At 64.3% G+C, this 56043-nt stretch carries 58 protein-coding genes (2 of these 58 only partly in view); 19 read left to right on the top strand and 39 right to left on the bottom strand.

Annotation, left to right across the window (positions count from 1 at the left end; all coding sequences use genetic code 11):
* The 11 genes from HYH07_RS07360 to HYH07_RS07310 form a co-directional block, all read right to left on the bottom strand.
* On the bottom strand, positions 1-526 hold the start of the coding sequence (locus HYH07_RS07360; protein WP_220001874.1) for an aminotransferase. The gene continues 653 nt to the left of window position 1, outside the view; 526 of the gene's 1179 nt are visible here — the first part of the coding sequence; its start codon is at positions 524-526; the stop codon falls past the left edge of the window.
* Between the two features lie 8 nt (positions 527-534).
* Complete coding sequence (locus HYH07_RS07355; RefSeq protein ID WP_026202463.1) at positions 535-861, bottom strand: rhodanese-like domain-containing protein; 327 nt, start codon at positions 859-861, stop codon at positions 535-537.
* 158 nt (positions 862-1019) lie between these two features.
* Entirely contained in the window at positions 1020-2948 is a 1929-nt protein-coding gene (locus HYH07_RS07350; protein ID WP_220001873.1) for a potassium transporter Kup, read from the bottom strand.
* Between the two features lie 154 nt (positions 2949-3102).
* A complete protein-coding gene (locus tag HYH07_RS07345) occupies positions 3103-5001 on the bottom strand; it encodes a potassium transporter Kup (protein ID WP_220001872.1) in 1899 nt (632 codons plus the stop codon).
* A gap of 173 nt (positions 5002-5174) precedes the next feature.
* Positions 5175-6005, bottom strand: a complete 831-nt coding sequence (locus HYH07_RS07340; RefSeq protein ID WP_220001871.1) for a flagellar motor protein MotB — start codon at positions 6003-6005, stop codon at positions 5175-5177.
* 25 nt (positions 6006-6030) lie between these two features.
* The gene (locus HYH07_RS07335) at positions 6031-6804 is read right to left on the bottom strand and encodes a motility protein A (RefSeq protein WP_057759060.1); all 774 of its coding nucleotides are present in this window, start codon (positions 6802-6804) and stop codon (positions 6031-6033) included.
* A gap of 212 nt (positions 6805-7016) precedes the next feature.
* Positions 7017-7841 carry an SDR family NAD(P)-dependent oxidoreductase gene (locus tag HYH07_RS07330; RefSeq protein ID WP_220001870.1) on the bottom strand — a complete coding sequence of 275 codons (825 nt, stop codon included), beginning with the start codon at positions 7839-7841 and terminating at the stop codon, positions 7017-7019.
* A gap of 100 nt (positions 7842-7941) precedes the next feature.
* Positions 7942-8661 (bottom strand): RraA family protein, encoded by a 720-nt coding sequence (locus tag HYH07_RS07325; protein ID WP_220001869.1) that lies wholly within the window; start codon positions 8659-8661, stop codon positions 7942-7944.
* Between the two features lie 120 nt (positions 8662-8781).
* Positions 8782-9663, bottom strand: coding sequence for a phosphatidylcholine/phosphatidylserine synthase (locus HYH07_RS07320; protein WP_220001868.1), 882 nt, complete (start codon positions 9661-9663; stop codon positions 8782-8784).
* A gap of 88 nt (positions 9664-9751) precedes the next feature.
* Complete coding sequence (locus tag HYH07_RS07315) at positions 9752-10456, bottom strand: phosphatidylserine decarboxylase (RefSeq protein WP_312016654.1); 705 nt, start codon at positions 10454-10456, stop codon at positions 9752-9754.
* 74 nt (positions 10457-10530) lie between these two features.
* Entirely contained in the window at positions 10531-12486 is a 1956-nt protein-coding gene (locus HYH07_RS07310; RefSeq protein ID WP_220001866.1) for an ABC transporter ATP-binding protein/permease, read from the bottom strand.
* Between the two features lie 204 nt (positions 12487-12690).
* Between HYH07_RS07310 and HYH07_RS07305 the strand changes: the two genes are divergently transcribed.
* Positions 12691-13296, top strand: a complete 606-nt coding sequence (locus HYH07_RS07305) for a TIGR00730 family Rossman fold protein (RefSeq protein ID WP_057758407.1) — start codon at positions 12691-12693, stop codon at positions 13294-13296.
* Here the strand turns inward: HYH07_RS07305 and HYH07_RS07300 are convergent, their stop codons facing one another.
* The 4 genes from HYH07_RS07300 to cysS all read right to left on the bottom strand — a co-directional run bounded on the left by HYH07_RS07300 (position 13297) and on the right by cysS (position 17298).
* Complete coding sequence (locus HYH07_RS07300; protein WP_220001865.1) at positions 13297-13674, bottom strand: VOC family protein; 378 nt, start codon at positions 13672-13674, stop codon at positions 13297-13299.
* Between the two features lie 140 nt (positions 13675-13814).
* Positions 13815-15413: a citramalate synthase gene (gene cimA, locus HYH07_RS07295; RefSeq protein WP_220001864.1), complete on the bottom strand. Its 1599-nt coding sequence runs from the start codon at positions 15411-15413 to the stop codon at positions 13815-13817.
* On the bottom strand, positions 15410-15901 hold the full coding sequence (locus tag HYH07_RS07290) for a GNAT family N-acetyltransferase (RefSeq protein WP_220001863.1): 492 nt from the start codon (positions 15899-15901) through the stop codon (positions 15410-15412). The genes cimA and HYH07_RS07290 overlap by 4 nt, the downstream gene beginning before the upstream one ends.
* On the bottom strand, positions 15901-17298 hold the full coding sequence (cysS, locus tag HYH07_RS07285) for a cysteine--tRNA ligase (RefSeq protein ID WP_220001862.1): 1398 nt from the start codon (positions 17296-17298) through the stop codon (positions 15901-15903). The genes HYH07_RS07290 and cysS overlap by 1 nt, the downstream gene beginning before the upstream one ends.
* Before the next feature lie 293 nt (positions 17299-17591).
* Here cysS and HYH07_RS07280 point away from each other — a divergent pair, with 293 nt between their 5' ends.
* Positions 17592-17912, top strand: coding sequence for a hypothetical protein (locus HYH07_RS07280; protein WP_220001861.1), 321 nt, complete (start codon positions 17592-17594; stop codon positions 17910-17912).
* Between the two features lie 131 nt (positions 17913-18043).
* The gene (locus HYH07_RS07275; protein WP_220001860.1) at positions 18044-19219 is read left to right on the top strand and encodes a DUF2865 domain-containing protein; all 1176 of its coding nucleotides are present in this window, start codon (positions 18044-18046) and stop codon (positions 19217-19219) included.
* Between the two features lie 135 nt (positions 19220-19354).
* Here the strand turns inward: HYH07_RS07275 and HYH07_RS07270 are convergent, their stop codons facing one another.
* From HYH07_RS07270 to HYH07_RS07260, 3 genes are read right to left on the bottom strand one after another with little or no spacing between them, the layout of a single operon-like run.
* The gene (locus HYH07_RS07270; protein WP_220001859.1) at positions 19355-21112 is read right to left on the bottom strand and encodes an NAD+ synthase; all 1758 of its coding nucleotides are present in this window, start codon (positions 21110-21112) and stop codon (positions 19355-19357) included.
* A 15-nt stretch (positions 21113-21127) separates the two neighbouring features.
* Positions 21128-21481 carry a diacylglycerol kinase gene (locus HYH07_RS07265; RefSeq protein WP_220001858.1) on the bottom strand — a complete coding sequence of 118 codons (354 nt, stop codon included), beginning with the start codon at positions 21479-21481 and terminating at the stop codon, positions 21128-21130.
* A 4-nt stretch (positions 21482-21485) separates the two neighbouring features.
* On the bottom strand, positions 21486-22874 hold the full coding sequence (locus HYH07_RS07260; RefSeq protein WP_220001857.1) for a class II 3-deoxy-7-phosphoheptulonate synthase: 1389 nt from the start codon (positions 22872-22874) through the stop codon (positions 21486-21488).
* Positions 22875-23055: 181 nt separating this feature from the next.
* Between HYH07_RS07260 and HYH07_RS07255 the strand changes: the two genes are divergently transcribed.
* Positions 23056-23955: an alpha/beta fold hydrolase gene (locus tag HYH07_RS07255; RefSeq protein ID WP_220001856.1), complete on the top strand. Its 900-nt coding sequence runs from the start codon at positions 23056-23058 to the stop codon at positions 23953-23955.
* On the opposite strand, the gene HYH07_RS07250 is transcribed toward HYH07_RS07255, so the two are convergent.
* Positions 23952-24215: a hypothetical protein gene (locus tag HYH07_RS07250; RefSeq protein ID WP_220001855.1), complete on the bottom strand. Its 264-nt coding sequence runs from the start codon at positions 24213-24215 to the stop codon at positions 23952-23954. The genes HYH07_RS07255 and HYH07_RS07250 overlap by 4 nt on opposite strands.
* A gap of 236 nt (positions 24216-24451) precedes the next feature.
* On the bottom strand, positions 24452-25024 hold the full coding sequence (locus tag HYH07_RS07245) for a hypothetical protein (protein WP_220001854.1): 573 nt from the start codon (positions 25022-25024) through the stop codon (positions 24452-24454).
* A 159-nt stretch (positions 25025-25183) separates the two neighbouring features.
* Here HYH07_RS07245 and HYH07_RS07240 point away from each other — a divergent pair, with 159 nt between their 5' ends.
* Entirely contained in the window at positions 25184-26122 is a 939-nt protein-coding gene (locus HYH07_RS07240; RefSeq protein ID WP_220001852.1) for a LysR family transcriptional regulator, read from the top strand.
* 7 nt (positions 26123-26129) lie between these two features.
* Here HYH07_RS07240 and HYH07_RS07235 read toward each other — a convergent pair whose 3' ends face one another.
* The 5 genes from HYH07_RS07235 to HYH07_RS07215 all read right to left on the bottom strand — a co-directional run bounded on the left by HYH07_RS07235 (position 26130) and on the right by HYH07_RS07215 (position 28910).
* The gene (locus HYH07_RS07235; RefSeq protein ID WP_057758435.1) at positions 26130-26702 is read right to left on the bottom strand and encodes a TIGR00645 family protein; all 573 of its coding nucleotides are present in this window, start codon (positions 26700-26702) and stop codon (positions 26130-26132) included.
* Positions 26703-26745: 43 nt separating this feature from the next.
* The gene (locus tag HYH07_RS07230) at positions 26746-27381 is read right to left on the bottom strand and encodes a TerC family protein (RefSeq protein WP_220001850.1); all 636 of its coding nucleotides are present in this window, start codon (positions 27379-27381) and stop codon (positions 26746-26748) included.
* Positions 27378-27740, bottom strand: coding sequence for a hypothetical protein (locus tag HYH07_RS07225; RefSeq protein ID WP_220001849.1), 363 nt, complete (start codon positions 27738-27740; stop codon positions 27378-27380). Before HYH07_RS07225 ends, HYH07_RS07230 begins: the two co-directional genes overlap by 4 nt.
* A 3-nt stretch (positions 27741-27743) precedes the next feature.
* Positions 27744-28199 carry a TerB family tellurite resistance protein gene (locus HYH07_RS07220; RefSeq protein WP_220001848.1) on the bottom strand — a complete coding sequence of 152 codons (456 nt, stop codon included), beginning with the start codon at positions 28197-28199 and terminating at the stop codon, positions 27744-27746.
* A gap of 330 nt (positions 28200-28529) precedes the next feature.
* The gene (locus tag HYH07_RS07215; protein WP_220001847.1) at positions 28530-28910 is read right to left on the bottom strand and encodes a nuclear transport factor 2 family protein; all 381 of its coding nucleotides are present in this window, start codon (positions 28908-28910) and stop codon (positions 28530-28532) included.
* A 174-nt stretch (positions 28911-29084) separates the two neighbouring features.
* On the opposite strand from HYH07_RS07215, the gene HYH07_RS07210 reads away from it, so the two are divergent.
* The 3 genes from HYH07_RS07210 (at position 29085) to HYH07_RS07200 (ending at position 32181) form a co-directional block, all read left to right on the top strand.
* On the top strand, positions 29085-30836 hold the full coding sequence (locus HYH07_RS07210) for an MOSC and FAD-binding oxidoreductase domain-containing protein (protein WP_220001846.1): 1752 nt from the start codon (positions 29085-29087) through the stop codon (positions 30834-30836).
* A gap of 16 nt (positions 30837-30852) precedes the next feature.
* Positions 30853-31443, top strand: a complete 591-nt coding sequence (locus HYH07_RS07205) for a redoxin domain-containing protein (protein WP_220001845.1) — start codon at positions 30853-30855, stop codon at positions 31441-31443.
* A 108-nt stretch (positions 31444-31551) separates the two neighbouring features.
* Complete coding sequence (locus HYH07_RS07200; protein WP_220001844.1) at positions 31552-32181, top strand: FMN-binding negative transcriptional regulator; 630 nt, start codon at positions 31552-31554, stop codon at positions 32179-32181.
* 1 nt (position 32182) lies between these two features.
* On the opposite strand, the gene HYH07_RS07195 is transcribed toward HYH07_RS07200, so the two are convergent.
* Both HYH07_RS07195 and HYH07_RS07190 read right to left on the bottom strand, forming a co-directional pair.
* The gene (locus HYH07_RS07195) at positions 32183-32665 is read right to left on the bottom strand and encodes a hypothetical protein (RefSeq protein ID WP_220001843.1); all 483 of its coding nucleotides are present in this window, start codon (positions 32663-32665) and stop codon (positions 32183-32185) included.
* Complete coding sequence (locus tag HYH07_RS07190; protein ID WP_228749311.1) at positions 32662-33261, bottom strand: hypothetical protein; 600 nt, start codon at positions 33259-33261, stop codon at positions 32662-32664. Before HYH07_RS07190 ends, HYH07_RS07195 begins: the two co-directional genes overlap by 4 nt.
* A gap of 231 nt (positions 33262-33492) precedes the next feature.
* Between HYH07_RS07190 and HYH07_RS07185 the strand changes: the two genes are divergently transcribed.
* Positions 33493-34722 (top strand): carboxylate-amine ligase, encoded by a 1230-nt coding sequence (locus HYH07_RS07185; RefSeq protein WP_220001842.1) that lies wholly within the window; start codon positions 33493-33495, stop codon positions 34720-34722.
* Between the two features lie 63 nt (positions 34723-34785).
* Positions 34786-34971: a hypothetical protein gene (locus HYH07_RS07180; protein WP_220001841.1), complete on the top strand. Its 186-nt coding sequence runs from the start codon at positions 34786-34788 to the stop codon at positions 34969-34971.
* 13 nt (positions 34972-34984) lie between these two features.
* On the opposite strand, the gene HYH07_RS07175 is transcribed toward HYH07_RS07180, so the two are convergent.
* Positions 34985-35290: a hypothetical protein gene (locus HYH07_RS07175; protein ID WP_228749303.1), complete on the bottom strand. Its 306-nt coding sequence runs from the start codon at positions 35288-35290 to the stop codon at positions 34985-34987.
* A 352-nt stretch (positions 35291-35642) separates the two neighbouring features.
* Here HYH07_RS07175 and HYH07_RS07170 point away from each other — a divergent pair, with 352 nt between their 5' ends.
* Positions 35643-36782: a glucuronate isomerase gene (locus tag HYH07_RS07170; RefSeq protein ID WP_220001840.1), complete on the top strand. Its 1140-nt coding sequence runs from the start codon at positions 35643-35645 to the stop codon at positions 36780-36782.
* Between the two features lie 76 nt (positions 36783-36858).
* Here the strand turns inward: HYH07_RS07170 and gor are convergent, their stop codons facing one another.
* Genes gor through rpiA form a run of 3 tightly spaced genes read right to left on the bottom strand, consistent with a single transcriptional unit; the run spans position 36859 to position 39529 of the window.
* Positions 36859-38247 (bottom strand): glutathione-disulfide reductase, encoded by a 1389-nt coding sequence (gene gor / locus HYH07_RS07165; RefSeq protein ID WP_220001839.1) that lies wholly within the window; start codon positions 38245-38247, stop codon positions 36859-36861.
* A 46-nt stretch (positions 38248-38293) separates the two neighbouring features.
* A complete protein-coding gene (locus HYH07_RS07160; protein ID WP_220001838.1) occupies positions 38294-38809 on the bottom strand; it encodes a DUF2059 domain-containing protein in 516 nt (171 codons plus the stop codon).
* Positions 38810-38830: 21 nt separating this feature from the next.
* The gene (gene rpiA, locus HYH07_RS07155; protein ID WP_220001837.1) at positions 38831-39529 is read right to left on the bottom strand and encodes a ribose-5-phosphate isomerase RpiA; all 699 of its coding nucleotides are present in this window, start codon (positions 39527-39529) and stop codon (positions 38831-38833) included.
* A 163-nt stretch (positions 39530-39692) separates the two neighbouring features.
* Here rpiA and HYH07_RS07150 point away from each other — a divergent pair, with 163 nt between their 5' ends.
* The 6 genes from HYH07_RS07150 (at position 39693) to HYH07_RS07125 (ending at position 46029) form a co-directional block, all read left to right on the top strand.
* A complete protein-coding gene (locus HYH07_RS07150; RefSeq protein ID WP_220001836.1) occupies positions 39693-40382 on the top strand; it encodes an HAD-IA family hydrolase in 690 nt (229 codons plus the stop codon).
* Positions 40383-40541: 159 nt separating this feature from the next.
* Positions 40542-41012 carry a hypothetical protein gene (locus HYH07_RS07145; RefSeq protein ID WP_220001835.1) on the top strand — a complete coding sequence of 157 codons (471 nt, stop codon included), beginning with the start codon at positions 40542-40544 and terminating at the stop codon, positions 41010-41012.
* Between the two features lie 122 nt (positions 41013-41134).
* Positions 41135-42169 carry a GTP 3',8-cyclase MoaA gene (moaA, locus tag HYH07_RS07140; protein ID WP_220001834.1) on the top strand — a complete coding sequence of 345 codons (1035 nt, stop codon included), beginning with the start codon at positions 41135-41137 and terminating at the stop codon, positions 42167-42169.
* A 312-nt stretch (positions 42170-42481) separates the two neighbouring features.
* Positions 42482-43021, top strand: a complete 540-nt coding sequence (locus HYH07_RS07135) for a TRAP transporter small permease subunit (protein ID WP_057758465.1) — start codon at positions 42482-42484, stop codon at positions 43019-43021.
* Complete coding sequence (locus HYH07_RS07130) at positions 43018-44619, top strand: TRAP transporter large permease subunit (RefSeq protein WP_220001833.1); 1602 nt, start codon at positions 43018-43020, stop codon at positions 44617-44619. The genes HYH07_RS07135 and HYH07_RS07130 overlap by 4 nt, the downstream gene beginning before the upstream one ends.
* A gap of 138 nt (positions 44620-44757) precedes the next feature.
* Complete coding sequence (locus tag HYH07_RS07125) at positions 44758-46029, top strand: M20/M25/M40 family metallo-hydrolase (protein ID WP_220001832.1); 1272 nt, start codon at positions 44758-44760, stop codon at positions 46027-46029.
* A gap of 177 nt (positions 46030-46206) precedes the next feature.
* Here the strand turns inward: HYH07_RS07125 and HYH07_RS07120 are convergent, their stop codons facing one another.
* Both HYH07_RS07120 and HYH07_RS07115 read right to left on the bottom strand, forming a co-directional pair.
* Positions 46207-47562, bottom strand: a complete 1356-nt coding sequence (locus tag HYH07_RS07120; protein WP_220002022.1) for an ATP-binding protein — start codon at positions 47560-47562, stop codon at positions 46207-46209.
* A 22-nt stretch (positions 47563-47584) separates the two neighbouring features.
* Entirely contained in the window at positions 47585-48259 is a 675-nt protein-coding gene (locus tag HYH07_RS07115) for a response regulator transcription factor (protein WP_220001831.1), read from the bottom strand.
* Between the two features lie 336 nt (positions 48260-48595).
* On the opposite strand from HYH07_RS07115, the gene HYH07_RS07110 reads away from it, so the two are divergent.
* Entirely contained in the window at positions 48596-49969 is a 1374-nt protein-coding gene (locus HYH07_RS07110; protein WP_409363886.1) for an epoxide hydrolase family protein, read from the top strand.
* A gap of 21 nt (positions 49970-49990) precedes the next feature.
* Here the strand turns inward: HYH07_RS07110 and HYH07_RS07105 are convergent, their stop codons facing one another.
* The 6 genes from HYH07_RS07105 to HYH07_RS07080 form a co-directional block, all read right to left on the bottom strand.
* Complete coding sequence (locus HYH07_RS07105; RefSeq protein WP_220001830.1) at positions 49991-50749, bottom strand: sulfite exporter TauE/SafE family protein; 759 nt, start codon at positions 50747-50749, stop codon at positions 49991-49993.
* A 334-nt stretch (positions 50750-51083) separates the two neighbouring features.
* Positions 51084-51416, bottom strand: a complete 333-nt coding sequence (locus HYH07_RS07100; protein ID WP_220001828.1) for an MmcQ/YjbR family DNA-binding protein — start codon at positions 51414-51416, stop codon at positions 51084-51086.
* A 139-nt stretch (positions 51417-51555) separates the two neighbouring features.
* Positions 51556-51888, bottom strand: coding sequence for a hypothetical protein (locus HYH07_RS07095; RefSeq protein ID WP_220001827.1), 333 nt, complete (start codon positions 51886-51888; stop codon positions 51556-51558).
* 221 nt (positions 51889-52109) lie between these two features.
* Entirely contained in the window at positions 52110-53201 is a 1092-nt protein-coding gene (locus HYH07_RS07090; RefSeq protein WP_057758482.1) for a TRAP transporter substrate-binding protein, read from the bottom strand.
* 194 nt (positions 53202-53395) lie between these two features.
* Entirely contained in the window at positions 53396-54538 is a 1143-nt protein-coding gene (locus HYH07_RS07085; protein ID WP_220001826.1) for an Mrp/NBP35 family ATP-binding protein, read from the bottom strand.
* Between the two features lie 54 nt (positions 54539-54592).
* Positions 54593-55030: a VOC family protein gene (locus tag HYH07_RS07080; protein ID WP_220001825.1), complete on the bottom strand. Its 438-nt coding sequence runs from the start codon at positions 55028-55030 to the stop codon at positions 54593-54595.
* Between the two features lie 134 nt (positions 55031-55164).
* Between HYH07_RS07080 and HYH07_RS07075 the strand changes: the two genes are divergently transcribed.
* Positions 55165-56043: the 5' portion of an NAD(P)-dependent oxidoreductase gene (locus tag HYH07_RS07075; RefSeq protein WP_312016653.1), read on the top strand. It continues 54 nt past the right edge of the window; 879 of the gene's 933 nt are visible here — the first part of the coding sequence; its start codon is at positions 55165-55167; the stop codon falls past the right edge of the window.

Here is a 56043-nt window from a genome sequence, read left to right as displayed (position 1 = left end):
CCGACGGATTCAGGGGATTGTTGAACAGCACCGCCTTGGTCTTCGAATTGAAGACGCTTTTCAGCATGTCCTCATTGAGTCGCCAGTGCGGCGGCTCGAGCCGCACCAGGCGCGGAATGCCGCCGGCCTGGCGGATGATCGGCAGGTAGGAATCATACACCGGCTGGAAGCAGACCACCTCATCGCCGGGCTGCACCACCGCCAAGATCGCCGAGGTCAACGCCTCGGTGCCGCCAGAGGTCACCATCACCTCGCTCATCGGATCGAGCTTGAGGCCATGCCAGTGACTGTAATGGGTCGCGATCGCCTGGCGCAGCTCCGGGATGCCCATCATCGACGGATACTGGTTGTAGCCGTTGAGCGAGGCGTCGGCCGCGGCGCGGCGGATGTCCTCGGGGCCGGGATCGTCGGGAAAGCCCTGGCCGAGATTAATGGCGGCATTGTCGCGCGCGGCCTGCGACATCGCCTCGAAGATGGTGACAGGAAGGTCGGCGAAGACCTTGTTCAGGGAAGAGCTTTTGGACATCGACCCGATCAGCCACCGACCTTGCTGGGAAGCCCCGCCGCCTTCCAGCCAAGCATGCCGCCGGCCAGATGCTTGTCGTAGGGCAGGCCGGCCGCTTGCGCCGCCAGCGAGGCGGTCACCGAGCGCTTGCCGGAGCGGCAGGCGAACACGACGTCCTTGCCTTGGGGATCAGGGATTGCCTTGGGATCGAAGGTCGAGAGCGGCACGACCACGCCGTACGGGTAAGCCTCGGCCTCGACCTCGTTCGGCTCACGGACGTCGACCAGCAGATAGCGCCCTTCCGCGACACCCTTGGAGACCTCGTCCGGGGTCAGATCCTGTACTTGATTTGCCACATCATCCTCCAAAGTCGGGGTCGCTCGCCGGAGTGATCCCGGCCGGCGGCAACCTCGCCTCTCGGCAAGCGAAAATCAAGCGCTACAAAGGCTTGAGCTGCCTTGCGCAAGTTAAAGCTAAATCGCAGCGACTTGAAGCGCGGCTTTGAATCCGGCCGCTAGATCGTGACTTGCGTGCCGACCTCGACGACGCGCCCCGAGGGGATCTGGAAATAGTCGGTGGCATCGTTTGCCGAACGGCTGAGCGAGATGAACAGCCGGTCCTGCCAGCGCGGCATGCCCGAATGGGCGGCAGGCTTGAGCGCCCTGCGCGACAGGAAGAACGAGGTCGACATGATGTCGAACTGCCAGCCGAGCTTGCGGGCGATGGCAAGGGCCTTCGGCACGTTGGGCGATTCCATGAAGCCGAACTTCAGCGTCACCTTAGAGAAGGTCGGCGAGATCTGCTCCAGCCGGACGCGCTCGGCCGGATCGATGCGCGGGGTCTGCGCGGTCTCGATCGTGAGAATGACATTCTTCTCATGAAGCACTTTGTAGTGTTTCAGACTATGCATCAGCGCGGTCGGCGCGCTCAGGGGATCGCTGGTCAGGAACACCGCGGTTCCAGGGACCCGCTGCGGTGGCCGCTTTTCCAGCATCGCCACGAGGTCGGCGAGCGGAAATTCGAGCTTGCGCGACTTCTCAAACAACAGCCGGCTGCCGCGCCGCCACGTGTACATCAGCAGGATCATGAGGGAGCCGAGCGCGAGCGGCACCCAGCCGCCCTCGAACACCTTGAGCAGGTTGGCGGCGAGGAACGTCAGGTCGAGGAACAGGAACGGCGCGATCAGGGCCGCGGCTCCCAGCGGAGACCACTTCCAGGCCTTCCAGATCACGACAAAGCCCATCAAGCCGGTGACCACCATGGTGCCGGTCACGGCGATGCCGTAGGCCGAGGCCAGCGCGCTGGAGGAGCGGAACAACAGGACCATCAAGATCACGGCAACCAGCAGCAGCTGGTTGATGCGCGGGATGAAGATCTGGCCGGAATGGGCTTCGGATGTATGGCGAATTTCAAAGCGCGGCAGCAGCCCGAGCTGAATCGCCTGCCGCGTCAGCGAGTAGGCGCCGGTAATGACGGCCTGGCTGGCGATGACGGTGGCCGCGGTGGCAAGCACGACCATGCCGCCGCGGAACCAGCCTTGGGGGAATAGCTGGAAGAACGGACTCTCGATCGCGGCGGGATCGCCGAGCACGAGAGCACCCTGCCCCAGATAGTTCAGCGCCAGCGACGGCAGCACGACGAACAGCCAGGCGGTCTGGATCGGCCGCTTGCCGAAATGGCCGAGGTCGGCATAGAGCGCCTCGGCGCCGGTCACGGCGAGAAACACGGCGCCCAGCGTGACGAAGCCGATAATGCCGTGGTGGAGCATGAAGGATACGGCATAGAACGGGTTCAGCGCGAGCAGCACCTGCGGCTGCCGGATGATCGGACCGATCGCCGCGATCGCGATCACCGCGAACCAGACGCACATCACGGGTCCGAAGAACGCCGCGACGCGGGCCGTGCCGCGCGACTGCACGGCAAACAGGACGACCAGGATCACGACGGTCAGCGGAACGATGTAAGGCTCGAATGTCAGCGTGACGTCCTTCATGCCTTCGATTGCCGACAGCACGGAGACCGCCGGTGTGATCACGGCATCGCCATAGAACAGCGCGCCGGAAATGATACCGAGGAGGACGATGGTCGCCCCGCCGGTGCCGACCGCGCGCTGGGCCAGCGCCATCAAGGCGAGCGTGCCGCCCTCGCCGTTATTGTCGGCGCGGAGCAGGATCACGACGTATTTCAGCGTCACCACGACGACGAGCGCCCACAGAATCAGCGAGACGACGCCGAGGACGGCGACCGTCGTGGGCGCGCCTTCCGCGCCCGATGCCGCCATCACCGCCTCGCGAAACGCGTAGAGCGGGCTGGTGCCGATATCGCCGTAGACGACGCCGATGCTACCGAGCGTCAGCGCGCCGAAACCGACCGTGGTGTGGGCGTCGCCACGCCCATTGGCCGCCGCCGTTTCCGGGGCGGGAACTGCTACGTCACTTGTCATGGGAGAGCCTGGTGGCCTCTAAAAAATGCTTCACTGCACAACGGCTGAAGAGAGCGCGCGGCTTATAGTCCTGCGCTGCCGGCATAGCCTAGCCCGATTTTGGGCCCTTGGCATGCAAAATTCACATAGGTCCGCCATTGCGTCCTATTTGCCCTCAAATGGTGACTTGGGTTCCGACTTCAACCACCCGGCCGGTCGGAATCTGGAAATAGTCGGTGGCGTCGTTGGCCGAGCGGCTGAGCGCAATGAACAGGTGGTCCTGCCAAAGCGGCATGCCCGATTGCGCCGAGGCCTTCAGCGAGCGCCGCGACACGAAGAACGACGTCGACATGATATCGAACTGCCAGCCCTGCTTGCGCGCGATCGCGAGAGCCTTGGGCACGTTGGGCTGCTCCATGAAGCCGAAGCGCAGGCGCACCTTGGAGAACTTCTCGCTGATCTTCTCCATCTTGAAGCGCTCGGAGAGATCGACCCGCGGCGTGTGCGCGGTCTCGATCGTCAGGATCACGTTGTGCTCATGCAGCACCTTGTTGTGCTTGAGATTGTGCAGCAGCGCGGTCGGCACGAAAGCGGGATCGCTGGTCAGGAACACCGCCGTGCCCTTGACGACGTGCGGTGGCCGCTTCTCCAGGCTGCGGATCAGGTCGTCCAGTGGCACCTCGATCCGGCGCGTCTTCTGGATCAGGATTGCCGAGCCGCGCCGCCAGGTCCAGATCGTCCCCGCCATCGTCGCACCGAAAAGGAGCGGGACCCAGGCGCCTTCCAGCAGCTTCAGGAGATTGGCGCTGAAGAAGGTGATGTCGACCATGACGAAGGGCAGGATCACCACCGCAGCGGTCGCAGCCTTCCAGTTCCACAATTTCCAGATCACCACAAAGCCCATGATGCCGTCGGCGACCATGGTGGTGGAGACCGCAATGCCATAGGCCGAGGCGAGATTGCTGGGCGTGTGGAACAGCAGTACCAGCAGCATCACGCCGATCAGCAGCAGCCGGTTGACCCGCGGCAGATAGATTTGGCCGGCATGGGTCTCCGACGTGTAGCGCACCTCGAAGCGCGGCAAGAGGCCGAGCTGCACGGCCTGATAGACCAGCGAATAGGCACCGGTGATCACCGCCTGGCTCGCGATGACGGTCGCAGCAGTCGCGAGCCCGACCAGCGGCAGCACCAGATGCTCGGGCACCATGCGATAGAATGAATGCTCGATCGCGCCGGGATCGGACAGCACCAGCGCGCCCTGGCCGAAATAGTTGATCAGCAGCGAGGGCAGCACGAAGAACATCCAGGCCGATTGGATCGGCTTGCGGCCGAAATGACCGAGGTCGGCATAGAGCGCTTCACCGCCGGTCACGGCGAGAAACACGGCGCCAAGCGTCACCAGGCCGATCGTGCCATGCGACAGCAGGAATTGCAGCGCGTAATAGGGATTGATCGCAGCCAGCACCGACGGGTCGTCGGCGATGTGAATGACGCCCAGCACCGCGAGACATCCGAACCAGACCACCATCACCGGTCCGAAAGCCGAGGCCACCAGCGCCGTGCCCTTGCTCTGCACCGCAAACAGCAGCACCAGGATCAGCACCGTGAGCGGCACGACATAGTGCTCGAACGCCGGCGTTGCGAGCTTGAGTCCGTCGACCGCCGAAAGCACCGAGATCGCCGGCGTGATCATGGAATCGCCGATGAACATCGAGGCGCCGACCACGCCGAGCGCAAGCAGGAACCAGCTCCGCCGCCCCAGCGCGCGCTGGCCGAGCGCCATCAAGGAGAGCGTGCCGCCCTCCCCGTTATTGTCGGCGCGCAGCAGCAGCAACACGTATTTGGCGGTGACGACGATCAGCAGCGCCCACAGGATCAGCGACAATACGCCTAGCACCATGATCCGCGTCACCGGCGCGCCGTGCGCCGCGCCCCTCACCGCCTCGTGAAACGCGTAAAGCGGCGAGGTGCCGATGTCGCCGAAGACAACACCGATGCTCCCAAGCGTGAGGGCCCAAAAACCTGATGTGACCGGCCCCTCCTGGATCTCGGCCTGTGTGATGCTCGCCGTCATGCGGGTGGAAAACGTTTCGTCCCTGGAATTGATCCGGCGCCTTTCGACGCTTCAGGCGCGCCTGTCAATCGGCCCGACACCATAGCAGGCGCCGCGGCAGATGCTGTGACGGCGCAGCCACGTTCGCCAGCATGGAGACTGGCGGCGTGAGGTAAAATGGTAGCGCAAGGAATCTAGGGCTTCAAGTTCGGCGGCAGCGGCGGATCTTCGCGCATCAGAGTGATGGTCACGCGGCGGTTCGCCGCAAGCGATGGATCGTCCGGGAACAACGGCTGGGTATCCGCCTTGCCGGAGACGGCAAAGATGTGCGACGGCGGCAGGCCCTCACGCTCGAGGATCTGGCGCACCGCGTTGGCGCGATCGGCCGACAGGTCGAAGGCACCATAGTCGCTGCGCGTCGGCACGAAGCCGGCCGCGGTGTGGCCCGCGATCGAGACGCGCAAGGGCGTGGCCTTGAGCGGGACCGCGAGCTTCTCGATCAGGCGACGGGTGCGATCGTAAGGCACCTTGGATCCATCCGCGAACATCGAGCGGCCGTCCTGGTCGACGATCTCGAGGTTGAGGCCCTGCTTGGTCTCCTCGAACATGACGTGCTTGGACATTTCGGTCAGTTCCGGCATGTCCTGCAGCGCCTGGCGCAACGAGGCCGCGGCCAGTGCAAAATTGCGATCGATCTTCATCTTCGCGCCCTGCGTGCGGTCGCGATCTTCCTGGTCCGGCGTCGGCGTGTTGGAGGCGTCCTCGGGCTCGATGTGATCGACGTTCTTCAGCCGCGGCCGGGTCGGCAGACCGTCGGACTCGACGATGCCGGCGTAGCGCGCCTCGCTCTGGACGCCGAAGGCGTCACGCATGGAGCCTGCGACGACCTTGAGCTTGTTGGCATCCTGGGTCGAGAATGCGACGAGCATCACGAAGAAGCTCATCATCAGTCCCATCAGGTCGGCGAAGGTCACGAACCAGCCGTGACCGCCTCCGTGAGCATCGCCGCGCTTCTTCTTGGCCATATCTCGATATCCGGACCGGGCAGCCTTATGCCGGCACCGGCTCGCCTTCGGCGTGGCGATGCTTCTCCGGCAGATAGGCCAGCAGCATTTCGCGCACGAGCGTCGGGCTCTTGGAGTCGCGGATCATCAAGATGCCGTCGATGATCAGCGTGCGGTTGGTTTCCTCGTCGAGCAGCTTGCCGTGCAGCTTGTCGGCGATCGGCAGACAGAACAGGTTCGCCACCAGCGCGCCGTACAGCGTCGCGAGCAGGGCGGTCGCCATGAACGGGCCGAGCTTGGAGGGGTCGGTCATGTTCGCGAACATCTGCACCATGCCGATCAGGGTGCCGATCATGCCGAACGCCGGGGCGCAGTCGCCGATGGCACGATAGATCTTGCTGCCCTCGTCGAGGTGCATGAGGAAGTTGTCGCGATCACGCTCGAGATTGTCGCGGATGAAGTCGAGGTCGTAGCCATCGGCGACGTAGCGGATGCCCTTGGCGAGGAACGGCTCGTCGGTCTCGACCTTTTCGAGGCCGACCGGGCCCTGCTTGCGGGCGATCTCGGCGATGCGGGCAAGCTCGTCGACGAGGTCGTGCGCCGACAGCCGGCTCATGGTGAAGGCGAACTTGGCGCCGAGCGGCAGGCCGTGCATCAGCGCGGACAGCGGGAAGCGGATCATGGTCGCCGCGGTCGAGCCACCGAAGATGATGATCATCGCATGTTCGGAGATGAACATGTGGAGATCACCGCCCAAGAGCATCATGGTGGCGATGACGCCAAAGCCCACCACAAGGCCCACGCCGGTCATGATATCCATGGCAGACTCCAACGCGAACGCAACAACGGCCATCCTGGCCGCTGGCACGGCCCAACCCGAACCGCATCGGAAACCCTAGAGTGGCGCCCTTAAAGCCGCGTAAAGGTTAAGTTCATCCGATGCGACCGAGCGGCGCAACGCGACGGAACAATCGTGGCTTTGCCGTTCTGCGACATGAATCTCAACACTTTGCTAACCATAATTGAGGCGCGTCAGGACGACAGTTCCGTCAACTCCAGGCTGAGCGCGCGCAGGCGGCGGCGCGCATCGGCATCATAGGCCTGCGGATTGGCGCGTGCCTCGTTCATGCCGTTGAAGAACAGGCCGCTTCGAGCGGCAACGTCGTCGCCCTCGACCAGATGCAGGATCGCCGCGCCGCCCTGCTCCACCGTCGACATCGGCGTCATGCCGCCGGCGCGCACCATCGTGGTGTTCATATAGGTCGCCGGATGCAGCGCGTTCACGGTGATCCGGTCGCTTTTCAATTCCTCCGCGAGATCGATCGTGAACATGATCTGTGACAGCTTGCTCTGCGCATAGGCGCGCGAGCCGCTATAGCCCTTCGTGATCATCACGTCGTCGAAATCGATCGGATGCTGGCCGAGGGACGCGACATTAATGATGCGCGAGGGCGCGGCGGCCTTCAGCAACGGCAGCAGCAAATGGACCAGCAGGAAGCCTGAGAGATAGTTCACGGCAAAGCGCAGCTCGTGACCATCGCGGCTCTCCTGCCGTTGCGGCCCGTCATTCTGCGAGCCGATGCCGGCGTTGCTGACGAGGACGTCCAGGCGTTTGTGGTCACGGATCACAGCCGCCGCAAGCTCGCGCGTGCCTGCCATTGACGATAGATCGGCCTGATAGAAGGTCGGCGCGGCGTGGCCGGCCTTCACGATCTCGTCGATCAGCGTCTTTGCGCGCTCAGCGCTCCGGCCATGGATCAGGACATCAGCGCCTTCGGCGGCAAGGCGGGTTGCAACATAGCGTCCGACACCATCGGTCGAGCCTGTGATCAGCACCGTCTTGCCGCGCATGTCCATGGTGTACTCCAGGCCAGAGCATGATCCGGAAAAGTGTGAAGCGGTTTTCCGACGAGATCATGCTCAAGGGAAAAACCTAAAGCGCGATGATCATTGCGCCTTAGTGGATCTCCGCCGAGCGTTTCAGCGCGGCCTTGAGCTTCTCCAGCGAGAAGTCGGGGCTGCGCGCGATCTCGAGGATCGGCGTCTCGCGGCGGCCGCAGAGCTCGGCGGCCTCAGGCAGTCTCGCAGCAACGTCGAGCGGGATCACGATGGCGCCATGCCGGTCGGCGTGGATCAGATCGTCCGACCTCACGGTCATGCCGGCGACGCGCACCTCGCCGCCGAAGCTCTCGGCATGCACCCATGCATGCGACGGGCCGATCGAACCGGCCAGTGCCTGGAAACCAGGAGCCCATTGCGGGATGTCGCGAATCGAGCCGTCGGTGATGACGCCCAGGCAGCCGAGCGCCTTGTGCACATTGCTTTGCACCTCGCCCCAGAACGCGCCGTAGCCGACGTCGGGGCCGTCGATGTCCTGGATCACCGAGATGCGCGGACCGTGGCCGGTTCCGACATACTCATAATATTCGATGCGGCGCTTCGACTGCTCCTCGGCCGGGAGCGAGGATTTCAGGACCGAGCGGATCGCAACCGTGCGGGCATAGCCGACGATCGGCGGCAGATCCGGGAACGGGCAGACCAACTGTTTGGTGGTGTAGCCGATCAGGCGGCGCTCCGGCGCCACGATCTCCATGGCATTGCAGATCGTCGGCGTGTCATAGCGGCCCAGCGCTTCGAGGACGGAAGCGGGCAGCGGCCCGGTCGCGGAATTGGTCACGGCGTTCTCTCCCAGATTGGCGGCTGATTGACGCGATGCCGCCGACACAGGGCGATATAGCCGAGATCGGGCCTCAACCCAACCGAGGTGCCCTCATGGCAGATATCCGCGTGCGATCGCTCAGTGCAGCCGTCCGGGCCGGTCGCCGTCGTGCGACGGCTCGGACAGGCTTGTCAGTGTCGGCGCCGCCGGCGGCGACGGGACCTCGCCGCTGGGCGACGGGGTGGCCCGCATCGCGCGCGCCTGGTCGCGGTAGGATTTGTAACCGAGCGGCAAGGCAAGCAGATACAGCACCGTGCCGATCGACAGCACATACCAGGGATAGCTGATCAGAAGCGCAATGAAGAAGATCACCGCGACGAACGCCGGCAGCACGAGCTCGGGAGGCACCCGCATGCGCATGCTCTTGCCTGAGAACACTGGCAGCCGCGACACCATCAGGAAGGCGATCAGCAGCGTGTAGCCGGCCGTCAGAGCCGCGGGCCAACGCCCGAGATCCAGGAACGCCGCATAGATCGGCAACATCACGGTGATGGCGCCGGCCGGCGCCGGCACACCGGTGAAGAAATTGGCGGCGAATGCCGGCTTGTTCGGATCATCAAGCGTGGCGTTGAAGCGCGCGAGCCGCAGGCACATGGAGATCGCAAACACCATGGCCGCGATCCAGCCAGCATTGCCGAGCTCGTGCAGCTGCCAGAAGTACAGCATCAGTCCCGGGGCGACGCCGAAATTGACGAAGTCGGCGAGGCTGTCGAGCTCGGCACCGAACTTGGACTGACCTTTGATCAGCCGCGCGATGCGGCCATCGATGCCGTCGAGCGCGGCCGCGAACACGATGGCGTAGACGGCCAGCGTCATCCGCCCCTCGATCGAGAGCCGGATCGCCGTCAGCCCGGCGCAGATCGCCAGCAGCGTGATGACATTGGGCACCAGCATCCGCACCGGGATCGGGCGGAACCGCCGGCGGCGAATATCTGGATCTCGGTCGTCGTAGGGCGTCATTGGCTCGTCCTTACCTCTGGGCGAGATATAGCAAGCCGTGCTCCCCTCCGCCATTGCGGCGGAAGGCCCCCGGACAGCGGCGTCTTGGTCAATTGGCGCGGTAAGTGCGCCCGGGGTCGTCGCCGGTGAGGTCGGCCAGGATGGTCTCGCCCGCAATCGCTGTCTGCCCCTCAGAGACCAGCGCCTTGGTGCCGACCGGCAGATAGACGTCGAGCCGCGAGCCGAAGCGGATCAGGCCGAACCGCTCGCCGGCACCGACCGCCTGCCCTTCCCTAACGAAGCAGACGATGCGCTTGGCCACCAGGCCCGCGATCTGGATCACGCCGATGCGGCCCTGCGGCGTCGAGATAACGAGCGAATTGCGCTCATTGTCCTCGCTCGCCTTGTCCAGCTCGGCGTTGATGAACAAGCCCGGCCGATAGGCGATGCGGTCCACCCTGCCCGCGACGGGAGCGCGATTCACATGGCAGTTGAACACGCTCATGAACACCGAGATGCGCGGCAGCGGCCGGTCGCCGAGGCCAAGCTCGGCCGGCGGCAACGCCATGGTGATCATCGAGACGCGGCCGTCGGCCGGCGACACCACGAGCCCGTCGCGCTGCGGCGTCACGCGAACGGGATCGCGGAAGAACAGCGCGCACCACACGGTGAGGATCGTGCCGATCCATCCCAGCGGCGACCACAGCCAGAACAGGACCAGGCTTGCCAGCGCAAAGCCGCCGATGAAGGGATAGCCCTCCTTGTGGATCGGCGGGATCTGACGCTGGATCGAATCGAGAATGGACATCGCTATCTGCCGCTGGAGGGGTTGGTGGCACGGGTCGTCGCGCCGGCCTGTTTAGGCCAGAGTTGGGACCGGAGACAAGCTCACTCCGCGGCCGCCTGCGCCGCGAGGGCGTCCTCGACCGGCGGCGGCTCCCGGTTGGGCGCCTCGCTGCTGTCGGCCATGCGGGCCAGTTTCTCGCGCGCGGCCTCGGCCTCGCGCTGCCTGTTCCACATGCTGGCGTAGAGACCGTCCTGTGCGAGCAGGCTGGCATGGGTGCCGCGCTCGGCAATGCGGCCCTGGTCCAGCACGATGATCTCGTCGGCGCCGACGATGGTCGAGAGGCGGTGTGCGATCACCAGCGAGGTGCGGTTCTTCGCGACGCGGTCGAGCGCGCCCTGGATCTCATGCTCGGTGTGGGTGTCGAGCGCCGACGTCGCCTCATCAAGCACCAGGATCGGCGGCGCCTTCAGCACAGTGCGCGCGATCGCGACGCGCTGCTTCTCGCCGCCCGACAATTTCAGGCCGCGTTCTCCGACCTGGGTGTCGTAGCCCATCGGCGCCATGCGGATGAAATGGTCGATCTGCGCAAGACTAGCGGCTTCCTCGACCTCGGCATCATCAGCATCCCAGCGGCCATAACGGATGTTGTAGCGGATGGTGTCGTTGAACAGCACCGTGTCCTGCGGCACCATGCCGATCGAGGCGCGCAAGCTCGCTTGCGTGACCTGCCGGATATCCTGGCCGTCGATCAGGATCTTGCCGCCGGAGACGTCGTAGAGGCGGAAGAGAAGGCGCGAGATGGTCGACTTGCCGGCGCCGGACGGGCCGACGATCGCCACCGTCTTGCCGGCCGGCACCTCGAAGCTGATGCCTTTGAGGATCGGCCGGTTCGGCTCATAGGCAAAGCGCACGTCCTCGAAGCGCACGGTGCCGGCGGAAACGACCAGCGGCCGCGCACCGGGCGCGTCCTTGATCTCGGCCTCGCGGTGGATCACGTTGAACATCTTCTCGATGTCGATGATCGCCTGCTTGATCTCGCGATAGACCATGCCCATGAAATTCAGGGGTTGGTACAGCTGGATCATCATGGCGTTGACCAGCACGAAATCGCCGACCGTGTTGGTGCCGTTGCGCACGCCGATCGCGCACATCAGCATCGTCGCGGTCAGCCCCAGCGTGAAGATCACAGCCTGCCCCGTGTTGAGCACGGCGAGTGAGGTGTAGGCGTGGACGCTCGACTCCTCGTAGCGCGCGACCGAGCGGTCGTAGCGTTGCGCCTCGCGCGCCTCGGCGCTGAAATATTTGACGGTCTCGTAATTGAGCAGCGAGTCGATCGCCTTGGTGTTCGCGTCGGTGTCGGAATCGTTCATCTTGCGGCGGATGCCGATCCGCCACTCGGTCGCGACGTAGGTGTAGTACATGTAGACCGCCACCGTGACCAGCGTCGCGACCACGTAGCGCCAGTCGAACTGCCACAGCAGCACCGCCATCAGCAGCGAGACCTCGACAATGGTCGGGATCAGCTGAAGGATCACCATGCGCACGATGACCTCGATGCCCGCGCGGCCGCGCTCGAGCACGCGCGTCAGGCCGCCGGTCTTGCGCTCGAGGTGAAAACGCAGCGAGAGCTCGTGCATATGGATGAAAGTGATGTTCGCGAGCTTGCGCACCGCATGCATGGCGACGCGCGCGAAGATGCCGTCGCGCCATTGCGTCAGGACCGCCATCACGATCCGCATGAGGCCGTAGCTCGCCGTCAGCAGCAGCGGCGATGCGACCACCCAGAGGTGCCAGTTGCCGGCGTGCACCGGCGCCGTGTTGGCCCCGGTGAGCGCATCGGTTGCCCATTTGAAGCTGAACGGCACCGTCAGCGTGATCAACTTGGCCGCGAGCAGCAGCACCATCGACCAGACCACCCGCATCTTCAGGTCGAAGCGGTCGCTCGGCCAGATATAGGGCCACAGATGCGCCAGCGTGCCCATCAGCGTGGCCCGCTCCAGCGGTCCGGCAGCGGAAGCAGGAACGTCGGTGCCGTCTAGCGATTGAGGTTGGTCCATCAAGAAAGCCTGAAAGCCCACCAAATGCGGGCGGCGCTGCGATTAACGATTTGTGCGCCCCTCATATAGAGACTTCCCGATGCCAAAGCACCCCGCCAGATGGCGAATCTTCGATTGTTTGTCGCCGTTTACCGGTAGATTTCCGGGTAGTCCGAATCACCTGAAGGGCTTGACGCCACTTCGCTGCAATGCATCATGACACCAATGAGCACCATTAAAACTGTTTGTGTCTATTGTGGCTCCGGCCCCGGAACCAATCCCCACTTCACCGCAGGCGCCAAAGCGTTCGGCAAGGCGCTGGCCGAGAACAATATCCGCCTGGTCTATGGCGGCGGCTCGCTGGGCCTGATGGGCTCGGTCGCGACATCAGTGCTGGACCACGGCGGCACCGTCACCGGCATCATCCCCGAATTCCTGCGCAAGCGCGAGAATGCGCTGACGCGCGTGCAGGAAATGATCGTCACGCCCGACATGCACGAGCGCAAGCGGCTGATGTTCGAGCGCTCCGACGCCTTCGTGGCGCTGCCGGGCGGCGTCGGCACGCTGGAGGAGCTGGTCGAGCAATTGACCTGGAAGCAGCTCGGCCGGCACGCCAAGCCGGTGCTGCTCGCCAACATCGATAATTTCTGGGAGCCGCTGTTCTCGCTGCTGTCGCACATGCGCCAGACCGAGTTCATCCGCGCCGGCCTCTCGGTCGACATCCTCAAGGCCGATCGCGTCGAGGACATCCTGCCGAAGCTGAAGGCGGCTGCGGCGCAGATCGCCGAGACGGAAAAGCAGATGGCGCCGGAAGTCGCGCGCAAGCTGTAATCAGTCCTGCGGAAAGGTCACCGCCTCGATCCGGTTGCCGTCGGGGTCGACGACGAAGGCCGCGTAATAGCGCACGCGGTCGTGCGGACGGAGGCCCGGCGCGCCGTCGGAGGCGCCGCCGTTCGCAACCGCAGCAGCGTGGAATGCATCGACCTCACCTGTCGTCTTCGCCCGCAGGCAGATATGCACGCCGCTCTCCGGGGGGACGGGCGGCATGGCCTCGCGCAGATTGATCCAGAATTCAGGATAGGCCTTGCCGAAGCCGACCGTGCGCGGCCGGGTGACGAGGCGCGTGAGCCCGAGCGCGGCGAGCGTGGCCTCATAGAACTTTGCGGAGCGCTCGAGCTCGCTGACGCCGACGGAGATATGGTCGATCATGACTTGCTCTCTCCTCATTCTCCGCTGTCATCGCCCGGCTTGACCGGGCGATCCAGTACTCCGAGACGCCGCGGCGTTACGGAGAAGCCGCGGCGTACTGGATACCCCGCTTTCGCGGGGTATGACAGCCGTCGTGGGGGTTACGCCGGGGCGCCCGACTTCACGAGCTTGTAGATCACCGAATCCATCAGCGCCTGGAACGAGGCGTCGATGATGTTCGGGGACACGCCGACCGTGGTCCAGCGGTCGCCGTTCTCGTCCTCGCTCTCGATCAAGACGCGCGTCACCGCGCCGGTGCCGCCATTGAGGATACGGACGCGGTAGTCGATCAGCGTCAGGCCCTCGATGTATTTCTGGTATTTGCCGAGATCCTTGCGCAGCGCGACGTCGAGCGCGTTGACGGGACCGTTGCCTTCCGCGGCGGAGATCAGGCGTTCGCCGGCGACGTCGACCTTGACCACGGCGAGCGCCACGGTGACGCGCTCGCCGAGCGCGTTGTAGCGCTGCTCGACATTGACGTCGAACTGCTCGACCTCGAAATAATGCGGCACCTTGCCGAGCGTCCGGCGCGCCAGCAGGTCGAACGAGGCATTGGCGGATTCATAGGCGTAGCCCTGCGCCTCGCGTTCCTTCAACTCCTCGACCAGTCGCGTCAGCTTCGGATCGCTCTTCTCATAGGCGATGCCGGCACGATCGAGCTCGGCGATGACGTTGGAGCGGCCGGCCTGGTCCGACACCAGCACCTTGCGGTGATTGCCGACCAGTTCAGGCAGCACATGCTCGTAGGTCTGCGGATCCTTCAGCACGGCGGAGGCGTGAATGCCTGTCTTGGTGACGAAGGCGCTCTCGCCGACATAGGCCGCATGGCGGTTCGGCACGCGGTTGAGCATGTCGTCGAGCGTGCGCGAGACCTTGACCAGCGTCGCCAGCTTTTTCGGCGTCACCGAGATCTCGAAGGCGTCCGAAAATTCCTTCTTCAATTTCAGCGTCGGGATCAGTGAGCAGAGATTGGCATTGCCGCAGCGCTCGCCGAGGCCGTTCAGCGTGCCCTGGATCTGCCGCGCGCCGGCGCGCACCGCGGCCAGCGAATTCGCCACCGCCTGCTCGGTGTCGTTATGGGCGTGGATGCCGATATGGTCGCCGGGGATATGTTTTGTCACCTCGGCGACGATGGTCTCGACCTCGTGCGGCATGGTGCCGCCATTGGTGTCGCACAGGACCACCCAGCGCGCGCCGGCATCGAAGGCCGCCTTGGCGCAGGCCAGTGCAAAGCTGGCATCTTCCTTGTAGCCGTCGAAGAAGTGCTCGCAGTCGAGCATGACCTCGCGGCCCGCAGCCTTCGCCGCCGCGACGCTGTCGCGGATCGAGGCGAGGTTCTCCTCCTTCGTCGTCTCCAGCGCGACGCGCACCTGGTAGGCCGAAGACTTTGCCACGAAACAGATCGCGTCAGCCTTCGCCTCCAGCAGCCCGACGACGCCAGGATCGTTGGAGACCGAGCGCCCTGCCCGCCGTGTCATGCCGAACGCAGTAAAGCGCGCATGCTTGAGTTTCGGCCTGGAGGCAAAGAACTCCGTGTCGAGCGGATTGGCGCCGGGATAGCCGCCCTCGACATAGTCGATGCCGAGATCGTCGAGCATGTCAGCGATGACCTGCTTGTCGGCCAGGGTGAAATCGACGCCGTTGGTCTGCGCGCCGTCGCGCAGCGTGGTGTCGAACAGATAGAGGCGCTCCTTACTCATTGCGTCGCTCCGAGCGTCTTTTTCATGGTGGTGTTGGCGAGCCACTCATCGTTGACGGTGACGCTGTTGCGCTGCTGGGCCGTGTAGCCGCGCTTGGCGAAGAAGCTCTGGGCGGTGTCGCTGGCATCGACCGTGAGGTTGGCGGCGCCGCGGCCGCCGGCAAGCTTCTCCAGCGCGTCGACCAGCAGGGTTGCGATACCCTGCCCCGCCACGGCCGGGTGCACATAGAGCATGCGGATATGGTCGGCGCCGCGCAGCGAGGCGAAGCCGACCGGCGAGCCGTCGAGCGTCGCCACCAACGTCAGGTCGGACGCGAGGTGCTTGCCGAACTCCTCGTCCTCCGCCATCTCCATCCAGGCATGCTGCTGCGCCTCGCTGTAGTCGTCACCGGTCAATTCCTCGATGCTGGCAGCGAAGATCGCGGCCAGCATCGGCACGTCGGCCGGCAGGAACGGCCGCAAGCCTGGTTTGGGATGCGCTTGTGCCATCACGCCAGCTCCCAGGTCGTCACCGGCTTGCCGTCGGCATCCTTGCCGTCCTTGAGCACCACGCCCTTGGCGGCGAGCTCGTCGCGGATGCGATCGGATTCCCTGAAATCCTTTCGCGCGCGCGCAGCCGTGCGCTCCGCAATCAGGCGGTCGATCTCGCCGGCATCGACGCCGCTCGCCTCGCGCTTGCGGCCTTCCCATTGCGCCAGGCTCTCGGACAGGAAGCCGAGCAGACGCAGCGAGGCCGAAAGGCCTGCCGCATCGGACGTATTGCGCAGACCATGCAGCGCCGCGATTGCCTGCGGCGTGTTGAGATCGTCGAGCAGCGCGTCGACCACAGACGCCGCGGGCTCGGACGGCGCAACGTCAGCCGCAAAGCGATACCAATCGTTGAGCGTCTTGGCGCTCTCCTCCAGCGACTTCATTGTCCAGTCGATCGGCGAGGTATAGTGCGTCTTCAGCATGTTGAGGCGCAGCACTTCACCCGGCCAGTCCTTGAGCAGCTCGTGGATGGTGACGAAGTTGCCGAGGCTCTTCGACATCTTCTCACTCTCGACCTGCAGGAAGCCGTTGTGCATCCAGGTGTTCGCCATGCGCTGCTGGTGGAAGGCGCAGCAGGTCTGGGCGATCTCGTTCTCGTGATGCGGAAACACGAGATCGATGCCGCCGCCATGGATGTCGAACTGCTCGCCGAGATGCTTCCAGGCCATGGCCGAGCACTCGATGTGCCAGCCCGGACGCCCCTCAGCCTTGATGCCTGATGGCGACGGCCAGGACGGCTCGCCGGGCTTGGACGGCTTCCACAGCACGAAGTCGGTCGAATCCTTCTTGTAGGGTGCGACGTCGACACGGGCACCGGCGATCATCTCGTCCAGCGAACGCTTCGACAACGCGCCATAGCGCGGCAGCCCGTCATTGACCGCGTTCATCGCCTGCGGCGAGAACAGCACGTGGTCCGCGGCGACATAGGCGAAACCGCCCTTGACCAGCCGTTCGATGATCTCGCGCATCTCGCCGATATGCTCGGTCGCGCGCGGCTCGACGCTCGGCCGCAAGCACCCAAGCGCGTCCACGTCGGCGTGAAACTGCTTACCGGTCTGCTCGGTGACCCTGCGGATCGCCTCGTTCAGCGGCAGGCCGGGAAAATCCCGCGCGGCGCGGTCGTTGATCTTGTCGTCGACGTCGGTGATGTTGCGGACATATTTGACGTGGGACTCGCCGTAGAGACGGCGGAGCAGCCGAAACAGCACGTCGAATACGATCACCGGCCGCGCATTGCCGATATGGGCGAAGTCATAGACGGTCGGTCCGCAGACATACATGCGGACGTTGTTCGGATCGAGCGGCACAAAGGGCCGCTTTTCTCTGGTCAGCGTATCGTGAAGACGCAATTCCATATGGATACCCATCGGCTGTTGGCCGGGCGTCCAGTACTCTCAATGTGTTTTGAGAAAAGACGGCTCCAGCCAGCGAATCGCTAGCTCGTAATCTCGCGGCAAATAATGCAGATGGCGAGGAGACCGTTCATCGGCGACATATGGGCCATGAGGCCGGCTTTCGTCAAGAGAGCCACGGAAATGCCGCTTTATTTCCGCAAAGCCCGTCGCCCCGCCGGGATGGTTCATCATCCTTAACCATTTGAGTCCATTCTGGAACCGGCGGTTCCTATTTTTTGCCCCAAGGTGTTTTCATGCGATCCTTGCTCGCGCTCATTTCCTGCGCCTCGATCCTTGGCGCCTCGATCCTTGGCGCCTCCAGCGCCTGCGCCGAGACCCGCGTCTTCATCATTTCCAACCAGGCCGACGGCTATGGCGTCGACCAGTGTCTGGCCAAGGGCGAAAAATGCGGCGCGCAGGTGGCCCGCAGCTACTGCCAGTCACGAGACTTTGCACAGGCATCTAGTTACCGCCGAGTCGATCCCGACGAAATTACCGGGTCTGTCCCCAAATCCGGCGCAAACTGCTCCCATGGCCATTGCGACGAATATGTCGCAATCACCTGCCAGCGCTGAATTTCGCTCGGAGCTGGCGGACCTTAGGACCTGTCTTCGGCCCCTGAATCGACGTGACGATGCCGCCGGAAGCGGCTATTGGAGGGCGCGCGTCGGCCCCCCAGATCACTGAGGGCCGTGACCTCGCTAGAATGGCGGATATGCCTGAATTTTTGTCTCTGTCCCGTCCCCGCTTCCTCATTGCCTGCACGGTGCTTCTCAGCGTCGTGCTCGCGACTGATGCCTTGGCACAGGCTGGCCCGCCGGGCGCGCCGCCGCCTCCACCTGCCCAGGGCGGCCTCGGCCCGAACCCGATGTGCGTGCGCCTTGAAGGTCAGCTCGCCGCGCTCGACCGCGGGACGGGCGGCGATCCCGCACGCGAGGACCAGATCCGCCGCTACCAGGATTCCCAGGCCAAGCAGCAGGCCGAGCTCGACCGCGTCACCATGCAGGCCAAGCGCATGGGCTGCGACTCCTCCGGCTTCTTCTCGCTGTTCAACGGCCAATCCGCACAATGCGGTCCGGTCAACACCCAGATCCAGCAGATGCGCGCCAATCTGGACCAGATCACCGGCAATCTCGAGCGCCTGCGCGGTGGCGGTCCCGGCGGCAGCCCCGAACGCGACAGCCAGCGCCGCTCGGTGCTGATGGCGCTGGCGCAGAACAATTGCGGCCCGCAATACGCCAATGCCGCGCAGTCGCAGGGCGGCAACTTCCTGAGCAACCTGTTTGGCGGCGGCAACAATCCCAACAATCCGCCGGGCGCGCCTGCCGATTTCGGCGGCCCACAGTCCGGCACCTATCGCACCGTTTGCGTGCGCACCTGCGACGGCGCCTATTTCCCGATCTCGTATGCGACCGTGCCGGCGCGCTTCCCCGACGACGAGAAGACCTGCAAGGCGCTTTGTCCAGCGGCCGAAGCCACCCTCTACGCCCACCGCAATCCCGGTGAGGACATGAGCTCCGCGGTCTCGATCAGCGGCCAGCCCTACACGGCGCTGCCGACCGCCTTCAAATTCCGCAGCGAGTTCAACCCGTCCTGCTCCTGCAAGGCGGCCGGCCAGAGCTGGGCCGACGCGCTGAAATCGGCCGACGACAAGGCCGCCGCGGAGCAGCAGGGCGACATCATCGTCACCGAGGAGAGCGCCAAGAAGATGCAGCAACGGCAGCTCACCAAGGGCGCGCCGGCGAATGCAAAGAAGGGCGCAGCGCCGGCCACCGCCGCCGCGCCGGCCGCAACCCCGCCCGCGGATGCGAGCCCCACGACCACGTCGGAGAACAAGCCGATCCGCTCGGTCGGCCCGCAGTTCTTGCCGCAGCAGAAGTAGTAACTCAGCCACTCAGCTGTCATGCCCCGCGAAGGCGGGGCATCCAGTACGCCGCGGCGGAAATCGTTTCCGGCAATTTCCGCCGCAGAGTACTGGATCATCCGCCTTCGCGGGTGATGACAGCGGAATCAATGGCTATCCTTCAAACGCGTCGATCGACGCCTGACCGCCGCGCGAGACCAGCGTCTCGTCGGGTGCGGGCAGCTTTTCGCCCCGATCGCGGAAGCGGTTGGTGATGGGATAGCGGCGGTCGCGGCCGAAGTTTTTCCGCGTCACCTTCACGCCCGGCGCGGCCTGGCGGCGCTTGTATTCGGCGACGTTGAGGAGATGGTCGATACGGGTCACCGTCTCGCGGTCGAAGCCGGCTTCGATGATCGCCTCGAGCGGCTCTTCGCGTTCGACCAGACGTTCGAGGATCGCATCGAGCACGTCGTAAGGCGGTAGCGAATCCTGATCGGTCTGGTTCTCGCGCAATTCGGCCGTCGGCGGCCGCGTGATGATGTCGGGCGGGATCACCTCGCCCGCGGGCCCCAGCGCGTCGTCGGGCTTCCAGCTGTTTCGCAGCGCCGCCAACCGGAACACCTGCGTCTTGTAAATGTCCTTGATCGGATTGAAGCCGCCGTTCATGTCGCCATAGAGCGTGGCATAGCCGACCGACATCTCGGACTTGTTGCCTGTCGTCACCACCATCAACCCGGTCTTGTTGGAGATCGCCATCAGCAGCGTGCCGCGGGTGCGGGCCTGGAGATTCTCTTCGGTAATGTCAGGCGGCAGGTTCTTGAACAGGCCGGACAGGATGGTCTCGAAGCCGTTCACCGCTTCCGCAATCGGCAGCACTTCGTAACGGATACCGAGATGGCCGGCGAGCTCGCCGGCATCGGCAATCGAGTGTGCCGCCGTGTAGCGATATGGCAGCATCACGCCGTGCACCTGATCGGCACCGAGCGCATCGACCGCGATCGCCGCACACAGTGCGGAATCGATGCCGCCGGAGATGCCGAGCAGCACGCCGGGAAAGCCGTTCTTGGTCACATAGTCGCGCAGGCCCAGCACGCAGGCAGCGTAATCGGCGCGGTCGCCTTCCGGCTGCTCGGCGATCGGGCCGGTGCAGCGCCAATCGCCGCCGCTCCTGGTAAAGCGCAACGTCGTGATGCTCTCTGCGAACGCCGGCAATTGCGCGGCGAGCGAGAGATCGCCATTGAGCGCGAACGAGGCTCCGTCGAACACCAGCTCGTCCTGGCCGCAGACCTGATTGAGATAGACCAGCGGCAGGCCGCTCTCGGTGACCCGCGCGACAGCTACCGACAGGCGCACATCGTTCCTGTCGCGGGCATAGGGCGAGCCGTTCGGCACCAGAATGATCTCGGCGCCGGTCTCGGCCAGCGTCTCGACCACGTTCTCGTAATCCTCGGACTCTTCCAGCCAGATGTCCTCGCAGATCGGCACGCCGATCCGCACGCCGCGCACGGTGACAGGGCCTGAGGCGGGCCCGCGGGAAAACAACCGCTTCTCGTCGAACACGCCGTAATTCGGCAGATTGCACTTGAAGCGAAGGCCCGCGATGCGCCCGCCATCGAGCAGCGCGCAGGCATTGTAGAGCTTGCCGTCCTCGACCCAGGGCGTGCCGACCAGCAATGCCGGGCCGCCGTCAACGGTTTCGCGCGCGAGCGCCTCGATGGCAGCGCGGCAGGCGGCCTGGAAGGCCGGCTTCTGCACCAGATCCTCCGGCGGATAGCCGGCGATGAACAATTCCGGAAACAGCACGAGGTCGGCGCCATCGGAGATGGCGCGCGCACGTGCGATGCGAACCTTCGCGGCATTGCCCTCGATGTCGCCCACGGTCGGATTGAGCTGGGCGAGCGTGACCGCGAATGCGCTGAGACGTTCGGTCATCGTCGTCTCGTCCAGCTAGAGGAACCCCAATCGCTCGATGATGGCGATGATCCAGAATGTGCCGGCCATCAGCAGCGCGACGCCCACTGCGGCCGAGCCCATGTCCTTGACCCGGCCGATCTGCTTGTCGTGGTCCATGGTCAGGCGATCGCCGAGCTTCTCGATCGCGGTGTTGAGCAGCTCCACGACCAGCACGAATGCAACCGCACACACCAGCTCGACCGCCCGCATCGCGGTGGCCGCGACGATCCACGCCACCGGCAGCGACAGGATCAGCGCAAAGACCTCCTCGCGGATGGCCTGTTCCGAACGGAACGCAAAGGCCATTCCGTTGCGGGAATTGATCGTGGCCTTCCAGAATCGCAGCAAGGTCCTAGAGCCCCGCTGCGGCCGGCATCGGCCGAACCTTGCCGGCGCGATCCTGCTTCAGCAGTTCGGCGACCAGGAAGGCCATGTCGATGGATTGCTCCGCATTGAGACGGGGATCGCAGACCGTGTGATAGCGGTCGTTGAGATCCTCGTCGGTGATGGCGCGGGCGCCGCCGATGCACTCGGTGACGTCCTGGCCGGTCATCTCCAGATGCACGCCGCCGGCATAGGTGCCTTCCGCGGCGTGGATCGTGAAGAACGACTTCACCTCGGACAGCACACGGTCGAACGGCCGCGTCTTGTAGCCCGTCGTGGAGGTGATGGTGTTGCCGTGCATCGGATCGCACGACCAGACCACCACCCTGCCCTCGCGCTTCACCGCGCGGATCAGGCCCGGCAGATGATCGGCGACCTTGTCGGAGCCGAAGCGGTTGATCAGGGTCAGCCGGCCGGGCTCGTTGTCGGGGTTGAGCACGTCGATCAGCTTCAAGAGCTCGTCGGGCTTGAGCGAAGGGCCGCACTTCAGGCCGATCGGGTTCCTGATGCCACGGAAATATTCGACATGACCATGATCAAGCTGACGGGTGCGGTCGCCGATCCAGATCATGTGACCCGAGGTCGCGTACCAGTCGCCGGTGGTGGAATCGACCCGGGTCATGGCCTGCTCGTAGCCGAGCAGCAGCGCCTCATGGCTGGTGTAGAAATCGGTGGCACGCAGCTCCGGATGGCTTTCGAGATCGAGGCCGCAGGCGCGCATGAAGTCGAGCGCCTCCGAGATGCGGTCGGCCAGCTCCTTGTAACGGCGGGACTGCGGTGAATCCTTGAGGAAGCCGAGCATCCATTCATGCACGCTGCCGAGATTGGCGTAGCCGCCGGTCGCGAATGCGCGCAGCAGGTTCAGCGTTGCGGCCGACTGGCGATAGGCCATCAGCTGGCGCTGCGGATCCGGCACGCGCGCTTCCTTGGTGAAGGCGATATCGTTGACGATGTCGCCGCGATAGCTCGGCAGCTCGACACCACCCACCTTTTCGGTCGGCGACGACCGCGGCTTGGCAAATTGGCCGGCGATGCGGCCGACCTTCACCACCGGCACCGCGCCGGCATAGGTGAGCACCACCGCCATCTGCAGCAGTACGCGGAAGAAGTCGCGGATGTTGTTGGCGCCGTGCTCGGCAAAGCTCTCGGCGCAGTCGCCGCCCTGCAGCAGGAAGGCCTCGCCGGCGGCAACCCGCCCCAGCGCCTTCTTCAGATTGCGCGCCTCGCCGGCGAACACCAGCGGCGGAAACGTCGCAAGCTGCGCCTCGACGTCGGCCAGGGCCTTGGCGTCGGGATAGTCGGGCACCTGTAGCACCGGCTTGCTGCGCCAGGACTCGGGCGTCCACCGCTCGGACATCGCAATCTCTCCGTGAAGCAAAAAGTGCAACCTGATCTGTGGGTTGCGAGGGCCGCCTTATACACAGGCTGGCACGACACCGCCAGTTGTAAATCCATTTTGCAATGCAAACCCTTGCGACCAAAGCCGAATTCGCATTTGCTAGGGGGCGGCAGCAGAAACCGGCAAGGCAGCTTCCCCCATGGACGCGCCACTGGACGACGTTTTCATCGACGAGATCAGCTTCCCGGCGACCGACGGATATGCGCTGACAGGCACGCTGTTTCTGCCGCGCTGCGCCAAGGGCCATGCCGTCCTGATCAATTCGGCGACCGCCGTCCCGCGCAAGATCTACAAGGGCTTTGCCTCCTACCTTGCCCATCGCGGCTGCGCGGTGCTCACTTACGACTATCGCGGCATCGGCGACTCCCGCCTGCCGGCGATGGTCGGCTACACCAAGCCGAAATCGCTGGTTGGCTTCAAGGCCTCGATGTCGGACTGGGCCGCGCAGGACGTCACCGCCGCGGTGCGCTGGATGCGCGAACGCTATCAGGGCCTTCCGCTCGCTTACGTCGGCCACTCCTTCGGAGGTCAGGCGCTCGGGCTGATCGAGAACAACAGCGAGATTTCGCGCGCGGCGTTCGTGGCCTCGCAGGCCGCGACCTGGCGGCTGATGACGTCGCCGGAAAAATACCGCGTCTTCGCCTTCATGAATTTCATCGGCGTACCGCTGGTCCACGCCTTCGGCTACGCGCCGGGCTGGGTCGGCATCGGCGAGGATTTGCCGAAGGGTGTGTTCCTGCAATGGGCGCAGTGGGTTTCGAGCCCGCGCTATCTGTTCGATTCGAAACTGCCGGCGCTGGAGAACTTTGCCAGGTTCAAGGGCGAGTTGCGCGCGCTCTGCTTCTCCGACGATCCCTGGGCGACGCGGCCCGCGGTCGAGCTGCTCACGTCAGGCTTCACCGCGATCAAGCCGGAAGTGCTGACGGTGAAGCCGTCCGAGGTCGGTGCAAAGGCGATCGGCCATTTCGGCTTCTTCCGCCCCCAGCATCGCGACACGCTGTGGCGCGGCGTGGCGGAATGGATCCAGGAGGAAACTTAGCGAATGATCGTCGTCAGCGACGAATAGCGCTTGTTCGGCTTGGCTTCCGCCCGCGTGAACTGCGCAAAGGCGTCGCTGACGCGGGTCGCCGGCGGCGTGTCGCTGGCGAAGCGGAATTCCTGCGGCCGCGGCGCGTAGAAGCTGGCGCTGTAATAGGAATCGTCGAAGCGCGCTTCGCCGATCCCGAACAATGCGTCGCATGCGTACAAGAGCGCGTAGACTCCCACGACTGCGACGACGACCTCCTTGAGAACTGCCATGATGAATGCCCTGCCCTTTTGCGGCAGAATGCAGGCCGGTTCCAAAACTCTGGTTTAAGACCCCGTGCTTCTTGTCCGCACGGTTTGCCTCTCCTGAGCGGATTGCAGACAATTTTATCGATCTGGAAAAGAGAGTGCCTCGCGATTTGCGTCCGAGGCGACAGGACCGGCGCCGGGCTGGCTGGCGGTGCAACTTGTCCACCATAGGCAACAAGGCCGCGGCTTGCAACTCTGGGTCAGAAAACCGGCTCGTCCTTCAACGCCGCGATCACGTGCTGGCCCGGCACAGTGAGGCGATACGTCACCAATGGGCGGCTGGACGGCGGCTTGCGGTCGATCTCGACGATGTAGCCGCGCACCATCAGCGCTTCGAAGCTGCCATAATAGCCGTACATGCTGATCTGGTTCTGCCTCAGCAGCTTGAACTCGCGCAGCAGGCGGATCTCGTTGCCCGAAAGCAGCGAGCGTCGCACCCGCTGCACGAAGCTCGCGCGCTGCTCGAACCAGGCCGCATCGGGCAGCTCGCGCGCAGCAGGCACGGCGTCGCGGTCGCACGGACGCGCCTCGACATCCGCCGTTACTGCCGGCGCCGATGGCAAGCTGCTGCAGACCGCTTCCCTGACGTCGTCGAGCAACGCGATCGGCCAGCGCCGCTTGTTGTCGATCACGACAGGCGGAGGCACCACGTTGTCGCGCACCAGCTGCTCGAAGCGGCCGGCGGTGACGCCGACATAAGCAGCCGCGCGGCGGCGGTCGACCAGACCGGCATCCCGCCCGTGCTCCAGCTCGCAAGTGATCGCCTCGTTCACCCCAAATCCCCCACCGCATCGTTGCGGGCGCGTCGCCGCGCGGGCCCGAAGGGCCCGTCGGCGGATGACACTAGGGTGAAACAGGCGTTCTCAAAAGGCAGAGAGATTCGTACAGGTTGCTGCCGTTTCGGCAACAGCTATAGTGGACCCAAGGGTCCCATGCGCTTTCATTCACCTTCCATCCATTATTTCCACGCCGTCCGTCGCACCGGCTCGATCCGGGCCGCGGCGCGCCTCTTGAACGTCGCTTCGTCAGCCGTCAGTCGCCAGATTCTCAAGCTCGAACAAGAGGTTGGATCACCCTTGTTCGAGCGGACCGCGCGCGGCCTGACACTCACGACAGTGGGCGAGATGCTGGCCCGCCACGTCATGAACGTGCTGCAGGACCTCGATCGCTTCCGTTCCGACGTCGCATCGCTGTCCGGCGCCTGGCACGGCACCATCAGCATCGCCTGCATCGAGTCCCTCACCGAGTCGGTGCTGCCGGATCTGATTGCCTCGCATCGCAGCCGGGCCCGGCGCGTCAGCTTCACCACCGAGGTGATGGGATCATCCGACGTGCTCGAAGCCCTGCGGCGGGGCGAAGCCGATATCGGCATCGCCATCGCGCTCAGGCATCCGCCCGACCTGCGCCAGGTCGCGTTGAAGCGGTTTCGCCTCGGTGCCCTCGTCGCCCGCGACCATCCGCTGGCGCGCCGCAAGACCGTGACGCTGGAGCAATGTCTCGCCTTCCCCGTCATTCAGGCGCTGCCGGAGCTGTCGATCTATCATCTGCTCCAGCCATTGATCGCGCAGCTGTCCGAGACGCCGGAGCCGGCGATCCAGGCCAACTCGATCGACCTGATGCGCGAGCTCGCCGCGCGTGGCGTCGGTGTCGCCTTCCAGACCCAGCTCGGCATCGGCAGGCTGTCGCGCGACGCGCAGCTTGTGTTTCTACCGCTCGACAATGCCGGCAGCCCGGTCTGGTCCGATCTCGGCATCTATGTCCGCGCCGAGCGCACCCTGCCCGCCTTTACGGAGTCATTTCTCCAGGAGCTGGTGCGCGAGCTGGGCGAGCGCGAGCGGCGCGAGAGCGCGGCCTACCCGCACGTCACTTGATGCGCGCTCAGGCGTGACCGTTCTCCTTGCGATGCCCGACATCGCTGAGGCGGTCGACCCAGGCGATGCCGATCGCCGAGATGATGAAGGTCAGATGGATCAGCACCTGCCACATCACGCCGGTCTCGGTGAAATTGCTGCGCGTGGTTCCGAGATTGCCGGCCTCGATGAAGGTCCTGAGCAGCGAGATCGAGGAGATGCCGACGATCGCCATCGCGAGCTTGATCTTGAGCACGCTGGCATTGACGTGACTCAGCCATTCCGGCTCGTCGGGATGGCCGCGCAGATTCAGGCGCGAGACGAAGGTCTCGTAGCCGCCGACGATCACCATCACGAGCAGGTTCGAGATCATGACGACGTCGATCAGCCCGAGCACGACCAGCATGATTTGCTGCTCGCTGGCGTCGAACGAGTGCGCGACAAGGTGCCAGAGCTCCTTCAGGAACAGCAGCACATAGACCGCCTGCGCGACGATGAGGCCGACATAGAGCGGCAATTGCAGCCAGCGCGAGCCGAAGATCAGCCGCGGAAACAGGCCGACCGGCGGGTTCGCCAAAGCTGCTTTGGGTTCGGACGACATCGATGACTCCAGGAAAGCGAAGCAGGAAAAACGAAGGTGTGATTTAGAGGCTTGCGATGACGGGCGCGAGCTCGAGCGAGCCGCGATAGATCATCTCGAAGGCGACGTAGACGATGATGGCGAGGCCGACATAGGCGATCCAGCGCTGCGTCTGCAGCACGCGGCCGAGCAGATCGGCGGCAACGCCCATCAGCGCGACCGACAGCAACAGGCCGAACGCCAGGATGTAGGGATGCTCGCGCGCGGCGCCCGCGACCGCGAGCACGTTGTCGAGCGACATCGAGACGTCGGCGGCAACGATCTGCATCGCCGCCTGCCCGAACGTCTTGCGCCGCACCTGCGTGTTGCCAGGACTGCCATGGCTGAACGCGAGCTGACTGGAATGCGCCGCCTGCTCGCGCAGCTCGCGCCACATCTTCCAGCACACCCAGAGCAGCAGCACGCCGCCGGCCAGCAACAGGCCGATCACCTGCAAAAGCTGCGTGGCAACGCCGGCGAAGACGATACGCAGCGCGGTCGCGGCGACGATGCCGACGATGATGGCGCGGCGACGCTGCTCGGACGGCAGGCCGGCGGCGGCAAGGCCGATGACGACAGCATTGTCGCCGGCGAGCACGAGGTCGATCAGAACGACCTGGAGCAGCGCCGTCAGCGCGTCGGCCGTGATGAAGTCAATCATGTCTCATCATTCTTCGGATCCGACGGGTCCAGCCAGTGTGGCTTGCGGCGCTCGATCCAGTCGAAGGCCTTTGAGCGCGACGCGCGCAGCGCCGGCACGTCCTCGGCGAGCAGCGCGAGTCCGAGCGGCAGCATCCAGATGCCAAGCACCGGGAGGAAGGACAGCACGCCACCGACGACGAGCAGCGCGCCGGAGGGAATCCGGATCCAGCGGCTGGACGGTTGCAGAAGATAGTCGACGGTGCCGGCAAGGCGCGGCGGCAACCGACGGACGAGCGCGTCGAGCCGCGGGTCGCCACCCGCAGGTCTGGCCCTGGCGCCCTCGGATTTCGTACTCTGTTCGTCCGAAGCTGCGCTCATCGATCACCCCTTCGCGGCGGTGCTGGCCGCTTCGACCGGCCTGGCGCGCGGCAGCACCAGCGTCAGCAGGCGCAACAACTTGATCGCCTGCACCTCGTGCGGATGCACGTCATCGTCCGCCGCCGCGACGCGCTCCGACAGCTCGATGAGATGGGACGACAGCGGCAGATCCGAGACCGGACGCAGTGTGTCGATGACGACATTGGCGAAGTCGGGCTCCTCGAGCCGTGCGGCGAGCTCGTCGAACATGGACGACAAGCGATCATCACCGATGTGCGGCGCCAGACCGCGCTGCCTGATGAAGCGGATCACCTCGTCGCGCTCGACCGGTGACACGCGGCGGTCGGCGACGGCCACGAGCGCGCCTGATATCACCAGCGCCACCGCAGCCTGCTCGTTGAAGCGCGACGGCTCGGTGATCTCGGCTTCGATGGAATTGGTGTCGTTGGCGTCAGACATCGTCGCTCCCAGTGCTTGCGAAATGGCCGCGCGAAGCTTGCGATGGGGGACGATGAGGTCGGAGAGAGCTCAAGAAGGCCCGACAATCGGCCGATCCATCGCATTCGCGCGGGACAGGTCATCCGACATCGCGAGGTTTTGCTGAGAGGGTCAGCGTCCTCGCCAGAGGGGCCCGGATTCTTGTTCGCTTGGGAGATAAAGATGAGGTGGAGGGAATCAAGGCGACATCAGTGCGACCAGCCGCCGCAGCGAGGTTCCGTTGTTGCCATATTCCTCACCGTCATCGCCCGCGTAGCCTGCGCGGGGAATGACAGCGGAGTGTTCGCGTATCTACCCCACCCGCTCCACGAGATGCGCGCGCGATGGTGACGGATCGAACCGGTCGCCGAAATATTGCGTTTCGTGCGCCACCAATCCGTCACGCAGTTCCATGATGCTGACGACGTAGGACGGCACCCCGTCATAGGTCAGGACGAACTCGCTCACCCAGAGATCGCCGCCGCCGATGATCCGCCGCACCGTAAAGCGCTTCCTGTTCGGCTGCACGAAGCGGCTCTGCTGAATGTTCCGGCGTCCGCGGATGCGTTCGCCGGACTGCGGATAGTCGAGCACGGCATCGTCGCGATAGATGTCATGCTCGGCCTCGAAATCGTTTGCGTCCGCAGCGTCCCAATGACGCTGCAGCGCAGCGCGTGTGGCCAGGTCATCCATCGCGATCTCCCGCCTTGTCGTTTCCCGCTTTTAAATCAGCGTGCAGGCGGGCGGCGGCAAGACCCTCTAGCAAAGTCTAACAACGCTTAACGCGCCAAAGCCACGATCTGGGTGCAGATTGAGACTGCCTCGATCCGGAATCCGCCGGCTCGACGCGCGGCGCCGGAGACAGAAATGGCACGCTTGCTCTCCGTCAATGTCGGCCTGCCGCGCGACGTCGCCTGGCAAGGCAGGACGGTCCATACCGGCATCTGGAAGGCTCCCATCGAAGGCCGGCGCAGGGTGCGGCGGCTCAACATCGATGGCGATGGCCAGGGAGATACCGCGGGTCATGGCGGCGAACAGCGCGCCGTGTACGTCTATCAGGACGCATCCTATCGTTACTGGCAAAGACATCTGGGACGCTCGAACCTCGTCCCTGGTCAATTCGGCGAGAACTTCACGGTCGAAGGCCTCGCCGATACCGACGTCTGCATCGGAGATCGTTACAGGATCGGCTCTGCCCTGTTTGAAGTGACCCAGCCGCGCGTCACGTGCTACCGGCTCGGCATTCGCATGCAGGAGCCCGACATGGCCGCACTGCTGGTCAAGCACGGCCGGCCCGGTTTCTATTTTCGCGTGATCGAGGAAGGTGAGGTCGGGGCCGGCGACGAGATCATTCAGGTCGCGCGCGGGCCTGAAAGCATGAGCGTGTCCGAGATCAATGCGCTGCTTTACCTGCCCCCTCACCCACGTGACGGTCTCGAACGCGCGCTGAGGATTCCGGCGCTGAGCGGTGGCTGGCGTCATTCCTTCGAGGCCTTGCTTGGCCAGAATGCGCCAGCCGGCAATGCCGGGCTCGGCCGGGCGGCGGGCCCGCCTCCGGCATGGCGCGGATTCCGGCCGTTCCGCGTCGAGCGCAAGATCATCGAAACCAACGACGTGACGTCGTTGGTCCTCGAACCTGCGGATGGACACGCCGGGGCCGCCGCCCTGCCCGGTCAGTTCGTCATCATCAGGTTCGGGCCTACCGACACGGCGGCAATGACCCGCAGCTATTCGCTGTCGAGCCAGGCTGATGCGGCGTCCTACCGCCTCAGCATCAAAAGGGAGCCGCACGGCATCGCCAGCACATACGTCGCCGACCAGCTCCGGCCCGGCGACGTCGTGCAACTCGGTGCGCCCCGCGGCAGCTTTACGCTACGACAAGACACGCAGCCCGTCGTCCTGCTGAGCGCCGGCATTGGCGTGACGCCGGTGCTCGCCATGCTTCACGCGCTCGCAGCAGAAGCATCGCAACGGGATGTCTGGTGGCTGCATGGCGCCCGCAACGGCCGCGAGCATGCCTTCGCGGTCGAGGTGCGCGAACTCCTGACCAGACTTCCCCACCATCATAGCCATGTCTGCTACAGCAGGCCGGATCCCGGCGATCGGCTGGAAATCGATTTCGACAGCGTAGGACATCTGGATGCTGCCCTGCTCCGGCAACTCGATTTGCCAGGAGACGCCGACTTCTATCTGTGCGGACCGGGCCCCTTCATGAGCGACCTCACCTCGGGGCTCCGCGCGTCGGGCGTGGCGCCCGATCGTATCCACACCGAGTTGTTTGGCGCCGGGCCGTCGCTGACGCCGGGCATCGCGACGTCGACGAAGGAGACGCCCCCGCATGTGCCGGAGGGAGCGGCGGGTCCCGGGCCCATGGTGTCCTTTGCCCGTAGCGGCCTGGAAGTCCGCTGGGCGCCGTCCTATGCCAGCCTGCTCGAGCTGGCCGAGGCCTGCGACATCCCCGTGCGCTGGTCATGCCGGACGGGAGTGTGCCACAACTGCGAGAGCGGCCTCATTGCCGGTGACGTCAGCTATCAGCCCGATCCGCTTGACCCGCCGGCGGACGGAAACGTGCTGATCTGCTGCGCCCGGCCACACGGCGACATCGTGATCGATCTCTAAGACACAGGAGAGCCTCATGCGACCCGACATGATGCCAGGAGCGACCTTCCCTGATTACGAGCTCAGCGACCACACCGGCAAGCACCGCAAGCTCTCGGAACTGCAGGGCATCGATCCCATGATCGTCGTGCTAGGCCGCGGCGGCTTCTGTCCGAAGGACCGTCGCCAGACCGAAGGTCTGCTGCAGCTCCATCGCGAGATGGAGGTCGGCTATTGCCAGCTCGTCACCATCACCACCGATACCATCATCCAGACCAACGAATACCGAACCGGCGCCGGAGCCCACTGGCCTTTCCTGTCCGATCCAAGACGGATCGTGCAGAAGGATCTCGACATCGCCGAATACACCGATCCCGTCCACAATCCGATGATTCCCCACGTCATCGTGCTGGCGCCCGGCTTGCGTATTCACAAGATTTATAACGGCTACTGGTTCTTCGGTCGCCCGACCGTCGAAGAGCTTCGCCACGATCTCAGAGCCGTCAGCATGAGCTGCCGTCCGGATTGGGACATCACCGCGCCCGGGTTCAGGGCGCAGTGGGACCAGGGCCGCAAGGAGCACTTTTATCCCTACGGCAAGACTTACGCCGAAACGCTCGGCAAATAAGGCGAAAACGCAGGCGATTGCCGATCCGGCCCGATGAAATCATTGAGAAGCGGCGGTTTATGACAGGCCGGATTCCGGCTATCTCCGTATCAGGAACGGAGACCCGCCATGTATATCCCCCCGGCTTTCAGGGACGACGACATCGAGAGCATCCGCGCAACCATTCGCGCCGCCCGCCTCGCAAGCCTCGTCACGGCGACCACCGATGGTCCGGTCGCGACCCCGTTGCCGCTCGTCCTCGACGAGGCCGAAGGTGAGCGCGGCGTGCTGTACGGGCATGTCGCAAAAGCCAATCCGCAATGGAAGCTGCCGCCGATCGGCGATGCGCTCGCGATCTTCTCAGGGCCCGACGCCTATGTGACGCCGTCCTGGTACGCGACCAAGCAGAAGACCGGGAAGGTCGTGCCGACCTGGAATTACATCGCCGTACATGCCTACGGCCCGGTGGAATTCTTCCAGGAGCCCGAGCGCCTGCTCGAGATCGTGACGCGGCTGACCAGCAAGCACGAAGGCGCGCGCGCAAAACCTTGGGCGGTCAGTGACGCACCTGCCGATTTCATCGCCGCGCAGCTGCGCGGGATCGTCGGCGTGCGCATCCCCGTGACCAGGTTCGAAGGCAAGCGCAAGATGAGCCAGAACCGGCCGGAGGCCGATCGCATCGGCGTCGCGCAAGGTCTTGCGGCAAGCGACAACGCCGGTGATCGAGAGGTCGCAGGCCTGATTCCGCTTCCAACCTGAGCTAGCTTGCGCAGGAACGCGCGACGACGCGCTCGCCCCTCACAACGACCTCCGCCAGTTTGCGCCCGACGTCACCGAAATCCGATAGCGCAAGATAGCCTTGTGCGTAGGCTTCCTGCGTCAAGCGTTCGAGACGCTTGTCGTCTCCGCTCGACCACTGCTTGGCGATGTAGTCTGCCCCGGCTTGCCCGAACGTCTTGCGATAGTGTTCCATGTCGTTCTGACGACGATAGTAATAGTAGTCGACACTGGCGACAAATTGCTTCCGCCCCTCTCCTGCGCAGCGCGATCCGTAAGGGCGCTCAAACGCCAGAGTAGTCTCGCGGCGCAACCCTGCGCGACCGTCCACAGAGATGGCCTCATTAGAGCCGTAGCCCGGGCCGCCGGTCGGGGCTGCGGGCGGGGCTGGCTTTTGCGGAGCGAATGCCCAGGCGGCGACCTGCCAGATGACAAGGGCCCAGACGATGAACCAGACGCGACTCATTTGGAGCTCGCCGACGCGCGCTGCCGCGGCAGGCATATCGGAGACGGCTCGAACCACAGGCCAGGCCCGGTGAATGCGAGGACGGTTTCGCGGATATCCTCAGGGAAATCTTCCTGGACGACACCCTTCTGCTCGAATGCCTCAGCCAGTTGCGCCTTGACGCGAACGTCCAATGGCGTCGAATACGCAGCGTTTGCCTGATCGCGCTTCTGCTCGCTGCAGAACATGCCCATCGCCGGGGTCGGGCAATCGTAGATCTTCGCCCATCCGCGCGCGTAAGCCGCGGTGGCTGCGATCAGGTTCGCCTTCATAGTCTTATCGCACGGCGACATCGCGTAGGCAGTGCCTGCCTGCAACGCATCCATCCGCAGTGCATCGAGCTTCGGATCCTTGTCGCTTTGCAGGGTGTGCTCCGCTTCCCAATCCTTCCTCTGCTTGGCCTTTGAATCCTCGTCGCCGAACGAGGAAGTGAGCGTGGGCTTCAGCTCGCCGATCAGCGGCGGAGCGTGCGAAACAGGAAAGCCGCGGATGGCCCAGGAGACACCGACGAACGCGGTGACGAACGCCATGCAGGTGAAAAGAACAAACCGGCTCATGATGCGCACTCAAATTTCGGGCGCAACCTAACCGTGTCACCGTTAAGAGATGTATTAACGCGCGAGTTCCCCAGGCGCAGGGTAAATGAACGTCTAAAGGCAGGGCGGGAAATCAACCCAAGCCGCGAAATTGTTCCGTTCTGCCTCGCAATTTCCGCTGGGGCCGAGGCGGAACCGGCCCCCTGTCCGACGGATTATCGCCCGTAGGTAGTACCATCGCCGGGTGCACGGATGACAATTGCTTCGGACGTCCTGAAATTGCTGCGCCTCGACCCGTCCGACGACAAGCAGCATCTTGTCGTTCGCTCCGCCGGCGGCGGCGGCAAGCCGGCCGAATATTCCTTCGGCATTGAGGAGGAGTATTTCCTCGCCGATCGCCGCACCCTCGAGGTCGCGATCCGGACGCCGAACGAGCTGTTCGAATCGGCGAACTGGTCGACCGGCGGCCAGGCCATGCGCGAGATGCTGCAATCCCAGCTCGAGGTCGCCACCAATGTTCACGTCGACGTCAATGACGCACGGGAAGAGCTGAGATTCCTGCGCCGCGAGGTCGCCAACGTTGCCGCGCAATATGGCTTTGCCATCATGGCCTGCGGCACGCACCCCACGGCAATCTGGCGCATGTCGCAGCCGAGCCCGAAGCCGCGCTATGCGGAGATGATCGAGGATTTGCGCAGCATCGGTCACCGCAACATGATGTGCGGCATGCACGTGCATGTGCAACTGCCGGATCCCGAAAGGCGGATGGCGGTGATGCGGGCCATGCTGCCGCATCTGCCGCTGTTCATCGCGCTCGCGACGTCCTCACCGTTCTGGAATTCGCACAAGACGGGACTGAAGGGCTACCGACTCGCGGCCTATTCCGAGCTGCCGCGCACCGGCCTGCCCGAGCTGTTCGAGAGCAAGCACGACTACGACGACTATGTCGGCGCCTTGCAGCGCTCCGGCGTGATCCCCGACGAGAGCCACATCTGGTGGGCGATGCGACCATCGATGAAGCATCCGACGCTGGAGCTTCGCGCGCCCGACACCTGCACCTTCGTCGACGACGCCGTCGCCATCGCCTCGCTGTATCGCTGCCTGGCGCGGCATCTCTATCTGCGGCCGCATCTGTCGCGGCAGGTCACGGCGGTCGAACGCGCCGTTGCGGTCGAGAACAAATGGCGCGCCCAGCGCTACGGCACGGATTGCATCTTTGCATCGAGGGACGGTCCGGTGACGATCTCGGAGATGCTGTCGCGAATCATCGACGACACCACTGAGGACTCTGACGCATTGGGCTGTGCCGCCGAGATCGAGCACTGCCGCACCATTGTGGACCGCGGCAGCTCCGCTGAATTCCAGCTTCGCGCCTATCGCGAAGGCGGCGACGACATCGCCGCCGTGTCACGATGGATCGCGACATCGACGATATCAGGAACAAGCGCGCCGATCGAGCGCAGCGCCCGAGCGCCGTCATAGCGCTCGCGCAAGCTTGAGCGACGACAACCTCATCTCCAAATTTGTACACCCATCGAGGAATGCATGACTGACATCACCTGGTGCGCCGGTTGCGGTCACAGCCTGGTCCCGATCCTGTCCGACAAGGGACTGACAGCGCCGAGCTGCTTGTGGTGCGAGAGCGTCGATACGCGGACCATGGAGATGGCGAAGTGGGCGGACAGCCCGGCCGGCAAGCCGGATCGGGCTACGCCTCACGCCCTTGATTGAGACGCCCTTCGCCTCACGCCCGCGCCACCAGGCGTGGGAACACCGACTCGACCGTCGGCGCCTGCGCAGCAGCCGGCTTTCGCGCCGACCTCCGCCGCGGAATGAAGAAGCTGCTCACGACGATCGGCTCGAAATCGCCGAGCGCGCTCCGCTCCTTCACCAGCAGGCTCATGACCGAGCGCATCTTGATGATTTCCTGCGCCACGAAGCTGCAGTCCTCATCGCGGTTGATCTGCTCGTGCATGATCGCCTCAGCCTCGCGCATGCTGACGCGAAGCGCTCTGATGGTCTTGCGGATGTCGTTGATGCGGTTGTCCATGGCTGCCTCCCTCTCGGTCACAGCATAAGAACAAAACATGAACAAGATGTCAATCACCGCCGCGACCAGTTGCGGTGTCACGCGCGATCCGCCGACGGCGCCACTGCACGTGCACTGAGATGCTTGCCGACAAATTAGACAAGCCATCCGCTATCCGGAAATCGCAAGGCTCGTGAGGAGCGTCCTGCGTTCGGCCTCAGCTGCCGATCTAACCTCCCGTCCAGCCACCGGATTTCTTCCTGAACGGCTCGCCGCACGCTGGCACCAGGCGTGCTTGCTGCTTCGCAAATCAACTGGCCCAAAATTCGCAATGACTTTGCGAGCTTGGCAATGGCGCAGAGCGGAGAACGTCATGAACGTGCATGCTGCGGGCGATCTCAAGACATCAGGCCTCACCCATCCGAACGGCGCGCCGCTCCGCCTCAACACGCAAGACTTCGTTGCGATCGATCGCGACAAGAATGCCAAGTTCGAGGCGACCTATCGGCCGCAAGCTCTCTACAACAGAGCCAACGAAGGCTTTCACGCCAACAACGAGACCTTCCTGCTCCACGAGGTCGCGACCAATTTGCCGATCTATCGCCCCGACACCGGGCCCACCGACTTCCATCTGCATCTGCCCCCCGGCGGCTTTCAGCTCGTGCTGGTCACCTCGGGCGCGTTCACCTTCGACTATGATGGGCGCTGGTACAATGTCGGCCCCGGCGCGGTGATGCTGCAAAGCGCCATCGTGCATCGCCAGCTGTTCTATACCTGGTCAGGCCTTTCGACCGAAGAGAACTTGAAAACGCCGCAGACCGTGGTGCCGGATCCAATCTCGATGGGCTATTCCGGCAAATTCCTCGAGGCCTTCATCACCGATCCAACGACCTTCCCGAACCCGACCATCGTCGGACCGGACCAGATCAACGAAGACGAAACGCCGCGCGTGGCCTGGAGCCACCCGCTGCATGACCGTCCCACTGACGCCGGCTTCTGGCTGCAGGATCCCCTCGCGCTGGATGCGCTCTACAAGCCGCTCACCGACGGTTCGGTCAAATCGGCCCTGCAGGTTTACGTGCGTGACATCGGCATCGAGATTCCGAGCGGCCATCTCGTGACCGGCCACGTCATCGCAACCGACCCGCGTGGGCACGCGCTGTTGCCGAAGAGCACGTCGGCCGCCGCGGACGCGACGTGCTTTGCCAAGGGCGAGGTCGCGATCTATCGCGTCATTCGCGGCACGGCCGAGTTCAAGAGGAAGTCCGGCGAGAACTTTGAACTCTCTGCTGGCGATGTTGTGACGGCGGGCAAGGACTCGATCAGCCTCGTCGGCCTTGGCGAAAACACCCAGGTGCTGCGGCTCGGCCTGCTTAAGGGCATCAACGATCTTCGCAGCTGGACACCGACGCAGCGCGACGAGATCGACGGTCTCGCCGGCCAGATCATCACGCACAAGGACATTCGTCCGCTGCGCACCGAAGGCAAGCCGGTCGGATATCTGTACGGCTAGGCGATTTCGCGTTTGGTAAGTCGGTGGGCGATCGGGTTCTCCACCTCTCCCGCAAGGAGAGGCGAACCAACCGCCCCTACTCCGCCGCCTGGCGCACGTGGCGCGCGGTCGGGTTACGCATCGTCACGAGCTCCTCTGCCGCGGTCGGATGCAGTGCGATGGTCGCGTCGAAATCGGCTTTCGTCGCCTTCATCTTCACCGCGATCGCGACGGCTTGCGTCACCTCGGCGGCGCCATCGCCGACGATGTGACAGCCGAGCACGCGATCGGTCGAACCGTCGACCACGAGCTTCATCAGCACCCGGGTGTCGCGGCCCGACATCGTCGCCTTGATCGGGCGGAACGTCGTCTTGTAGATGTCGACGTGGCTGAACTGCGCGCGCGCCTCGGTTTCGGTCAGGCCGACCGTGCCAACCTCCGGCTGCGAGAACACCGCCGTCGGGATGTTGGAATGATCGACCTGCACCTCGCGCTTGCCGAACACGGTGTCGGCGAAGGCATGGCCCTCGCGGATCGCGACCGGCGTCAGGTTGAAGCGATGGGTGACGTCACCGATCGCATAGATGCTGTCGACCGAGCTCTTGGAGAAATGATCGACCGCGATGCCGCCATTCTTCGGATTGATGGCGACACCGGCATTCTCGAGGCCAAGATTGGCGACGTTGGGATGGCGGCCGATCGCGAACATGACCTGGTCGGAAGCGATGCTCGAGCCGTTCGACAGATGCGTGGTGAATTCCTCGCCGTGACGATCGACCTTCGTCACCGTGCAGCCGGTGAGAATGGTGATGCCCTGCTTTTCCATTTCGCTGCGGACATGGGCACGCACGTCCTCGTCGAAGCCCCGCAGAATGTTGTCGCCGCGATAGATCACGGTGACGTCGGAGCCGAAGCCGGCAAAGATGCCTGCGAATTCCAGCGCGATGTAGCCGCCGCCCTGGATCACGATCCGCTTCGGCAGCTTCTTCAGATGAAACGCCTCGTTGGACGAGATCACATGCTCGATGCCGGGGATCGCGACGCCATGATTGGGCGCACCGCCGGTGGCGATCAGAATGTATTTCGCAGTGATCTTCTTGTCGTCCACGAGCAGGCGGACGGTGTGCTTGTCCTCGATGACAGCACGGCTTTTGACCACTTGCGCGCCCGACTTCTCGACATTGGTCGTGTAGGCCGCCTCCAGCCGCGCGATCTCCTTGTCCTTGTTGGCGATCAAGGTCGGCCAGTCGAAACTCGCGGGCGGAACGGTCCAGCCGAAACCGGCGGCATCCTCGAGCTCGTGACGAAAGTGCGAGCCGATCACGAACAGCTTCTTCGGCACGCAGCCGCGGATCACGCAGGTGCCGCCCATGCGGTACTCTTCCGCGATCATCACGCGAGCGCCGTACCCGGCCGCGATGCGGGCGGCACGCACGCCGCCCGAACCGCCACCGATGACAAAGAGGTCGACGTCGAATTCAGCCATTGTCCACTCCGACCCCTTTCAAGGATTTCCGATCAGATAGGTACGGTCAGATATCCTTGCCACGCTTCTTCATTTCGGCCCGGAAGGCGCTGGCGACGACCTCCGAGAAGTGCTGCGCCCACTCGTTCATGACCTGCATGCTGAGGTTGATGGCCTTGGGTTCGGCGGTGAGCAGCTTCTGGCCGAGCGGCGACTTGTAGAAGGTGACGAGATCCTTGAGCTCCTGCTCGGTAAACATGCCGGCATAGACCCCCACCATGCCGTCGCCGATCTCCTGCTCGCGGCCGGCCAGCTGCTTGGCGATAACAGGGGCGAGCTCGTTGAGGTCCTTCTGGTAGTTGAGGTTCTGCCCGATCAGCGTGGCCTTGACCTTCTCGACCATGCCGGGCACCGCGCCGGCGTACATCGCGCTGGCATTCTTCAGCGTCAAAATCTCCTTTGCCGCGGCAATGGCCGCCGGAGTCAATGGGGCCCCCTGCTGTTGCGCGGCCGCGGGTACGGCCCCCAGCGCCAGCGCGAAGGCGAGGCACGCGGCGGGCACGATCTTCAAAACGCTCTTCATTCCTAGTCTCCTTTTGGCGGCTTATCGCCGTTCAATCACGCGGATTCCGTCGCCACCCGCCAAAACAGCCGAGCTGGCCAAGCCGATGAACAACCCATGCTCGACCACGCCGGGGATCGCGCTCAGCGCCTTGGCGAGGCTCGCCGGATCGGCAATACGCCCGAGCTGGGCATCGATGATCCAGTGGCCGCCATCGGTGACGAAAACGTGGCCATCTTTGGCCTTGCGGACCGCCATTTGCCCGGAAACGCCGCATTGCGCAAATGCCTTCTCGATGGCGCGGCGGGTCGCCCCGAGGCCAAACGGGATCACCTCGACCGGCAGCGGAAAGCGACCGAGCGTCGGCACCCATTTGGTGTCATCGGCAATGACGATCATGCGATCCGAAGCGGCCGCCACGATCTTCTCGCGCAGCAATGCCCCGCCGCCGCCCTTGATCAGATTAAGCTGCGGATCAATCTCGTCGGCGCCGTCGACGGTGATGTCGAGGTGGTCGATCTCGTCGAGCGTGGTCAACGGCACGCCACAGCGCTCCGCATCCGCGCGGGTCGCTTCCGAGGTCGGCACACCGATCACATTGAGTCCGGCGGCAACGCGCTCTCCCAGCAGCTCGACGAAATGCTTGGCCGTCGAGCCGGTCCCGAGCCCGAGCTGCATCCCATCACGCACCTCCTCCAGCGCGCGCGCCGCGGCCTGCCGCTTCAACTGGTCCATGTTCACGTCTGCGCCCGCCTCTCGAAATCAGGTATGCCGCCGGTAGCCGCTTGCGGCGGCCTATGTAGCCTCGTTTTTCCCCCGAGAACAGGGCCCGGAACAGGCCTATAGGCTGATCTTATGGCCCTGCCCCTTGCGTCGGCCCGGGCGGACCGATAGCGCTTTTTGCATGACCTCCAAAGACAAGATCGGCCCCTATACCCTCGTCTTCGATCTCGACGGCACGCTTGTGGATACGGCGCCAGACCTGATCACCGCCCTGAACTACGTGCTCGACCGCGAAGGCCTGCCGCCGGTGCCGATGGCCTCGGCCCGGAATATGATCGGCGCCGGCGCCCGCAAGCTGATCGAGCGGGGCCTGGAGGCGGAGGGGCGGACGGTCACGCCTGGCGACATGGACCGCATGACGGCCGATTTCATCGCCTATTACGCCGACCATATTGCGATCGAATCCCGCCCCTTCGAGGGGCTGCTTGACGCGCTCGACCTGATCGCCGCGCAGGGCCATCGGCTTGCGGTCTGCACCAACAAGCTGGAATGGCTGTCGAAGCGGCTTTTGGACCAGCTCGATCTGAGCCGCCGCTTCGCGGCGATCTGCGGTGCCGATACGTTCGGCGTCCAGAAGCCGGATCCGACCATTTTTCGCCAGACCGTGGCGCGGGCGGGCGGCGAGGTCAAAGCCAGTATCATGGTGGGGGATGCCGGAACCGACGTCGGCGTGGCCCGGCGCGCCGGCGTGCCCGTCATCGGGGTCAGCTTCGGTTATACGGACGTGCCCATCGCCGAGCTGAAGCCGGACCGGCTGATCCATCACATGCGCGACCTGCCGGCCGCCGCCCACAGCCTGATGACCGCCTAGCTGTCCGGCAAGGCCCTGGGATAACTCGATTATCCCCGCGGAACCCCGCGTTAACCATCTGTTAACTATGCATTGTCAGCCGGTTGCTTGCCCGGAACGACGCCCCTAAGGTCCGCGCGGGGTTATGTGGCAGTTCGTCGCAGTAGAAGTGGATGGGTCATGCGTCGTGTCATCGCGATTGCGTTAGCGGGAGTGAGCCTCGGTGGCTGCTCCTCGATGTCTTGGGACATGTTCAAATCGGCGCCGCCGACCCTTCAGGTCCGGCTCGAATCCAATCCCCCGGGGGCCGATGCGACGACCTCGCTGGGTGGAGGCTGCAAGACCCCCTGCTCCGTCTCGATTCCTGCCCCTGAGGCGCCGTTCACGGTCACCTACGCGCTGCCCAAGTATCAGCCGACCACCGTGCCGGTGAACGTGATCAAGACTCCCGGCGATCTCACGACCTCTGCTACTGTGACCACCGACCCAAGTCCGGTCTTCGCGGAACTTCAGCCTGCAGTGCCGCTCAAGCCCGTCAAGAAGAAGCCGCACCGGCCGAAGAAGCCGAAACCGGTCGCTGCCGCGCCCGCCGATGCTGCAGCGCCCGCAGCCGACACGGCGTTCCCCGATCCGAACGCGGGCAAGCGCTGATCTTCCGTGCGCTGCACGATTGTCCTTGTGGCATACCATGCTTAGATTGGCCGCTGAGCATCGCTTGAAGCAGCGGTGCGCTCGTCGCCGTCAGTGACAAGGCATTTTGCAAGGCATTTGGTATGAACGGATCCACTGCGAGTCCCCTCGCCGCGCTGTCGAGCCCGATGACCGATCCGTTCGGTCGCACGATTTCCTACTTGCGCGTCTCCGTCACCGATCGCTGCGATTTGCGCTGCTTCTATTGCATGTCGGAAGACATGACCTTTCTGCCCAAGGCCGACCTGTTGACCCTGGAGGAACTCGACCGGCTCTGTTCCGCCTTCATCGCCAAGGGCGTGAAAAAGCTGCGGCTCACCGGCGGCGAACCGCTGGTCCGGCGCAACGTGATGTCGCTGGTGCGCTCGCTGTCGCGGCACCTTGAGAGCGGCGCGCTGGGCGAGCTCACGCTGACCACCAACGGCACGCAACTGGCAAAATATGCGCAGGAGCTTGCCGATTGCGGCGTCCGCCGCATCAACGTCTCGCTCGATACGCTCGATCCCCGGAAATTTCGCGAGATCACGCGCTGGGGCGAGATCGACAAGGTGCTGGAAGGCATCGAGGCCGCGCGCGCTGCGGGCCTTGCCGTGAAGATCAACGCAGTGGCGCTGAAGAACCTCAACGAGGAAGAGCTCCCCGACCTGATGCGCTGGGCCCATGGCAAGGGTATGGGCCTGACCCTGATCGAGGTGATGCCGATGGGCGAGATCGGCGCGGGCCGCATCGACCAATATCTGCCGCTCTCGCTGGTGCGCGCGCGGCTTGCCCAGCAATTCACGCTGACGGATCTGGCCGAGAGCACCGGCGGGCCGGCGCGCTATGTCAGCGTCGCCGAGACCTGTGGCAAGCTCGGCTTCATCACGCCGATGACCCACAATTTCTGTGAATCCTGCAACCGGGTGCGCATCACCTGCACGGGAACGCTGCACACCTGCCTCGGCCACGAGGATGCCTCGGACTTGCGCAAGCCCTTGCGCGCCTCCAGCGACGACATGCTGCTCGCGGATGCGATCGACCGCGCCATCGGGCTGAAGCCCAAGGGCCATGATTTCATCATCGACCGTCGCCACGACCGCCCCAGCGTCTCCAGGCATATGAGCGTCACCGGCGGCTGAGAATTCGCCGCCCGCGCGGCTGCCTTAAGCTTTTGCGATCTTAAGCTTTTGACCCGCCGTCAATTTGCCCATTTTCCGATTGACGGCGCACAAGCCCGCTGATTTGGTGCGACCGCCTTTGCTTGCCCGGCAGCCATAAGCCGGCCCGCCCCTTTGGCGGTCGCGGTCAAGACAGCAAGGCATGAGGGGAGGACTGACGCCGCAATCGCTTTCGGTCTGCGATCCGTGCGGTCGCGTGCTTTTGCACGCCGGCCGGGCGTTGCGTGCTGAAGCCTCCCGTGAAGTGTTGGGCCGCGACGGAGAGAAGGTAAAATGCGTCCATTGCTGGCGATGAGTAACGCCATCGACGCCCTCAATGAGAAGATTGGGTACGTCTGTAACCTGCTCGTGCTCTTCGCATGCCTGGTCAGCGCGGCCAATGCCATGATCCGCTACGCGTTCAGCTACTCGTCCAACGGCTGGCTGGAGCTGCAATGGTACATGTTCGCGATCCTGGTGATGTTCGGCGCGTCCTACACCTTCAAGCGCAACGAGCATGTGCGGGTCGAAATTCTCTATCTGATGCTGTCCGAGCGCGGCCAGCTCTGGCTCGACCTGATCGGCACGCTGTTCTTCCTGATCCCTTCCTGCCTCCTGCTCGCTTATCTGTCCTGGCCGTTCTTCATGCAGGCCTATGACGTCGGCGAGATGTCGGGCAATGCCGGCGGCCTGGTCCGCTGGCCCATCAAGTTCGTGATCCCCGCCGGCTTCGTGATGCTGGCGCTGCAGGGTGTTTCCGAAGTCATCAAGCGTATCGCGGCTCTCCAGGGCTATGTGACGATCGACGCCAAGTACGAGAGGCCGACCCAATGATTACGCTGGAGATGATGCCGCCGATCATGTTCGGCGGCCTGGTTCTGGCGATGCTGCTCGGCTTCCCCGTCGCGTTCACGCTTGCCGCGGTCGGCCTCTCCTTCGGCTTCCTCGCCATCCATCTCGGATTCTTCGACCTCAACTTCCTGCAGGCGATCCCGGGCCGCGTGTTCGGCAGCGTGCTCTCCAACGAGCTGCTGCTCGCGATCCCGTTCTTCACCTTCATGGGCGCGATATTGGAGAGATGTGGCCTCGCCGAGGACATGCTGGATTCGATGGGCCAGCTGTTCGGCCCTATCAGAGGCGGCCTCGGCTACTCCGTCATCATCGTCGGCTTCATCCTTGGCGCCATCACCGGCACGGTGGCGGCGCAGGTCATCGCCATGGCGCTGATCTCGATGCCGGTGATGATCCGCTACGGCTACAACATGCGCTACATCACCGGCGTGCTGGCCGCCTCCGGCACCATCACGCAGCTGGTCCCGCCCTCGCTGGTGCTGATCGTGCTCGCCGACCAGCTCGGCAAGTCGGTCGGCGACATGTATCTCGGCGCCTGGGGCCCCTCGGTGTTCCAGATCCTGCTGTTCGCCGGCTACACCTTCATCCTCGGCCTGATCAAGCCCGAGCACGTGCCGCCGGTGCCGAAGGAAGCGCGCACGCTGACCGGCTGGGCGCTGTGGAAGAAGTGCCTGATGGGCATCATCCCCTCGGCCGTGCTGATCTTCGTCGTGCTCGGCACCATGATGATGGGCCTTGCGACGCCGACCGAAGCCGGCGCCATGGGCGCGGTCGGTGCCATTGTGCTCGCCGCGATCCACCACAAGGATTTCACCTCGACCGACCGCAAGGTGCTGATCATAGGCGTGGTTGCTGCCGGCATCGGCACCATCGTCGCGATGTTGTTCACCGAGAACGTGATCTTCAAGATCGCGTTCGCCATCACCTATCTCGCGGTCGCCTGGATCTGCATCCAGGCCGCGCGCATCCCCGACCTGCGCGACCTGATCAAGCAGGGCTACGAGACCACCATGCGCATCACCTGCATGGTCACCTTCATCCTGATCGGCTCGACCTGCTTCTCGGTGGTGTTCCTCGGCGTCTCCGGCGGCGTCTGGCTCGAGCACATGCTGACGTCGCTGCCCGGCGGCGTCTGGGGCTTCCTGATCTTCATCAACCTCTTCATCTTCTTCCTGGCGTTCTTCCTCGATTTCTTCGAGATCGCCTTCATCATCCTGCCGATGATCGCGCCGATCGCGCAGAAGATCCTGGGGCCCGTCGTCGGCGACGGACCGGCGCTGATCTGGTTCGGCGTCATGCTCTGCGTCAACATGCAGACCTCGTTCCTGCATCCGCCGTTCGGCTTCGCGCTGTTCTACCTGCGCGGCGTCGCGCCGAAGGAAGTGAAGAGCTCGGACATCTATTGGGGCGCGATGCCCTGGATCGGCCTGCAGATGATCATGGTGCTGATCGTGATCGCCTTCCCGATCACCGTGACGGGCCTGCTGGACAAGCCTGTCAGTGTCGACCTCGACAAGGTCAAGATCGAGGTGCCGCAGATCGACCTGCCCCCGCTGGATTTGGGACCACCGCAGAAGTAGCGACCGCATTTCTTCCTTCTCCCCTCATGTCCGCCGAAGCCTTGGCGAAGGCGGATGCGGGAGAAGGTGGCGTTACACGTGACAAGCGCGGCAAACGCAGGCATACCGGGCCATCCTCCAACCGATGGACCGCCGCGCATGTCACGATCGCTCATCTCTTCGTCGCTCGCCCTGCTCGCCTCACTGTGGCTTGCAAGTGCCGCCGCCGAACCGATGGCCGACATCCACGCGCTGGCGCAGCAGGAGCGGCAGCCGCTGCTCGATACGCTGCGCGATCTCGTCAACATCGAAACCGGCAGCGGGGATGTCGAGGGCCTCAACGTGATCGCGGGCCGCGTCGCCGACCAGCTCAGGCGGATCGGCGGCGAGGTGGAGATCCTGCAACCCACCGACATCTATCGGCTCGATGACACGCCGGAGAAGATTGGACCTGCCGTGCACGCCACCTTCAAGGGCACCGGCACCAGGAAGATCATGCTGATCGCCCACATGGACACGGTGTATCTGCGGGGCATGCTGAAGGACCAGCCGTTCCGCATCGACGGCGACAAGGCCTATGGCCTCGGCATCGCCGACGACAAGCAGGGCGTCGCGCTCATTCTCCACACCGTCGCGATGCTGCAGAAGCTGAACTTCAGGGATTACGGCACGCTCACGGTGCTCACCAACAGCGACGAGGAGATCTCCTCGCCCGGCTGGCGCAGCACCATCACCGGGTTCGCTTCCGATCAGGACGTCGTCTTCTCGTTCGAAGGCGGCGGCACCGACGGCTCGGTGCGGCTCGCCACCAGCGGCATCGGCTCGGCCTATCTGACGGTGACAGGCAAGTCGTCGCATGCCGGTTCCCGTCCCGAGGGCGGCATCAACGCGCTCTACGAGCTCTCGCACCAGGTGCTGCAGATGAAGGATCTGTCCAAGCCCGAGCAGGGCCTGAAGCTGAACTGGACCGTGTCGAAAGCCGGCACCAACCGCAACGTGATCCCGGCCGAGGCCACCGCGCAGGCCGATGCGCGCGCGCTGAAGGTTTCCGATTTCGACGAGCTGGAGAAGACTCTGCAGGAGAAGATCAGGAATCGCCTGCTGCCGGACTCCAAGGTCGAGCTGAAATTCGAAGTGCGGCGCCCACCGCTCGAGGCCAACGACGCCTCGCGCCGCGTGGCGGCCTACGCCAGGACGATCTATCAGGAGCTCGGACTATCCATGAACGTTGCCGAGAAGGCGACGGGCGGCGGCACCGATGCCGCCTTTGCCGCGCTCAAGACCAAGGGCGCCGTGATCGAAGGCATGGGGCTGTCAGGCTTCGGCGCGCATTCCAATGACGCCGAATATGTGAAGCTCGACAGCATCGTGCCGCGCCTCTATCTGACCACGCGGATGATCATGGATCTGTCCACAGGCAAGCTGAAATAGCGGTCGGCGTTCTTCCTTCTCCCCTTGTGGGAGAAGTGGTTCTCTCCACGAGCGCAGATATCGTAGGGTGGGCAAAGCGAAGCGTGCCCACGTACTGCAAAATTCGGTTAGAGATGGTGGGCACGGCGCGAGTGCGCCTTTGCCCAGCCTACGCTTCCTGAAGGCAAGCGGAGAGGGTTAAGCCCCCTCCTCCGCCAGCCTGAACCGCAGCGTGAACTCGGCGCCGCCGCCGGGGAGATTGTCCACCGCAACCGTTGCAGCATGATCGTCGGCGACGCCCCGCACGATCGAGAGGCCGAGGCCCGCACCGTCGCTGCGCTGGCGATCCCTGCGCCAGAAGCGCTGGAAGATCAGCTCACGCTCCTCTTCGGTCACGCCGGGGCCGCAATCGCGCACCCGCACCGAACCGTCGTCGCCGACCTCGACGTCGACGGACGTCTCCTTCGCGGTGAACTTGATGGCGTTTTCGGCGAGGTTGAAGACCGCGCGCTGCAGCATCTCGGAATTGCCGTGGATCAGCACGGGCGCCTCGGCGCCCTTGAGCGCGATGTCCTTGTGCTGTGCGATCGCGAGGGGCGCGATCGCGCCGACCACCTCGGCGCAGACGGCGCGCAGATCGGCGGTCTCGCCGGGATCGAGCACCAAGGTGTCGAGCTCGGCGATCTCCAGCAGCTGGGCGACGATCCGGCTCATGCCTTCGATGTCGTCATGCAGGAGCTGCCTGACCGCACTGTTGCCGAGGGTCTCGATGCGCGTGCGCAGGATCGCGAGCGGCGTGCGCAACTGATGGGCCGCGTCGGCCGTGAACTGGCGCTGCAGGCGAAAGCCGTCCTCGAGACGGTCGAGCGCCTGGTTCACCGCGGTGACCAGCGGCATGATCTCGCGCGGAATCTGCTCCGTCGGCAGACGGACGTCCGTGCGGGCAGGGCCGATATTGCTGGCCTCTTCCGACGCCTTCCAGAGCGGCGCAATGGCGCGGCGGAAGATGAAGATGTCGATGGCGAGCAGGATCAGAAGAATTGGAATGGTGATCCACCCGACCCGGCGGAAGAAGTTGGATACGATATCGTCGGTGATGACGTCGCGGTGGGACAGGTCTTCCCCGACCCTGATGCGAACGGTGGTGCCGTCGATCGTCTGCGTCACTTCGGCACCCGAAACCGTGTCCGACCTCACATCGCCGGTCTTCTTGTGCGATGAGAACAGCAGGCGGCCGTCGACATCGCGGATATCGTACTGGTAGCGGCCATAGGCTTCCGAATAGAGACCCCGCAGACTGTCCGGCAGATTGAACGTCACCTTGCCGTCGGGCTGGACAGAGATGCGCTCGGCAAGCGTCTCGGCCTGGGCCCGCATCGCCGCCCGATGCAGCTGGTCGATCTCGGAGTTCAACAGCCAGAACAGGACCAACGGCAGGAAGATCGCCACCACCGCGACCGCGATGATGTGCAGGAACACGATGCGCGAGATCAGCGATTTGAACGAGGGGGCCCGGAGTTTGGATCCGGTCCTATATCCGGTCTTGGACCCGATCTGGAATCCGCCCCAAGCCACGCTATTTCTCCTCGGCCATCATATAGCCGACGCCACGGATCGTGTGGATCACGACCTTGGCGCCGTGTTCAGTGAGCTGCTTGCGCAACCGGGAGACATAGACCTCGACCGCATTGGAGGCGACCTCGCCCTCGAGCCCGAAGATGTGATCCTCGACATTCTTCTTCGGCACCACCCTGCCCTGCCGGCGCAGCAAAATCTCCAGCACGGAGGTCTCGCGCGAGGAGATGATCCGCGGCTTGTCGTCGACGAAGATCTGGCGGCTCTCGGTGTCGTAGACGAGATTGGCAAGCCGCAACGAACGGCCGAGCAATTGCCCCGGGCGGCGCAGGATCGCTTCCAGCCGCGCCACCAGCTCCTCCATCGCGAACGGCTTTGCCAGATAGTCGTCCGCGCCGCTGCGCAGGCCGTTGACGCGGTCCTGCAAGCCGCCGCGCGCGGTCAGCACCAGCACCGGCAGCGGCTCCATCTGCCGTCGCAGCTCGCGCAGCACCATTAGGCCGTCGCCGTCGGGCAGGCCGAGGTCCAGGATCATCGCAGCGTAGCTCACGTTGTGCACCGCCTCACGCGCCTCCTCGGTGCTGCCGACGATATCGCTCTCATAGCCGGCCGCCGCCAGCCCGCTGGCAACCAGCCGCGACAGCTCGACATTATCCTCGACGATCAGAAGGCGCATGCAGTAAACTCAAGCTTCCGGCATTTCCGAACCGCGCGCACGCGGCGATTGCCGATCTGTTCCACCATTCAGCGGATTGGGCCAGCAAAAAATGACGGCGGTCGGGCTTTCTTCCGGGCGCATCTTTAGCGGCTTGGAACGGCGAGACGCCGCCCGAAAGACGCCGACGCAACAAAGGCTAACGACCTCTCACAACTCATAACAGGCGCGTCCCGCGCTTTGGCGGGATGATCCGGACGAAACGCCAAAGCACATCCCAAAGTACATCCCAAGGCACATCTCAAGGCACATCCCAAGGCACATCCCAAGGCACATCCCAGGCAAAGGAGAGGTTCCATGAGGACGTTCATCAGACCACGGGCCGCCGCTACGGCGGTGATGTCCAGCAACGAAGCCGTCGACCACGATAGGCGCAAGCTCCTCACCACGGCCACTACCGGCATCATGGCCGCCGGCGTCGCAACCCTGCTTCCGGCCGGCCCGGCACCAGCCGCAACGAAGGACGCGATCCGCCCCTTCAAGATCAATATCACCGACAAGGCGCTCACCGATCTCCGACACCGTCTCGCCATCACCCGCTGGCCCGACAAGGAGACCGTCGACGACGACTCGCAAGGCGTGCCTCAGGCCACGCAACAGGCGCTCATCCGCTATTGGCAGACCGACTACGACTGGCGAAAGGTCGAGGCGCGGCTCAACGCGTTGCCGCAATTTCTGACCGAGATCGACGGCCTCGACATTCATTTCCTGCACATCCGCTCGAAGCATCCGAACGCGCTGCCGATGATCGTGACGCATGGCTGGCCCGGGTCGGTGATCGAGCAGCTCAAGATCATCGATCCCCTGACCAATCCGACCGCGCATGGCGGCGGCGCCGACGACGCCTTTGATCTCGTCATCCCCTCGATGCCCGGCTATGGATTTTCGGGCAAGCCGACCACCACGGGCTGGGATCCGCAGCGCATCGCGCGGGCCTGGGTCGTGCTGATGAAGCGGCTCGGCTACAGCAGGTTCGTCGCGCAGGGCGGCGACTGGGGCTCGCCTGTTACGAACGAGATGGCCAAGCTCGGCGCGCCGGAACTGATCGGCATTCACGTCAACCTGCCCGGCGTCGTGCCGCCGGAGATTTTCAAGGCCGTGGCCTCGGGCGACCCTGCACCGGCCGACCTTACCGACGAGGAGAAGCACGTCTTCGCCCAGCTCAAGATTCAGTTCACGAAGCGGCGCGCCTATGCGCAGATCATGGGCACGCGGCCGCAGACGCTGTCGGGCCTTGCCGATTCCCCTGCCGGCCTTGCCGCCTGGCTGCTCGATCACGGCGACGGCTACGCCCAGCCGGCCGCGGCGATCGCCTCGGCCGTCGCAGGGCGTACCGTCAATGGGCATTCAGCGGGAGCGCTAACGCGCGACGACGTGCTCGACAACATCTCGCTGTACTGGCTGACCAACACCGCGATCTCCTCGGCGCGCCTCTATTGGGAGAACAAGACCAATCTCTATCTGCCGGCCAATGTCACCATCGCGGCCGCCGTGACGGCGTTCCCCGGCGAGAGCTTTGTGGCGCCGAAGAGCTGGGCCGAGCGGGCCTATCACAAGCTGATCTACTTCCATCAGGCCGAGGCCGGCGGGCACTTTGCGGCATGGGAGCAGCCCGCGATTTTCAGCCGCGAGATTCGCGACGCCTTCCGGCCGCTGCGCAGTTCAACCTGACCGCCACGACGGTGCGGCCGCTCAGGCGAGATAGCCGGACACACCGTCCCACAGCAGCTTCAGCGCCGTGACGACCAGCAGCCCGTAGCAAGCGCGGAAGACCTGCTGCTGGTCCAGCCGTCCGTGCAGGCGCCAGCCGAGCCAGACCCCGGCGGGAATGGCGAAGAGACAGATCGCCATCACGATCCATTCGTTGCCGCCGGGACGCGTCAGCAGCAGCCATGGCACCGCCTTGGTGGCATTGCCGACGGTGAAGAACAGGCTGGTCGTTCCGGCATAGACCTCCTTGGTGAGGCCGAGCGGCAACAGATACATCGCCAGCGGCGGTCCGCCGGAATGCGCGACCATGGTCGTGACACCCGAGGCGAGACCGGATGCGATCGCCTTCGGCGCCGAACGCGGCGCAATGGTCACCTTGGGATCGCCGAAGAACCACAGGCCCACGAAAATCAACGTCACAACCGCCATCACGATCGCGACGGCGCGGTGATCCAGCACGCGAAACAAGAGATAGCCAAGACCGATGCCGATCACGAGCCCAGGCAATAGCAGCACCAGGTCCGGCTTCGACCAGGTCGACGGCTTCCAGTAGCGCAGCGCAAACAGGTCCATCGCGATGAACAGCGGCGCGAGCAAGCCGCCGGCGGTCACCGGGTCCATCACAAAGGACAGCAGCGGAATGCCGACGATCGAGAAGCCACCGCCGAACGCGCCCTTCATGAAGCAGATCAGGAACACGCCTGATAAGGCGATGAGGATGGTGGTGAGCGTCATCTCCATATCGGTTGCTCCGACACCACCGCCCGCTCGGCGTCGCTACGAAGCGCGTGAGCGCGACGAGCTGTCGCTGCGGAAGAACAAGCGGGGCAGCGCTGAAGGCACGCCAAACGACAGTCCGATGAACGCGAGAAACAGGTCGAAATAACTGGGGTGCATTGTCGTGGCTCCGAAGTCCCGGGGGACGAACCCGGTGCAATTTGCTGATTGCCAGGAATATGCTCCGATCTTCATATCAGTACAATAATAACATTGATCTCGGAGCAATTCCGGCGAGCGACGCCGGAAAGCGAGAGATGCATTTCTCCGCCCGTTTTGGGTGCAACGACGGAGCTGCTCAATCGCGCTTGGACTTTCGCGGTTTCGACAGAGCGTGGCGCCACGCTGTCTCCAGTGCCGACTTCAGCTCGCCCGAAGTCAGCTTCGCCAGTGTTGCCGTGGTCCAGCCTTGCTTGCCCCAGGCGTTCGGTACGGGAGCGAACGCTTCGGGCGCCGTCAGGCATTTGAGCTCCTGCTCGTCCGGCGTGAACTTGAAGTTGGCCGTCTTGCCGTCGGCAGCGAGGGTCACGTAGATCCGGGCCACCTTGAAAGCGGCGCGATCGAAGTGAGGGGCCTCCGTCGTCCCGGACAGCGACAGGGCTATGCGGCGAAGGTCTGCGCTCGTGGCCATCGGCAACTCCTGGGAAGAACGGCTCCGTGAGTCACGCCACGGCACAGCGTGCCCTCGTGCAAAATCGTGGAATCGTGACTACAACTCGTTTGCCAAACGAAGGGCCCGATTGCAGAGGCTTTTAGCCTGACGTGATGGATTATCTCTGAAAAGCAGCGCTGAGTGCAGCCAATTGGCCGCTCGTTGCCCCCTGCTCCGCCTCGGCCCGGCTTGCCGGCAAGTCCATGTAAGTGATCGGCTGATCGAACTGGCTTGCCGTGAAGTCATACCTGTGGCCTCCGATCCGATTGTAGAAATGGTCGCCGGCCGGCAACGGTGTCTTGAGCAACTCACCGCCAAAGAGGTCGTGAATGAGCAGCGACGTGACGTTGCATTGTCCTGCTGCCGGATTGTCCACGGTCCACTGGCTGGCTGTCGCTAACGACCATGCCTTGCGCAAGGCGCGCTGAACGTCATCGGGATCGAAATTCATCGTCGCCCAAGGGTGATGACCGCCACGCGGATTTCGGATTATTCGATTATCGCCTTATGCCACTGTTTTGCCCGACGGGTCAAGCCCAACTCCTTCCACGCATCACCGTCCCTACTGTGCATGGGGTTGTTTTGCAGATTTTGAATAAGCCTGCCGCATCACGAAAAAGCCCGGCCTCGCGAACGAGGCCGGGCCATTCAGTCCGACAGACTGGTCGAGGATCAGCCGCGGGTGCGCGAGCGGATCATGAAGCTGTCGTAGGTGTACTCGGCGACCTGCCACCACAGATATTCGTCGGAGCGGTAGGCCTGCATCGCGTCGATCGACTTCTTGAAGTCGGCGTTCTTGGCCGACAGCTCGGCCCACAGCTCGTTGGTCGCCTTGAGGCAGGCTTCCAGCACTTCGTTGGTGAAGGGACGCAGCTGCGTGCCGCCGGCGACCAGTCGCTTCAGCGCCGCCGGGTTCTGCATGTCGTAGCGCGCGGCCATCCAGCTATTGGCGTTGGCCGCCGCGTTGGTGAGGATCGCCTGGTAGTTCTTCGGCAGCGAATTCCACTTGTCGAGGTTGGTGAAAGCGTGGACCATCGGACCACCCTCCCAGAAGCCCGGATAGTAGTAGTACTTGGCGACCTTGGCGAAGCCGAGCTTCTCGTCATCATAGGGGCCGACCCACTCGGCTGCGTCGATGGTGCCCTTCTCCAGCGCCGGATAGATGTCGCCGCCGGCGAGCTGCTGCGGTACCACGCCGACCTTCTGGAGCACCTGGCCGGCGATGCCGCCGATGCGGAACTTCAAGCCGGAGAGGTCCGCAACGGTCTTGATCTCCTTGCGGAACCAGCCGCCCATCTGGGTGCCGGTGTTGCCGCAAGCGAAGCCGATCACGTTCGACTTCTTGAAGAACTCGTTGCCGAGCTCGGCGCCGCCGCCCTGGTACCACCAGGAGTTCTGCTGGCGCGCGTTGAGGCCGAACGGCACTGAGGCGTAGATCGCCCAGGTCGGGTCCTTGCCGACATAGTAGTAGGAGACGGTGTGGCACATCTCGACCGTGCCGTTCGAGGTCGCATCGAGCGCCTGCAGGCCGGGGACGACTTCGCCGGCGGCGAACACCTGGATCTGGAACTTGTTGTCGGTCATCTCGGCGACGTACTTCGCCAGCTGCTCGCCACCGCCATAGATGGTGTCGAGCGACTTCGGGAAGCTCGACGTCATGCGCCACTTGATCTCGGGCGAGGACTGCGCAATCGCCGGCGAGGCCACCGCGGCTGACGCAGCCGCGCCTGCTGCCGACACTTTCAGAAAATCACGACGCTTCATTTTCAGGTCTCTCCTTGCTGGGGCGTGTCCCCGAACTTCCTCTTTGCTGCCACTCGTCCCGCCGACGCGGATTTGAGCCGCGTCGAACCGAAGGGGCTTTGCTGCCGTGGCGTTTAACACGGAAGCCCTTGCCACGGAACGCGACATTGGCATGACGGGGGGCGACGAAAGTCGCATGTCCCCAGACATCAGGCTCAGGCTGCGGAAATCGCGCCCTTGAGCTGGTCCCGGACCTGTCCCGCAATGGCGCGATAGATCGCCGCATGAGGGCCACCAGGTTCGCTGTCCACGACGGGATTGCCGGCGTCGGATGTGGCGCGAATCGCCATGTGCAGCGGGATCTCGCCGAGGAACGGTACCCCGAGCTTCTCGGCCTCGTGGCGCGCGCCGCCATGGCCGAAGATGTCGGATTTCGTGCCGCAATGCGGGCACTGGAAATAGCTCATGTTCTCGACGATGCCGAGCACGGGCACGTTGACCTTCTTGAACATGGCCAGCCCACGCCGCGCGTCGATCAGCGACAGGTCCTGCGGGGTCGAGACGATCACGGCGCCCTTCAGCGGCACGTTCTGCGCCAGCGTGAGCTGCGCATCGCCCGTGCCCGGCGGCATGTCGACGACGAGCACGTCGAGCGTGCCCCATGCGACGTCGCGCAGCATCTGCGTCACCGCCGACATCACCATCGGCCCGCGCCAGATCATCGCGGTCTCTTCCTCGACCAGGAAGCCGATCGACATGATGGCGAGGCCGAAGCGCCGCAGCGGAATCATCTTGCGCTCACTGTCCAGCTCCGGCTTCTCGTGCAGGCCGGTCAGGCGCGGCACCGAGGGGCCGTAGATGTCGGCATCGAGCAGCCCGACCTTGAGGCCGAGGTCGCGCAGGCCGAGCGCCAGATTGAGCGCGGTGGTCGACTTGCCGACGCCGCCCTTGCCCGAGGCGACCGCGATCACGGCGGCGACGCCGGGAATTTCGGACTGCCGCGCCATCGGCGATTGGGCGCCGCCCTGTGGCGGCGGCTTGTGGGCGTGGACCGGCTGCACGCCTGGTGTGCCACGGCTCGGCTGCGGGGGTGGCGGCGGCGTGCTGCCAGGCTTGCGCTCGGCTGTGAGGGCGACCATGACGGTGGTGACGTCGGGGATGGCGCGCACGGCGGCCTCGGCCTCGGCCCGGACGGATTCCCAGGCCCGCGCCTCGGCGGCATCGACGTTGATCGAGAAGAACACCTTGCCATCGGACGCGCTGATCGCGCTCAGCACATTGGCATTGGTGAGCGCGACCCCGCGGGGCGACTTGATCTTGGCGAGGCTGTCGAGGACCTGTTGCTGCGTCACGCTCAAAGCGCATCTCCTGGAAGTTCAAGATGCCCCATTAGAGCGGAAACGGCCAAAAGGCTACTGCCTGCCGATATCGTCAGCCATCTCCTTGGGTGCGGTCCCCTGCTCCAGGGCCGCCTCGTAATTGAGCTCGATCATGACCCCGTTGGGGTCATGGACGAAGATCTGCCAGAGCTCGCCGCCGGGCACCTGGCGGGAGTCGAATTTCATCCCTTTGGAAGCCAGGCGCTGCTTCATGCCGTCGAAGCCACGGCTGACGAAGGCGACGTGGTGGACCACGCCGGAATCCGGCTTTTGCGGCTCGGAGGTCGGGGAAATATCGACGAGGTGCACGACCGGCTTGCCCTCGCTGTACATCCAGGCCCCGGGGAAGGCGAAATTCGGCCGGGGTCCTTTTTCGAGGCCCAGCACGTCCTCGTAGAAGCAGACCGTGTCGGCCAGATGCCGGGTCCGAATATTGAAATGATCGAGGACGCCAACGCTCACGCTGCCCATGCCTTTACTCCCTTTTTTTATGCAGGTCCTTGAGGCCCGCCATCCTAGCACAGGAGGCCGCCAAACGAAGCCGTTGCCCTCCGCCCCTAACGGTTTATGGTGCGCCCGTTCCCCCCTCAGGCGGAACCTTAGGGATCCCCGGCTGGCGCCCCTCGCCCGGCTGCAACCGTAAAACTCAAGCTACGGACACACATATGGCTAAAGTCGCTTTCCTCGGTCTCGGCGTGATGGGTTTTCCCATGGCCGGACACCTCGTGAAAAAAGGGGGCCATGAGGTCACCGTCTACAACCGCACCGCGGCCAAGGCGAAGGAGTGGGCGGACAAGTTCGGCGGCAAGACGGCACCGACCCCGAAGGCTGCCGCCGAGGGCCAGGATTTCGTGATGTGCTGCGTCGGCAATGACAACGATCTGCGCGCCGTCACGATCGGCCCCGACGGCGCATTCGCAGGCATGAAGAAGGGCGCGACCTTCGTCGATCACACCACCGCCTCCGCCGAAGTCGCGCGCGAGCTCGACGCGGCGGCGACCAAGGCCGGCTTCAAGTTCATCGACGCGCCCGTCTCCGGCGGCCAGGCCGGCGCCGAGAACGGCGTGCTGACGGTGATGTGCGGCGGCGCGCAAGAAGACTATGCCGGCGCCGAACCTGTTATCACGGGCGCGTATGCACGGATGTGCAAGCTGCTCGGGCCCGCCGGAAGCGGCCAGCTGACCAAGATGGTCAACCAGATCTGCATCGCCGGCCTCGTGCAGGGCCTCTCGGAAGGTATCCACTTCGCCAACAAGAGCGGCCTCGACGTCGCGGCCGTGATCGAGACCATCTCCAAGGGCGCGGCGCAGTCCTGGCAGATGGAGAACCGCTACAAGACCATGAACGAGGGCAAGTACGATTTCGGCTTCGCGGTCGAGTGGATGCGCAAGGATCTCTCGATCGCGCTCGCCGAAGCCCGCCGCAACGGCGCCAGCCTGCCGGTCACCGCGCTGGTCGACCAGTTCTATGCCGAGGTCGAGAAG

Source organism: Bradyrhizobium sp. BR 10261 (genome assembly GCF_019455395.1).
GTDB lineage: Bacteria > Pseudomonadota > Alphaproteobacteria > Rhizobiales > Xanthobacteraceae > Bradyrhizobium > Bradyrhizobium manausense.
This window is presented reverse-complemented; position numbering and strand designations above follow the sequence as displayed.

Bases quoted from the DNA above. Each gene is read 5' to 3' on its own strand.
- HYH07_RS07350 (WP_220001873.1), bottom strand. From the start codon at position 2,948: ATGACAAGTGACGTAGCAGTTCCCGCCCCGGAAACGGCGGCGGCCAAT.
- HYH07_RS07345 (WP_220001872.1), bottom strand. From the start codon at position 5,001: ATGACGGCGAGCATCACACAGGCCGAGATCCAGGAGGGGCCGGTCACA.
- HYH07_RS07340 (WP_220001871.1), bottom strand. From the start codon at position 6,005: ATGGCCAAGAAGAAGCGCGGCGATGCTCACGGAGGCGGTCACGGCTGG.
- HYH07_RS07335 (WP_057759060.1), bottom strand. From the start codon at position 6,804: ATGGATATCATGACCGGCGTGGGCCTTGTGGTGGGCTTTGGCGTCATC.
- HYH07_RS07330 (WP_220001870.1), bottom strand. From the start codon at position 7,841: ATGGACATGCGCGGCAAGACGGTGCTGATCACAGGCTCGACCGATGGT.
- HYH07_RS07320 (WP_220001868.1), bottom strand. From the start codon at position 9,663: ATGACGCCCTACGACGACCGAGATCCAGATATTCGCCGCCGGCGGTTC.
- HYH07_RS07310 (WP_220001866.1), bottom strand. From the start codon at position 12,486: ATGGACCAACCTCAATCGCTAGACGGCACCGACGTTCCTGCTTCCGCT.
- HYH07_RS07305 (WP_057758407.1), top strand. From the start codon at position 12,691: ATGAGCACCATTAAAACTGTTTGTGTCTATTGTGGCTCCGGCCCCGGA.
- HYH07_RS07300 (WP_220001865.1), bottom strand. From the start codon at position 13,674: ATGATCGACCATATCTCCGTCGGCGTCAGCGAGCTCGAGCGCTCCGCA.
- cimA (WP_220001864.1), bottom strand. From the start codon at position 15,413: ATGAGTAAGGAGCGCCTCTATCTGTTCGACACCACGCTGCGCGACGGC.
- HYH07_RS07290 (WP_220001863.1), bottom strand. From the start codon at position 15,901: ATGGCACAAGCGCATCCCAAACCAGGCTTGCGGCCGTTCCTGCCGGCC.
- cysS (WP_220001862.1), bottom strand. From the start codon at position 17,298: ATGGAATTGCGTCTTCACGATACGCTGACCAGAGAAAAGCGGCCCTTT.
- HYH07_RS07280 (WP_220001861.1), top strand. From the start codon at position 17,592: ATGCGATCCTTGCTCGCGCTCATTTCCTGCGCCTCGATCCTTGGCGCC.
- HYH07_RS07275 (WP_220001860.1), top strand. From the start codon at position 18,044: ATGGCGGATATGCCTGAATTTTTGTCTCTGTCCCGTCCCCGCTTCCTC.
- HYH07_RS07270 (WP_220001859.1), bottom strand. From the start codon at position 21,112: ATGACCGAACGTCTCAGCGCATTCGCGGTCACGCTCGCCCAGCTCAAT.
- HYH07_RS07260 (WP_220001857.1), bottom strand. From the start codon at position 22,874: ATGTCCGAGCGGTGGACGCCCGAGTCCTGGCGCAGCAAGCCGGTGCTA.
- HYH07_RS07255 (WP_220001856.1), top strand. From the start codon at position 23,056: ATGGACGCGCCACTGGACGACGTTTTCATCGACGAGATCAGCTTCCCG.
- HYH07_RS07250 (WP_220001855.1), bottom strand. From the start codon at position 24,215: ATGGCAGTTCTCAAGGAGGTCGTCGTCGCAGTCGTGGGAGTCTACGCG.
- HYH07_RS07240 (WP_220001852.1), top strand. From the start codon at position 25,184: ATGCGCTTTCATTCACCTTCCATCCATTATTTCCACGCCGTCCGTCGC.
- HYH07_RS07235 (WP_057758435.1), bottom strand. From the start codon at position 26,702: ATGTCGTCCGAACCCAAAGCAGCTTTGGCGAACCCGCCGGTCGGCCTG.
- HYH07_RS07230 (WP_220001850.1), bottom strand. From the start codon at position 27,381: ATGATTGACTTCATCACGGCCGACGCGCTGACGGCGCTGCTCCAGGTC.
- HYH07_RS07225 (WP_220001849.1), bottom strand. From the start codon at position 27,740: ATGAGCGCAGCTTCGGACGAACAGAGTACGAAATCCGAGGGCGCCAGG.
- HYH07_RS07220 (WP_220001848.1), bottom strand. From the start codon at position 28,199: ATGTCTGACGCCAACGACACCAATTCCATCGAAGCCGAGATCACCGAG.
- HYH07_RS07215 (WP_220001847.1), bottom strand. From the start codon at position 28,910: ATGGATGACCTGGCCACACGCGCTGCGCTGCAGCGTCATTGGGACGCT.
- HYH07_RS07210 (WP_220001846.1), top strand. From the start codon at position 29,085: ATGGCACGCTTGCTCTCCGTCAATGTCGGCCTGCCGCGCGACGTCGCC.
- HYH07_RS07205 (WP_220001845.1), top strand. From the start codon at position 30,853: ATGCGACCCGACATGATGCCAGGAGCGACCTTCCCTGATTACGAGCTC.
- HYH07_RS07200 (WP_220001844.1), top strand. From the start codon at position 31,552: ATGTATATCCCCCCGGCTTTCAGGGACGACGACATCGAGAGCATCCGC.
- HYH07_RS07195 (WP_220001843.1), bottom strand. From the start codon at position 32,665: ATGAGTCGCGTCTGGTTCATCGTCTGGGCCCTTGTCATCTGGCAGGTC.
- HYH07_RS07190 (WP_228749311.1), bottom strand. From the start codon at position 33,261: ATGAGCCGGTTTGTTCTTTTCACCTGCATGGCGTTCGTCACCGCGTTC.
- HYH07_RS07185 (WP_220001842.1), top strand. From the start codon at position 33,493: ATGACAATTGCTTCGGACGTCCTGAAATTGCTGCGCCTCGACCCGTCC.
- HYH07_RS07180 (WP_220001841.1), top strand. From the start codon at position 34,786: ATGACTGACATCACCTGGTGCGCCGGTTGCGGTCACAGCCTGGTCCCG.
- HYH07_RS07175 (WP_228749303.1), bottom strand. From the start codon at position 35,290: ATGGACAACCGCATCAACGACATCCGCAAGACCATCAGAGCGCTTCGC.
- HYH07_RS07170 (WP_220001840.1), top strand. From the start codon at position 35,643: ATGAACGTGCATGCTGCGGGCGATCTCAAGACATCAGGCCTCACCCAT.
- gor (WP_220001839.1), bottom strand. From the start codon at position 38,247: ATGGCTGAATTCGACGTCGACCTCTTTGTCATCGGTGGCGGTTCGGGC.
- HYH07_RS07160 (WP_220001838.1), bottom strand. From the start codon at position 38,809: ATGAAGAGCGTTTTGAAGATCGTGCCCGCCGCGTGCCTCGCCTTCGCG.
- HYH07_RS07150 (WP_220001836.1), top strand. From the start codon at position 39,693: ATGACCTCCAAAGACAAGATCGGCCCCTATACCCTCGTCTTCGATCTC.
- HYH07_RS07145 (WP_220001835.1), top strand. From the start codon at position 40,542: ATGCGTCGTGTCATCGCGATTGCGTTAGCGGGAGTGAGCCTCGGTGGC.
- moaA (WP_220001834.1), top strand. From the start codon at position 41,135: ATGAACGGATCCACTGCGAGTCCCCTCGCCGCGCTGTCGAGCCCGATG.
- HYH07_RS07135 (WP_057758465.1), top strand. From the start codon at position 42,482: ATGCGTCCATTGCTGGCGATGAGTAACGCCATCGACGCCCTCAATGAG.
- HYH07_RS07130 (WP_220001833.1), top strand. From the start codon at position 43,018: ATGATTACGCTGGAGATGATGCCGCCGATCATGTTCGGCGGCCTGGTT.
- HYH07_RS07125 (WP_220001832.1), top strand. From the start codon at position 44,758: ATGTCACGATCGCTCATCTCTTCGTCGCTCGCCCTGCTCGCCTCACTG.
- HYH07_RS07115 (WP_220001831.1), bottom strand. From the start codon at position 48,259: ATGCGCCTTCTGATCGTCGAGGATAATGTCGAGCTGTCGCGGCTGGTT.
- HYH07_RS07110 (WP_409363886.1), top strand. From the start codon at position 48,596: ATGAGGACGTTCATCAGACCACGGGCCGCCGCTACGGCGGTGATGTCC.
- HYH07_RS07105 (WP_220001830.1), bottom strand. From the start codon at position 50,749: ATGGAGATGACGCTCACCACCATCCTCATCGCCTTATCAGGCGTGTTC.
- HYH07_RS07100 (WP_220001828.1), bottom strand. From the start codon at position 51,416: ATGGCCACGAGCGCAGACCTTCGCCGCATAGCCCTGTCGCTGTCCGGG.
- HYH07_RS07095 (WP_220001827.1), bottom strand. From the start codon at position 51,888: ATGAATTTCGATCCCGATGACGTTCAGCGCGCCTTGCGCAAGGCATGG.
- HYH07_RS07090 (WP_057758482.1), bottom strand. From the start codon at position 53,201: ATGAAGCGTCGTGATTTTCTGAAAGTGTCGGCAGCAGGCGCGGCTGCG.
- HYH07_RS07080 (WP_220001825.1), bottom strand. From the start codon at position 55,030: ATGGGCAGCGTGAGCGTTGGCGTCCTCGATCATTTCAATATTCGGACC.